Origin of the sequence: Bombilactobacillus bombi (assembly GCF_013607485.1) — a bacterium.
In the GTDB taxonomy this organism is placed as follows: Bacteria; Bacillota; Bacilli; order Lactobacillales; family Lactobacillaceae; genus Bombilactobacillus; species Bombilactobacillus bombi_A.
Window position 1 is genome coordinate 1 of sequence record NZ_SCHP01000009.1, and the last position, 46801, is coordinate 46801.

50 protein-coding genes and 1 other annotated feature are annotated in these 46801 nt (G+C 35.5%); of the genes, 7 read left to right on the forward strand and 43 right to left on the reverse strand.

Annotated features, from left to right (window positions below):
- From EQ827_RS03585 to EQ827_RS03635, 11 genes are all read right to left on the reverse strand, one after another.
- Window positions 1-803, reverse strand: an 803-nt coding sequence (locus tag EQ827_RS03585) for a SepM family pheromone-processing serine protease (RefSeq protein WP_181189616.1), incomplete at its 3' end; no start/stop codon positions are given.
- Window positions 800-1294: a pantetheine-phosphate adenylyltransferase gene (coaD, locus tag EQ827_RS03590; protein WP_181189617.1), complete on the reverse strand. Its 495-nt coding sequence runs from the start codon at window positions 1292-1294 to the stop codon at window positions 800-802. The genes EQ827_RS03585 and coaD, both read right to left, overlap by 4 nt.
- Window positions 1294-1854, reverse strand: coding sequence for a 16S rRNA (guanine(966)-N(2))-methyltransferase RsmD (gene rsmD / locus EQ827_RS03595; protein WP_181189618.1), 561 nt, complete (start codon window positions 1852-1854; stop codon window positions 1294-1296). Before rsmD ends, coaD begins: the two co-directional genes overlap by 1 nt.
- Window positions 1851-2129, reverse strand: a complete 279-nt coding sequence (locus EQ827_RS03600) for a YlbG family protein (RefSeq protein WP_181189619.1) — start codon at window positions 2127-2129, stop codon at window positions 1851-1853. The genes rsmD and EQ827_RS03600 overlap by 4 nt, the downstream gene beginning before the upstream one ends.
- A 13-nt stretch (window positions 2130-2142) precedes the next feature.
- Window positions 2143-3324 carry an FtsW/RodA/SpoVE family cell cycle protein gene (locus EQ827_RS03605; RefSeq protein ID WP_181189620.1) on the reverse strand — a complete coding sequence of 394 codons (1182 nt, stop codon included), beginning with the start codon at window positions 3322-3324 and terminating at the stop codon, window positions 2143-2145.
- Window positions 3325-3428: 104 nt separating this feature from the next.
- Window positions 3429-5273: a translational GTPase TypA gene (gene typA / locus EQ827_RS03610; protein WP_181189621.1), complete on the reverse strand. Its 1845-nt coding sequence runs from the start codon at window positions 5271-5273 to the stop codon at window positions 3429-3431.
- Between the two features lie 73 nt (window positions 5274-5346).
- Window positions 5347-6123, reverse strand: a complete 777-nt coding sequence (locus tag EQ827_RS03615; protein WP_181189622.1) for an inositol monophosphatase family protein — start codon at window positions 6121-6123, stop codon at window positions 5347-5349.
- 108 nt (window positions 6124-6231) lie between these two features.
- On the reverse strand, window positions 6232-7656 hold the full coding sequence (lpdA, locus tag EQ827_RS03620) for a dihydrolipoyl dehydrogenase (RefSeq protein ID WP_181189623.1): 1425 nt from the start codon (window positions 7654-7656) through the stop codon (window positions 6232-6234).
- Window positions 7657-7662: 6 nt separating this feature from the next.
- The gene (locus EQ827_RS03625) at window positions 7663-8937 is read right to left on the reverse strand and encodes a 2-oxo acid dehydrogenase subunit E2 (protein ID WP_181189624.1); all 1275 of its coding nucleotides are present in this window, start codon (window positions 8935-8937) and stop codon (window positions 7663-7665) included.
- A gap of 22 nt (window positions 8938-8959) precedes the next feature.
- On the reverse strand, window positions 8960-9937 hold the full coding sequence (locus tag EQ827_RS03630; protein WP_181189625.1) for an alpha-ketoacid dehydrogenase subunit beta: 978 nt from the start codon (window positions 9935-9937) through the stop codon (window positions 8960-8962).
- A 1-nt stretch (window position 9938) separates the two neighbouring features.
- Window positions 9939-11039 carry a thiamine pyrophosphate-dependent dehydrogenase E1 component subunit alpha gene (locus EQ827_RS03635; RefSeq protein ID WP_181189626.1) on the reverse strand — a complete coding sequence of 367 codons (1101 nt, stop codon included), beginning with the start codon at window positions 11037-11039 and terminating at the stop codon, window positions 9939-9941.
- Between the two features lie 276 nt (window positions 11040-11315).
- Between EQ827_RS03635 and def the strand changes: the two genes are divergently transcribed.
- The 4 genes from def (at window position 11316) to EQ827_RS03655 (ending at window position 15103) form a co-directional block, all read left to right on the forward strand.
- The gene (gene def, locus EQ827_RS03640) at window positions 11316-11897 is read left to right on the forward strand and encodes a peptide deformylase (protein WP_181189627.1); all 582 of its coding nucleotides are present in this window, start codon (window positions 11316-11318) and stop codon (window positions 11895-11897) included.
- 122 nt (window positions 11898-12019) lie between these two features.
- Window positions 12020-12241 (forward strand): DNA-directed RNA polymerase subunit epsilon, encoded by a 222-nt coding sequence (locus EQ827_RS03645; protein WP_181189628.1) that lies wholly within the window; start codon window positions 12020-12022, stop codon window positions 12239-12241.
- 4 nt (window positions 12242-12245) lie between these two features.
- On the forward strand, window positions 12246-13949 hold the full coding sequence (gene rnjA / locus EQ827_RS03650; protein WP_181189629.1) for a ribonuclease J1: 1704 nt from the start codon (window positions 12246-12248) through the stop codon (window positions 13947-13949).
- 218 nt (window positions 13950-14167) lie between these two features.
- Window positions 14168-15103, forward strand: coding sequence for a diacylglycerol/lipid kinase family protein (locus EQ827_RS03655; protein ID WP_181189630.1), 936 nt, complete (start codon window positions 14168-14170; stop codon window positions 15101-15103).
- A gap of 3 nt (window positions 15104-15106) precedes the next feature.
- Here the strand turns inward: EQ827_RS03655 and recD2 are convergent, their stop codons facing one another.
- The 9 genes from recD2 to EQ827_RS03700 form a co-directional block, all read right to left on the reverse strand.
- The gene (recD2, locus tag EQ827_RS03660; protein WP_309109333.1) at window positions 15107-17482 is read right to left on the reverse strand and encodes an SF1B family DNA helicase RecD2; all 2376 of its coding nucleotides are present in this window, start codon (window positions 17480-17482) and stop codon (window positions 15107-15109) included.
- Between the two features lies 1 nt (window position 17483).
- On the reverse strand, window positions 17484-18149 hold the full coding sequence (locus tag EQ827_RS03665) for a tetratricopeptide repeat protein (protein ID WP_181189632.1): 666 nt from the start codon (window positions 18147-18149) through the stop codon (window positions 17484-17486).
- Window positions 18150-18161: 12 nt separating this feature from the next.
- Window positions 18162-18824 (reverse strand): histidine phosphatase family protein, encoded by a 663-nt coding sequence (locus EQ827_RS03670; RefSeq protein ID WP_181189633.1) that lies wholly within the window; start codon window positions 18822-18824, stop codon window positions 18162-18164.
- A gap of 172 nt (window positions 18825-18996) precedes the next feature.
- Window positions 18997-20115, reverse strand: a complete 1119-nt coding sequence (gene mnmA, locus EQ827_RS03675) for a tRNA 2-thiouridine(34) synthase MnmA (RefSeq protein WP_373563505.1) — start codon at window positions 20113-20115, stop codon at window positions 18997-18999.
- Between the two features lie 8 nt (window positions 20116-20123).
- The gene (locus tag EQ827_RS03680) at window positions 20124-20459 is read right to left on the reverse strand and encodes a cysteine desulfurase (protein WP_181189634.1); all 336 of its coding nucleotides are present in this window, start codon (window positions 20457-20459) and stop codon (window positions 20124-20126) included.
- A 15-nt stretch (window positions 20460-20474) separates the two neighbouring features.
- Window positions 20475-21614, reverse strand: a complete 1140-nt coding sequence (locus tag EQ827_RS03685) for a cysteine desulfurase family protein (protein WP_181189662.1) — start codon at window positions 21612-21614, stop codon at window positions 20475-20477.
- Between the two features lie 20 nt (window positions 21615-21634).
- A complete protein-coding gene (locus tag EQ827_RS03690; protein ID WP_181189635.1) occupies window positions 21635-22324 on the reverse strand; it encodes a 5'-methylthioadenosine/adenosylhomocysteine nucleosidase in 690 nt (229 codons plus the stop codon).
- Window positions 22325-22337: 13 nt separating this feature from the next.
- Window positions 22338-22511, reverse strand: coding sequence for a hypothetical protein (locus tag EQ827_RS03695; protein ID WP_181189636.1), 174 nt, complete (start codon window positions 22509-22511; stop codon window positions 22338-22340).
- On the reverse strand, window positions 22501-23058 hold the full coding sequence (locus tag EQ827_RS03700) for an NUDIX hydrolase (RefSeq protein WP_181189637.1): 558 nt from the start codon (window positions 23056-23058) through the stop codon (window positions 22501-22503). Before EQ827_RS03700 ends, EQ827_RS03695 begins: the two co-directional genes overlap by 11 nt.
- 85 nt (window positions 23059-23143) lie before the next feature.
- On the opposite strand from EQ827_RS03700, the gene EQ827_RS03705 reads away from it, so the two are divergent.
- Entirely contained in the window at window positions 23144-23590 is a 447-nt protein-coding gene (locus EQ827_RS03705) for a DUF3290 domain-containing protein (RefSeq protein ID WP_181189638.1), read from the forward strand.
- An 11-nt stretch (window positions 23591-23601) separates the two neighbouring features.
- Window positions 23602-24240 carry a DUF421 domain-containing protein gene (locus EQ827_RS03710; RefSeq protein ID WP_181189639.1) on the forward strand — a complete coding sequence of 213 codons (639 nt, stop codon included), beginning with the start codon at window positions 23602-23604 and terminating at the stop codon, window positions 24238-24240.
- A gap of 139 nt (window positions 24241-24379) precedes the next feature.
- Here EQ827_RS03710 and EQ827_RS03715 read toward each other — a convergent pair whose 3' ends face one another.
- The 15 genes from EQ827_RS03715 to rsmH form a co-directional block, all read right to left on the reverse strand.
- The gene (locus EQ827_RS03715; protein ID WP_181189640.1) at window positions 24380-24586 is read right to left on the reverse strand and encodes a cold-shock protein; all 207 of its coding nucleotides are present in this window, start codon (window positions 24584-24586) and stop codon (window positions 24380-24382) included.
- Window positions 24587-24592: 6 nt separating this feature from the next.
- On the reverse strand, window positions 24593-27370 hold the full coding sequence (ileS, locus tag EQ827_RS03720) for an isoleucine--tRNA ligase (RefSeq protein ID WP_181189641.1): 2778 nt from the start codon (window positions 27368-27370) through the stop codon (window positions 24593-24595).
- A gap of 174 nt (window positions 27371-27544) precedes the next feature.
- Complete coding sequence (locus tag EQ827_RS03725; RefSeq protein WP_181189642.1) at window positions 27545-28228, reverse strand: DivIVA domain-containing protein; 684 nt, start codon at window positions 28226-28228, stop codon at window positions 27545-27547.
- An 18-nt stretch (window positions 28229-28246) separates the two neighbouring features.
- Window positions 28247-29008, reverse strand: a complete 762-nt coding sequence (locus tag EQ827_RS03730) for a YlmH family RNA-binding protein (protein ID WP_181189643.1) — start codon at window positions 29006-29008, stop codon at window positions 28247-28249.
- 12 nt (window positions 29009-29020) lie between these two features.
- Entirely contained in the window at window positions 29021-29284 is a 264-nt protein-coding gene (locus EQ827_RS03735) for a YggT family protein (RefSeq protein WP_309109335.1), read from the reverse strand.
- 16 nt (window positions 29285-29300) lie between these two features.
- Window positions 29301-29687 (reverse strand): cell division protein SepF, encoded by a 387-nt coding sequence (locus EQ827_RS03740; protein ID WP_181189644.1) that lies wholly within the window; start codon window positions 29685-29687, stop codon window positions 29301-29303.
- An 11-nt stretch (window positions 29688-29698) separates the two neighbouring features.
- Window positions 29699-30889 carry a cell division protein FtsZ gene (ftsZ, locus tag EQ827_RS03745; RefSeq protein ID WP_181189645.1) on the reverse strand — a complete coding sequence of 397 codons (1191 nt, stop codon included), beginning with the start codon at window positions 30887-30889 and terminating at the stop codon, window positions 29699-29701.
- A gap of 39 nt (window positions 30890-30928) precedes the next feature.
- The gene (gene ftsA / locus EQ827_RS03750; protein WP_181189646.1) at window positions 30929-32236 is read right to left on the reverse strand and encodes a cell division protein FtsA; all 1308 of its coding nucleotides are present in this window, start codon (window positions 32234-32236) and stop codon (window positions 30929-30931) included.
- Between the two features lie 86 nt (window positions 32237-32322).
- Complete coding sequence (locus EQ827_RS03755) at window positions 32323-33123, reverse strand: cell division protein FtsQ/DivIB (protein WP_181189647.1); 801 nt, start codon at window positions 33121-33123, stop codon at window positions 32323-32325.
- 3 nt (window positions 33124-33126) lie between these two features.
- Entirely contained in the window at window positions 33127-34230 is a 1104-nt protein-coding gene (murG, locus tag EQ827_RS03760; RefSeq protein ID WP_181189648.1) for an undecaprenyldiphospho-muramoylpentapeptide beta-N-acetylglucosaminyltransferase, read from the reverse strand.
- Window positions 34231-34232: 2 nt separating this feature from the next.
- Entirely contained in the window at window positions 34233-35597 is a 1365-nt protein-coding gene (gene murD, locus EQ827_RS03765; RefSeq protein ID WP_181189649.1) for a UDP-N-acetylmuramoyl-L-alanine--D-glutamate ligase, read from the reverse strand.
- A gap of 11 nt (window positions 35598-35608) precedes the next feature.
- Window positions 35609-36574: a phospho-N-acetylmuramoyl-pentapeptide-transferase gene (gene mraY / locus EQ827_RS03770; RefSeq protein WP_181189650.1), complete on the reverse strand. Its 966-nt coding sequence runs from the start codon at window positions 36572-36574 to the stop codon at window positions 35609-35611.
- An 18-nt stretch (window positions 36575-36592) separates the two neighbouring features.
- Complete coding sequence (locus EQ827_RS03775) at window positions 36593-38746, reverse strand: penicillin-binding transpeptidase domain-containing protein (protein ID WP_181189651.1); 2154 nt, start codon at window positions 38744-38746, stop codon at window positions 36593-36595.
- A complete protein-coding gene (locus EQ827_RS03780) occupies window positions 38743-39126 on the reverse strand; it encodes a hypothetical protein (protein WP_181189652.1) in 384 nt (127 codons plus the stop codon). The genes EQ827_RS03775 and EQ827_RS03780 overlap by 4 nt, the downstream gene beginning before the upstream one ends.
- Window positions 39127-39148: 22 nt before the next feature.
- Complete coding sequence (rsmH, locus tag EQ827_RS03785) at window positions 39149-40087, reverse strand: 16S rRNA (cytosine(1402)-N(4))-methyltransferase RsmH (RefSeq protein ID WP_181189653.1); 939 nt, start codon at window positions 40085-40087, stop codon at window positions 39149-39151.
- 522 nt (window positions 40088-40609) lie between these two features.
- Between rsmH and EQ827_RS03790 the strand changes: the two genes are divergently transcribed.
- Window positions 40610-40729, forward strand: a complete 120-nt coding sequence (locus tag EQ827_RS03790; protein WP_309109336.1) for a DUF4044 domain-containing protein — start codon at window positions 40610-40612, stop codon at window positions 40727-40729.
- Window positions 40730-40865: 136 nt separating this feature from the next.
- Here the strand turns inward: EQ827_RS03790 and EQ827_RS03795 are convergent, their stop codons facing one another.
- The 8 genes from EQ827_RS03795 to mreB all read right to left on the reverse strand — a co-directional run.
- On the reverse strand, window positions 40866-41657 hold the full coding sequence (locus EQ827_RS03795; RefSeq protein WP_181189654.1) for an amino acid ABC transporter substrate-binding protein: 792 nt from the start codon (window positions 41655-41657) through the stop codon (window positions 40866-40868).
- A complete protein-coding gene (locus EQ827_RS03800; RefSeq protein ID WP_181189665.1) occupies window positions 41654-42283 on the reverse strand; it encodes an amino acid ABC transporter ATP-binding protein in 630 nt (209 codons plus the stop codon). Before EQ827_RS03800 ends, EQ827_RS03795 begins: the two co-directional genes overlap by 4 nt.
- Window positions 42284-42293: 10 nt before the next feature.
- On the reverse strand, window positions 42294-42935 hold the full coding sequence (locus EQ827_RS03805) for an amino acid ABC transporter permease (protein ID WP_181189655.1): 642 nt from the start codon (window positions 42933-42935) through the stop codon (window positions 42294-42296).
- Between the two features lie 63 nt (window positions 42936-42998).
- Window positions 42999-43213 (reverse strand) — a binding site (T-box leader).
- 14 nt (window positions 43214-43227) lie between these two features.
- A complete protein-coding gene (gene minD, locus EQ827_RS03810) occupies window positions 43228-44037 on the reverse strand; it encodes a septum site-determining protein MinD (protein ID WP_181189656.1) in 810 nt (269 codons plus the stop codon).
- Window positions 44038-44047: 10 nt separating this feature from the next.
- Window positions 44048-44713, reverse strand: a complete 666-nt coding sequence (locus EQ827_RS03815) for a septum site-determining protein MinC (protein ID WP_181189657.1) — start codon at window positions 44711-44713, stop codon at window positions 44048-44050.
- A gap of 15 nt (window positions 44714-44728) precedes the next feature.
- Entirely contained in the window at window positions 44729-45259 is a 531-nt protein-coding gene (gene mreD / locus EQ827_RS03820) for a rod shape-determining protein MreD (RefSeq protein WP_181189658.1), read from the reverse strand.
- On the reverse strand, window positions 45252-46112 hold the full coding sequence (gene mreC, locus EQ827_RS03825) for a rod shape-determining protein MreC (RefSeq protein ID WP_181189659.1): 861 nt from the start codon (window positions 46110-46112) through the stop codon (window positions 45252-45254). Before mreC ends, mreD begins: the two co-directional genes overlap by 8 nt.
- Before the next feature lie 44 nt (window positions 46113-46156).
- Window positions 46157-46801, reverse strand: a 645-nt coding sequence (gene mreB, locus EQ827_RS03830; RefSeq protein WP_181189660.1) for a rod shape-determining protein MreB, incomplete at its 5' end; no start/stop codon positions are given.

Consider the following 46801-nt stretch of genomic DNA (forward strand, 5'->3'; position numbering starts at 1 on the left):
ATTTTACCATGTGGTGAAATTGTTCCAGTTCCAGCAATAATTCGGCCCTTGGTCAAGTTTTGGTGTGTCAACTGGGTATAGATTTGTAAACTAAACATTAAACCAGCCGACGGGCCGCCAATATCACCCGCATTAATTTTAACGTTAGGCTGCGTATGAACTTGAACATGATCCACCAAACTAATTCCTAAGCCAGGTTTTTTCTTTTTGTTCATGGCCATTAAGCGTTGACGAGTTTGATAAGTATGCTGATGTCGCTGATATTTTACATTCACATGCTGATTAACCTTTTGAGACTTAACGTAATTGATAAAAGATTGCGAACTTAAAAACCGATGACCGTCAATTTCTGAAACTACATCACCTACTTGTAAATGATTTTTAAAATGTGAATGCTTCAAAATCGACATGACATAAATACCGAGATATTTTTTTTGATAAGGCCGCTGTGCTTTCTTAAAGGCTGCCTCGATAGCGTTATTGCTAGCATTTTCCATAAAATAATTCTGCATTTGCAGATATTCTTTAGTATTGTCTCCACCCATAACTTCTTGACGGGAATCAATTTCTCTAAAGGGATCCACAGCAGCTCTAATCATTGATAAGGGAGTTGCTGAAGATAATTCTACTGTAGTAAATAAAAATTTACCTGAACGCTGATCATGCTGATGATCGACGGTAATTGTGTCAGCTGTCGGCTGGGCTGTTCCTGGAGCTTCAATAAAATAAGGCAGCGGTAAAAAAATAAATAATAAAACAGCAATAACACTTAAACTAATGACTAACTTACGATGTTTTTTCATGATTTTGTTCCTAATTTCTGACGCAAGGCTGATTGAACCACTTCTGGGACCCAATCAGTTACTTGGCCGCCATATTTTACTACTTCTTTGATCATACTAGAAGCAACGTACATATACTGAGGCTGAGAAACCAAATAAACAATTTCTAAATGTTGATTTTGTTGACGATTAATTTGCTGCATTGAGATTTCATAATTTAAATCAGCAGCACTTCTTAATCCCCGTACTAACCATTGGGCATTTAAACTTTGGGCAACATCAGCTACTAATTGGTTATCCGCTACTTTAACCTGAACATTCTGACAGGCAAGCTGCTGCAAAGCATTGTTTAGTAATTCTTGTTTTTCTCTGAAAGTAAATAAGTAATGCTTGCTAGTGTTATTCATAATAACTACATATAATCGATCAAATAATTTACTAGACCGTTGAATAATATCTAAATGTCCATTCGTCACCGGGTCAAAACTGCCAGCATAAATTCCAATTTTCATTATTCATCACCTTCGTATTGCCAAATTTCTACATAAGTTTGACCATATTTTTTGGCCGCTAGTACTGCACAGTCATTACGGCGTTGATCAGCTAAGCTATAATCAGTTTCTAGTAAAATTAAAGCCGGGCTATTTAAAAGATTTTGCTCAATAAATTTTTGAACTATTACGGGAGTAATCTTTTGGGCATAAGGAGGATCTAAAATTAATAAATCAAATTGAAGCTTCTTTTCGCTAAAATGTTGTAAAGCATGTGCGGCTGAAATGGGTAGGATATTAAAAGCATCTTCTTGATGGGTTTTTTGAACATTAGTTTTTATTGCGGCAATTGCAGCACGATTTTTATCAACTAAATACATTTGCAAAACGCCTCTCGAAACAGCCTCAATACCTAAAGCTCCACTACCGGAAAACAAATCTACGCCGATTTTAACATTCTCTAAATAGGGGCTTAAAATATTGAACATTGCTTCTTTAACTTTTGCCGCTGTCGGGCGTGTATTGCGGCCATTTACAGTAGTTAAAGCTAATCCTCTTAAATCACCTGCTACTACTCTCATTCATTGGCCCCCGCTTTTTTATTTCCCTGTTGCAATAAGTTACTTTCACTGTAGTCAGTACGCAAATCTTGACGATGGGAAATTTCTACTTGTTTAACAAAGGATAATTTAGAAATTTGGGCAATTTTTTCTTCAGTCTGAGCTGTATTAACATATAAAATAACATAATTCATTCTAAAAGAAACATAGATTATGGTACCAAATCTCCGCAATTTTTTACTTAAACGGCCATTTGTTAACCAAACTATCAGTTCTTGACGCGGTATAAATTCCATAATTTCCCCCGTTTTAATGACTAAATTTTTGGGGCAGACGGATATTAATAGAAACATTAAGCATTATGCCCATACAAGCACTTAAAACCAAGATACTTGAACCACCATAACTAATGAACGGCAAAGTCACCCCAGTAATAGGGAGTACTCCTAATACTCCCCCAACATTAAATACTGATTGTACAAATAAAATTGTTGCAATACCATAGCTGAGTAAAGATAAATATGCTGATTGGGATTGTAACCCCAGATAAACTATACGTGCAATTAAAACAAATAATAATCCTAAAATAATAATAACACCAAAGATGCCTAATTCTTCACACGCAATGGCCAAAATAAAGTCCGTATATGGCTCCGGTAAATAACCAAGCTTTTGAATACTATTACCCAATCCTCGTCCCCAAAGGCCGCCATTATTGATGGCGTAATACGAATTAACTAATTGAGATCCCCCAGCCTTTTCTAATTGAAAAGGATGATAAAAAGACAGCAAACGCCGCATTTGATAAGATGAGGAACTTTGACCTGTTAATGACATATTTTTAAACCAAAAATAACCGGACACAAAAATTGCAAGCAAAACTATTACAATTCCAAAAACATATTTCAAATCCATTCCAGAGGCAAAAGCCAATATCAACATAATTGCTGCCAAAGATGCCGCTCCACCTAAATCGGGCTGTCCTAAAGTCATAAACACAAATATACTAGTTAAGAATAAGGGCATAATTATTTCCATCATTGATTCTCGAAAACTTAGCTGCCTAATACGCAATAAACGCTGACTATATACTTGTGCTAAATATAAAACCAAAGCTAGTTTAGCTAGTTCTAGAGGTTGAATATTGAATGGACCTAAGTGTATCCAAGCTGCCGCTCCATTTACTGCTGTTGAGGGTTTTAAGTGTTTTAATAACAATAGCCATAATAACGCCATAAATACTGAAATCAAAAAAATCTGGATAAAAGGAGTTGAGCGTAAATATTTAATTTTTAAGAGATAAAAAAAACCGCATAACAATAAACCAATTATTACAAATAATAATTGTCGTTTTAAATAAGTAGTACTTTTTAATCCTTGTAGGATGGCAGCATTAGAACTAGCAGAATAAACTAAAACAATGCCGATTGCTGCTAATAGTAGAAAAGGGATAAAAATCCAATAGTCAATGTTTTTCAACTTAGCTTTCAAGACCAATGCTCCAATCCTTTATTAATGATTTTAATTATAGCATTGAATCCTTATTTTAGATAAAGCAAAACCGTTAAAATCTCTTTTAACGGTTTTATCTTAAACTATTCTTGTTTGCCCATTTTACGTTTTTTATCAGCTTTACGACGCTCATTAGTATTTAAAATTTTCTTACGTAAGCGAACGCTCTTAGGGGTAACTTCACAATACTCAGTTTCGTTCAAAAATTCAATTGATTGCTCTAGAGACATAGTACGTGGGGTTCTAATAGCAGCTGCATGATCTTTACCAGATGCCCGAGTGTTAGTAAGATTTTTTCCCTTAGTAACGTTAACGGCAATATCTTGGTCCCGACTACTTTCGCCGACAATCATACCTTCATAGACATCAACACCAGCGCCAATAAACAGCTGTCCACGGTCTTCAACAGATTGTAGACTATATGTGGTAGATGTTCCTTGATTAATTGATACTAGAGCACCAGAACGCCGTCCAGGCTCCCAATTTTTAATTACTGGCAAATATTGTTCAAAGGTATGATTCATAATACCATAACCACCAGTCTGTGACATGAATTCAGAAGAATAACCAATTAGTCCTCTTGATGGTGTCAAAAATACCAAACGAGTCTGGCCATTACCAGTACTCTCCATATTCTTCATTTCACCCTTGCGCTGAGCCATGGAATCAATAATTGAACCAACATATTCATCCGGAGTATCAATTTGAACTGATTCAAAAGGCTCACAAATCTTACCATCTATTTCTTGATAAATAACTTCTGGACGTGAAAGTTGTAACTCAAAGCCTTCACGACGCATTTCTTCTACCAGAATAGACAAATGTAATTCACCACGACCAGAAACAATCCATGCACCGGCCATACCAGCATCTTCAACCCGTAATGAAACATCTGTTTGCAATTGCTGTTCCAAACGATCTTGAATTTTGCGCGCTGTTACTTTGTCACCTTCACGGCCTGCAAATGGAGAATCATTTTGCAAAAATGTCATTCTCAAGGTCGGTGGATCAATTCTTAAAATTGGTAAAGCTTCCGGATGATCAACCGGCGCCACAGTTTCACCAACAAAAATATCTTCCATACCAGAAAGCCCAATTAAGTCTCCTGCCTTAGCTTCTTGTATTTCAACCCTTTTTAAGCCAAAGAAACCAAACATTTTCGTAACTCGAAAGTTTTGCTTAGAACCATCTAGTTTTAAAACAGAAACTTGATCGCCAATTTTGATTTTGCCGCGGAAAACACGACCGATACCAACTCGACCTACATAGTCGTTATAGTCCAACATAGCAACTTGAAATTGTAAAGGCTCATCGCTATTATCAATAGGAGCAGGGATTGTCTTGACAATAGTATCAAAAATTGGGTCCATTGTGTGTTTTTGAGTAGCAGGATCTTCATCGTAACTAGAAGTGCCATTAACCGCTGAAGCAAAAACAACTGGAAAATCTAATTGATCTTCATCAGCACCTAAATCAATAAACAAGTTTAAGACTTCATCTACAACTTCAGATGGACGGGCACCGTCACGATCAATTTTATTAATTACTACGATTGGTGTTAAATGTTGATCTAAAGCCTTTTTTAATACAAAGCGTGTCTGTGGCATAGTACCTTCGTAAGCATCAACAACCAAAAGTACTCCATCCACCATCTTCATAATTCGTTCTACTTCACCACCAAAATCAGCATGTCCAGGTGTATCTAGAATGTTAATTTTAGTACCCTTATAATCAACGGCAGTATTCTTTGATAAAATAGTAATTCCACGTTCTTTTTCAATCGCGTTAGAATCTAATGCACGATCACCAATTTCCATATGCTCAGGAAGAGTATCAGACTGTTTCAAAAGTTCATTAACTAAAGTAGTTTTACCATGATCAACGTGGGCTATAATAGCGATATTGCGTATATCTTCTCTTATTTTCAATATTTTGCTTCCTTCCGTGCAATTCTTTCTCGGATTTGTGTATAAAAAAGCTGTGATTGGTTGCAATCACAGCCTACTTAACTCTGGAAATCACATCCAGCGCTTGTTGTGTAGCGCACCTCGTTCCGACAATTACAAGTTGTGATTTTAACATATTTATGGGTGCGCCGTCAATAGGAGTGACATCAATTCCAATTGCTTTACCTATTGCTCTTCCAGCAGCTAAATCCCAAGGCTTGAATTTACCAACATATAAATGTTCTTTTCCAGTTAACAACCTGGTAAAAACAATACCTGCACTTCCAAAAATTCTCAGACCACTGCTATTACTGACCAAATCTTGGTATGTGACAGCATCATTTTGCAACAATCTGTTACTAATAGTAATTAAAACTTTATTTAGTGGCAAATCATCTAACTTTTTTAAAGGCTGCTGGTCAATAAATGCGCCGATTTCTGGACCACCATAATAAATTTTATCTTGCATCACATCAACAATTGCGCCAAAAATTGGTTGTGCATCTTCATACACACCAATCATGGAAGCAAATTGATCGTGACATTTAACAAAATTCATCGTGCCATCTATTGGGTCAACAAAAAACACTAATCCCTTTAAATTCTGAGGATGATTGCCATAACCCTCCTCACTAACAATTTGTGCCTGTGGAAAATGTTCTTTCAAAAAGCGCACTACAGTTTTTTCGATTGAAATATCCCTGTCGGTCACTAAATCATTACGATTAGTCTTGGTATTAACTTGTTCAAAATGATAATTTTGACGTAATTGATTTTTAACCGTTATCAAAACAGTTAGTATCTGTTGCTTAATTTCATTTAAATTTGTCATTTATTGAACCCTCAATTTTATATTCATAAGCTTATCACTTACATTATAACGTTGATAGTTCTTAGAACAAAAAAATCGACGAAAAGTCGTCAATTTTAAAAAATATTTTTAAATATGAGTAGGATAACCAATTAAAATATCAGCAGCTTCTTGAATTGGCTCGCCTAGCGTTGGATGTGGATGGATAGTTAATGCAATATCTTCTTCATTTAGTTGACAATTTACTGCCAAACTTAACTCAGATATCAAATCACTAGCATTGGGTCCAACAACCTGTCCTCCCAAAATAGTACCTGTCTTTTTGTCAGAAATCAGCTTTACAAAGCCATCTGTACTATCAACTGAAACTGCACGTGCATTACCAGCAAATGGGAATTTACCCACTTTAATGTCCAATTTTTGTTCTTTAGCTTCAGTTTCAGTTATACCGACACTAGCCATTTCCGGATCATTAAAACATACTGAAGGTACACCAAGATAATCATTAGCAGTCTTTTTACCAGCAATTGCTCCTGCCGCAGTCTTTGCTTGGAAGAATGCCTTATGAGCTAATGCTGGTCCAGCAGTAATATCACCAACAGCAAAAATATTCTTAACTGAAGTACGTCCTTGCTCGTCTGTTTCAACTAATCCGCGGTCAGTTAATTTAACATCTGTCATTTCCAAACCAAAATTATCAGTATTTGGTTTACGACCAACAGAAACCATTACGTAATCGGATTTAATACTGTATGATTTACCGTCAACTTCATAGGTAACATCAACGCTATCACCATTATCTTGTGCATTTTTAGCCATCGCATTTGTAACAATTGTAATATTTTTTTGTTTTAAATGCTTTTCAACGATGGAAACCATGCTCCGCTCAAAGTTTGGAATAATTTGAGAACTACCTTCTAAAATAGTTACATGTGAACCTAAATCAGCAAATGCACCTGCTAATTCTGTACCAATATAACCACCACCAACTATTACCAAATCTTTTGGTAGTTCTTTAATATTTAAAAGCCCTGTAGAATCAATAATGCGTCCGCCAAATTTAAAACCTTTAATTTCAATTGGACGACTACCAGTAGCCAAAATCAAATTATTAAACTTAATTGTATGACCGCCGCCATTATCCATGAATTGACGGGGACCAGGATCCATTACCCGTAATTGATTATTGTTATCTAAGAATGCCTCACCATAAATTACTTCTACTTTATGTTTCTTTAAGAGCATCTTGACACCATTAGTCATTCTTTGGATAACGCTAGTATCTTTCCATTCTTGAAGTTTATCAAAATCTAATGAAATATTGCCTGTACTAATTCCATAAAGCTCTGAATGTTCTGCGTGACGTAAACGGTGACCAGCTTGAATAAGTGCTTTAGACGGAACACAGCCAACATTTAAACAAACACCACCAACATTTTTGTCCTTCTCAATAACAGTAACTTTCTGTCCTAATTCAGCAGCTCTAATTGCGGCTACATAGCCACCGGGGCCAGCACCGATAATCACTGTATCTTTTTCTTCAACTTCAGCCATCTTCAATTAACCCTCCATCAACAACATATCTGGATCATGTAACAATTCATTTAATTTGTTCAAGGCACGTTGTGCTAAAGCACCATCAATTAAACGATGATCATAACTCATTGACAATTTCAACATATTGCCAACCTTGATTGTACCATCTTCTGCTACATAAGGTTCTTTAGCAATTTTTCCCATACCTAAAATGGCAACTTCTGGTTGATTAATAACTGGTGTAAACCAGCCACCACCAATAGAACCAACATTACTGATAGTGATGGAACCACCACGCATTGAAGCTGCGCTTAACTTATTATCATAAGCAGCTTGTGAATTTTCAGTAATTTCTTTGGCAATTTCGAAGAGACCTTTAGCATCAGCATTTTTAATGTTAGGTACGTATAAACCATGATCTGTATCTGTTGCAATACCAATATTATAGTAATGCTTATAAACAATTTCATTAGTAGTGGAGTCAATTGAAGCGTTAAACTCTGGGAATTCTTTCAAAACTGCTACAATGGCTTTAACTAAATATGGCAAGAAAGTTAATTTAATGCCACGGTCTGCAGCAATTTGTTTATATTTCTTTCGATTAGCCATTAAGGCTGAAACTTCAACTTCGTCAAAGCTCGTAACATGCGGAGTAATCTTTTTGCTTTCAGACATAGCCTTTGCAATAACCTTACGAGTCATGCTCATCTTTTCACGTGTTTCTAATTCTGGTGTATCAGATTTGTAAGGAGCAATTGGAGTTGCAGCAGGTTCACTAACACTAGCTGCTGGAGCTACATTTGTTGCTGGAGCTGCAGCAACATTAAAGTTATCAACATCTGCTTTAGTGATTTGCCCGTGTTTTCCACTTGGAGCAACTTGTGATAAATCAATACCTTTATCACGTGCATATTGACGTACAGATGGCATTGCCAAATAGTCTTTGTTTGCACTGCCAGTTGCTGGAGCTGGAGCTGTTGCTGATTTATTATCATCTTTAGCAGAAGACTCTTTAGTGTCATTTGCTGCAGTATCTTCAGCATCGTCATCTGTATCAGCAGATCCATCATCGATGACAACTAAGGTATCACCTATTTCAACAGTATCGCCTTCTTGGGCAACGATTTTTTGTACCTTACCAGACACAGGAGATGGTAATTCAGAAACTGACTTATCATTTTGAATTTCAACTAAAGAATCATCTTCTTTAATTTCATCGCCTTCTTTAACCAGCCAATTAGCAACTTCACCTTCAGCCATTCCTTCGCCAAGTTCTGGTAACTTAAATTTAAACGCCATAATTCTTTCTTCCCTTCAAATATTAGTAGTTAATAATTTCTTTAACTTTTTCAACAATTTCTGCTTTTCTTGGAATCCAAACTTCCTCAGCTTGTGCAAATGGATATACACTATCTGGAGCAGCTACACGTCCAACAGGAGCATCTAAGGAAAGAATAGCATCTTCGGCAATTGCAGAAGCAACTTGTGCGCCAACACCAGCCATTTTTTGAGCTTCTTGTACAATAACTACCTTATGAGTTTTTTCAATAGATTTGAAAATCGTTTCAGTATCAATTGGAGAAACAGTCCGTAAATCAATTACTTCACAAGAAATATTATCTTTAGCTAACTCTTCTGCTGCTTTTTGAGCTTCTTGTACTTGAGCTCCATAAGCAACAATCGTAATATCATTGCCTTCTTGGACAACATTAGCCTTATCTAGCGGAACAGTATACTTTTCATCAGGAATATCATCTTTAACTGAACGATAGAGCTTAAGGTTTTCTAAGAATAAAACTGGATCATTATTTTCAATTGAAGAAATCAAAAGGCCTTTAGCATCGTAAGGATTACTTGGCATAACTACACGTAATCCTGGAATACCAGTAAAGAAGTTTTCTAAATTATCTGAATGCATTTCAGCAGTATGAGTTCCGCCACCATAAGGAGTTCTAATGGTGATAGGACTAGTTTTTTTGCCATTAAAGCGGAAGCGCATCCGTGCCATTTGACCAGCAATAGAATCTACAGCTTCAAAAGTAAAGCCCATAAATTGAATTTCTGGAATTGGACGCCAGCCTGTTAAACCCAATCCAATTGCTAGACCCATGATTCCAGATTCAGCTAATGGGGTGTCAAAAACTCGATCTTCACCATATTTTTCCTGTAAACCTTGAGTAGTTCTAAAAACACCGCCATTTTTGCCGACATCTTCACCAAAAATCAAAGTTTTCGGATCTTCTTTTAACATGATGTCTAAAGCATCAGTAATTGCTTGAATATAACTTTTCTTTGTCATGTTATTTAGACTCCTTTTCTTCAAATTCTGCAATTTCAGCTTTTAATTCTGGTGTTGGTACTTCAAAAGTGCGTTTCAACATATCAGAAACTTTTTCAGGTTCAACAGCATCCGCTTCTTTAATAGCTTCCTTGAAAGAGTTTTTATATTCTTCAACTAACTTATCTTCTTGTTCTTGCGACCATAAATTCTTATCAGTCAAAATCTTACGCATTCTAATTAGTGGATCTCGATCTAACCAAGGTTGTTGCTCTTCTTTAGTCCGATAACGACTTGGATCATCACCGGCTGAAGAATGAGCACCATAACGGTTAGTTAATGTTTCAATCATAACAGGACCATTACCTGCTAAGATATACTCACGAGCAGCTTTAGCAACAGAATAGCAAGCTAAGATATCCATACCATCAACTTGCACGCTTGGAATACCTGCAGCAATAGCTTTTTGTGTTAAAGCCACAGCAGCTGTTTGCTTTTTACGAGGTGTAGAAATAGCATAACCATTATTTTGGACAATGAATAAAGCTGGTAACTGGTAAGCTCCAGCAAAGTTCATACCTTCATAAGAATCACCCTGAGAAGTACCACCATCACCAGTATAAGTGAATGCAATAGCATCTTCACCATTTTTCTTTAATCCCATCGCTACTCCAGCAGTTTCCAAGTATGCAGCACCAATAATAATTTGGGGCATCAATGCTCGAGCTGAAAATTCGTTTCCACGAACATGTCCACGAGACCACCAGTATGCTTCTGTAACAGTTGCACCATGTTGAATTAATTGGGGAATATCACGATAGGCAGGAAGTAAATAATCTTGCTTTTCCATTGCCATTACGGTACCCATTTCAGTTGCTTCTTCGCCAGCAGTAGGTGCATAAAAGCCCATCCGTCCTTGACGAGAAAAATTCATGGTTTGTTCATGTAATGCACGTTCCCAAACCATTTTTTTCATAAATTCTACTAATTGATCATCACTAAAACTCTTGAAAACATCTTGGTCAATGATTTTTGCATTTTCATCAACTACTTGAATCTGTTTCGGTAAATCTGACAAATCTTCTTTGATTTTTGCAAAATCAACTATTGACTTACTTGCCATTTTATTCATTCCTTTCACAATATCCCTTGTTTTATCTGTAAAGGTTTCCAGTACTTAGTTTATCATGTTTTGGATTTATCTCAAGTAAAAAAAAAGTAAAATTTTGTGAATTTTATAGCAAGAGCTCTATATCAACTTTTATAAAAGAAATTTTGTAAGAAATTATTTTTCAAAAAAGTAAATAAAAAAGTAAATAAAATTGTAGTTTATTCGACAACACATTATCGCTATAATAAAATGATAGAAAAAATATTATTAAAGAAGGAATTTGTTAAAATGTACATGATGAAAGATATTGTTCGTGATGGGGATCCCGTATTAAGAAAAATTGCTAAGCCAGTTACTTTTCCTTTAAGTGAAACAGATAAAAAATTAGCTGCAGATATGATGGAATATTTAATCAATAGTCAAAATCCCGAATTTGCTGAAAAGCATCACCTTAGAGCTGGAGTGGGTCTTGCTGCACCGCAAGTTGGTATTTCTAAGCAAATGGCTGCAGTTTTGGTTCCTGCAGAAGATGATGAATCTAATACTGACAAAAAAACGACTGATAAATATTCATTAAAATTAGTTTTAATTAACCCAGTTATTATTTCCAATTCCGTTCAAAAAGCTCAATTATTTGAAGGTGAAGGATGTCTATCAGTAGATAAGGACATCCCCGGATATGTTCCCCGTAGTGCAAGAATTACTGTACGCTATCAAGATTTTTCAGGTAATAAACAGACTATTCGTATTAAAAACTATCCCGCTATTGTATGTCAACATGAGATTGATCATTTACAAGGACATCTTTTCTATGATCGTATTAATAAAAAAGAGCCATTTGCAGCTGAATCTGACGTTATTTTTGTTTAGTTGATTTTGTGTTTATATACTTTAAGAAATGGATGTGGTACCATTTAATTAATTGTTATATTGACCGTTTTTGTGATAAAAATAATAATTATTATTACTATATTATTAAAGGAGGAATTTTTTTGATTTATAAAGTACTATATCAAAAAGACCGGATTCAAAATCCCCGTCGCGAAACAACCGAGACCTTGTATACGCAAGCTGATTCAGCAATAAAAGTTCGTGAAGCAATCGAAAACAAAACTAATTTTAATGTGGAATCTATTGAGGAATTATCAGGTAATTATCTAGAATATGAAAAAAAGAGTCCTAATTACAAGCTTACGGACTTAGCGGAGCTATAATTTAATGACTCTGAAAATCAAAAAAAATGAAGTAGCTGTTTTCGCAATTGGTGGTCTCGGCGAAATTGGCAAAAATATGTACGTCATTCAGTATCAAGATGAAATTGTAGTAGTTGATGCAGGCATTAAGTTCCCTGAAGATGATTTATTAGGAATTGACTATGTCATTTCAGATTATCAATATTTAATTCAAAATCAAGAACACATTAAGGGACTTTTTATTACCCACGGTCACGAAGATCATATTGGTGGAATCCCTTTTTTACTGCAAAAAATCCCCAATATTCCGATTTATGCTGGTCCTTTAGCAACAGCCTTAATTAAAGGCAAACTGGAAGAACATGGGCTGCTTAATTCAACTGAAATGCATGTTTTACACGAAAGTGATTTGGTTAAATTTCAACATTTGAGTGTAGAATTCTTTCGCACAACACACTCTATTCCAGATACTTTAGGTATAGCTGTGCATACGCCACAGGGTACTATTGTCCAAACTGGTGATTACAAATTCGATTTTACTCCTGTTGGCAACCAGCCAGCTCCTAACCTTCAAAAGATGGCTCAATTAGGCTCTAAAGGTGTTTTATTACTGCTGTCTGATAGCACCAATGCTGAAATTCCCACATTTTCTAAATCCGAGCGCTTTGTTGGAAATACGATTCATCAAATAGTGGAAAGAATTGATGGTCGCATAATCTTTGCAACGTTTGCTTCCAATCTTTATCGTGTTTCTCAAGCAATAGATGCAGCTATGGAAGATGGGCGTAAGGTCGCAGTTTTTGGTCGCAGTATGGAGCAAACTATTGCGAATGGAAGAGAGTTAGGCTATTTAAATATACCAGATAGTGAAATTGTCGATGCTTCGGAGATTAACAAACTCCCTGCTAATAAGGTGTTATTATTATGTACTGGTTCGCAGGGCGAGCCGATGGCGGCTTTAAGTCGAATTGCTAATGGTACACATCGGCAAATTGCAATACAGCCAGGAGATACGGTGATTTTTTCCTCTAACCCTATTCCTGGAAATACAATTAGTGTCAATCATTTAATTAATGCACTAGAAGAAGCTGGTGCCAATGTTATTCATGGAAAAGTTAATAATATTCACGCATCAGGACATGGTGGACAAGAAGAACAAAAATTGATGTTACGTTTAATCCAGCCAAAATATTTCATGCCTATTCACGGTGAATATCGGATGCTGAAAATTCATACAGGATTAGCGCAATTATGTGGTGTTCCTAAAGAAAATACCTTTATTTTTGATAATGGTGATGTCTTAGCTTTAACATCTAATAGTGCTCGCAAAGCAGGACATGTGCCCGCTGGTGATGTATATATAGACAGCAATGGTATTGACGACATCAGTAATATTGTTATTCACGATCGGCAAGTTCTTTCCGAAGAAGGTCTTGTTATCGTCGTAGCCACAATTGATTATTACAAGGGGTTAGTATTATCTGGCCCAGACATTCTTTCACGTGGATTTGTTTATATGCGCGAATCAAGTAATTTAATCAATCAGGCTCAAAAAAGAACTTTTCATGTTATTAAAAACTTTCTAGATCAACAAGATACTAAACAAATTAATCGCTCTACTGAAAGTACTTTGAAACGTGATATCATTGATGATTTACAGGAATTTTTATATCGCAAAACTGAGCGTCACCCGGTTATTTTGCCAATGATTATCTCTACTAAAGTATAATTAAGGATTTAATAACGGTCATCTCAAACAATAAAAAAGCAGGAGTTGAAACAATTTATTGTTTCAACTCCTGTTTTTTTAGATTATAGTTGTTTATTATAAATAATTTCCTCATAGTAAATAAAGTAAATAAAAAAGTAAAATGCCAAATATATTTTTACTAGCCTAAGTCCAAAAATAACTTTTTAATTAAACTTCTCAAAACAACGGAGAACAATATGAACAAATATCCCGCATTTACAATTGTTATCAATCGTCATGCTGCTAGTGGGCGCTCACGTTATAGCCTTAGAGTTGTTACTAAACAACTAAAAAATAGACACTTAACTTATAGAATATGTTCAACTCCTAAAGATGGTGCTGAACAGTTATTGTGTGATCTCATCAATAATCAGGAATTAAAATACAGTATTCCTTTAATTATGGGGGGTGATGGCACCTTAAATCAAGCAATTAATGGCATAAAAAAATCATCATACCCTCAGACAGCTCTAGCATATATTCCAGCTGGTTCAGGCAATGACTTTGCTAATGCCCTAAATATTCCTCAACATCAAGAAGTGCGTGCCTTACAGCAAATCATCGATGCAGTTATTCCTCAAACAATTAATTTAGGGAAAATTCAATTTCAAAATCAAGTACGTTTTTTTATTAATAATATTGGTATTGGTCTTGATGCCAATATGGTTCATTATGCTAATAAATCAACATTAAAAATAATTTTTAACCACTTGCATTTGAGTAAACTTATCTATATTTCCCAATTAAGTAAGGGACTAAAGCAACATCCCTTTCAGGCAAATTTGACAATTGGCCAACAACAGTTGGCTTTTAATAATATTATTGCCTGTATTGTTAGTAACCATCCTTATATAGGAAGTGGAGTGCCCATTTTACCGACAGCTAGTGCATTTGAAAACAATCTTGATTTTATCTTAGTTGATAAGCTCAATTTCCAACAAGTTACTAAACTAGCTTATCAACTTTTTACAAGTGGTAAGCATTTACAAAGTCCCTTAGTTCACCATTATCAACTACATCAATTTACTATTAAAACTAATCCCCAGCAATATGGGCAAATTGATGGAGAAGATTTAGGAAATCAAGTTTTTGACTTAAAATTTTCCACTGCCCGCCAACAGTTTTGGTTATAAAAACTAGTCAGTTTCCGACATAAAATCTTGCGGTTTTAGGCCGTCCATTCCAATTAGTGGGTCAATTTCCTGGTTACGAATTGCTTCTAATGTCAAAGTCTGCTCAACATTTGAGATAGTTGTTGTCTCTTGAAGTGCAAATACTTCTTGTAGACGTTTTTTTAATAAAGTATTTCGGCGACCTGAATCATCATTAATTGCCCGTTCATAAGCACTCCGATTTCCCAACATAATTAGCTTAGACTTGGCTCGCGTAATCGCTGTATATAAAAGATTACGTTTCAACATCCGATTATGTTGATTAACCAGCACCAAAATAACTAAATCAAACTCGCTTCCTTGGGCCTTATGAATCGAAGTACAATAAGCTAAAGTTATATTATTGAGATCAGCTTTATGATAGTCGACTTGCTGTCCATCAAAATCTAAATGAATAAGATCTCCCTGACCCTTGTCTGCTGGCGGCAACAATTTAGCCGGGGTAATTCCGATAATTGTCCCAATTTCGCCATTAAAAACGTTGGCCTCCACATTATTCACTAAATGAACAATTTTGTCGCCAATTCGATATTCTATATCACCAAATGTAATGGTTTTACTGCGTTGCTGCAGCGGATTTAAAGTGTCTTGGAGAATATGATTGAGATTATCAATCCCAGCTGGGCCACGATACATAGGGGCTAAAACTTGCAATTTATCTAAGGTAAAACCTTTTTGTTCACTTTTCACTACAATTTGCCGCAACACATCGCTTACCTGTTGTGAACTACATTCGATGAAACTGCGATCAGGATAATTACGAAATAAATTATCATCAATTTCACCAAGATTCACTTGATGTGCTAATTCGATAATCGTAGAGTCTTTATCCTGGCGGTAAATTTTATTTAATTTAATAGTTTTAAAAGCCTGGCTGGAAATTAAGTCTGAGAAAACTTGACCTGGGCCAACAGAGGGTAATTGATCCTGATCCCCTACTAAAATAACTTGCATTCCTAAGGGTATCGCCGTTACTAACAGTTTAAATAATTCTGTATCTACCATGGAAGTTTCATCAATGATTAGTAACTTACCCGCAATATAGTCCAGTTCTAAATTAGATAATTCCTCTTGGCCAGTTAAACCTAATAAACGATGAATTGTACTAGCTGGCAAATTAGTACTTTCAAATAAATGTTTAGCAGCCCGACCAGTTGGAGCTGCTAAACGTATTGGAAATGGATCATCTTGATAATCGTGGGTATCCAAGGAATATTCATGCAATTTAGCATAAGCAGCAACTAAACCATTGATAATGGTCGTTTTACCAGTTCCAGGCCCTCCAGTCAATAAAAAAACAGAGCTATTAATACCTTGATAAATAGCTTCAATCTGATTTTTATCATATTTGATGTGCAAATCAGATTCTATTTTTCGTAAAATTGTCTGAACTTGTTTGTGAGTATAGTGTGGTGGAGTAAAGTTATCTACTATAACCTTCAATTGGCGGGCAATCAACCACTCATCTTCATATAGATACCTTGGAAAATAACGTTGCTGTTCGTATTTAATTTTTCCAGTATCAATCAGAGTACTTAAAGTTTTCAGTAATACTTCTTCGGTAATATTTTGTTTGCGTGTCGCATTAAGCATTTGTAAAGTTTGCTGCAGTAATTCATCTTGGTGTACATATGTATCACCCGTAGCATTAATCAAAACACTTAATACTTGCAATAACCCTGCTTCAATTCGTTGTGGATAATCGAATGAGAGTCCAAAATTCTCTGCTAAATTGTCAGCACGCTTAAAGCCGACCCCCTTAATATCACGAACAAGTTGATAAGGATTTTGGTGAATAATCTGGATTGTTTCTCCACCGTACTGATGGTAAATCTTAAAAGCCATTTTATTACCAAAACCCCAGCGATTTAACTTTAAAATAACTTCTTCAGTTTGATATGTTGCAGCAATTTGTTCAAGTACAACTTTTTTCTTATTGGCCTGCAAGTGCAGCTGATCAAGCGCCTCAGGTTGTTGAACTAAAATCTCAATGGCATTATCTCCTAATACATCAACAATTTTTTTTGCAGTTTTAACTCCAATGCCAGGAAAATCAGTACCTGAAAAATAAGCTATTAAACTTTTACGATCAGTCGGACTATTTTTTTGATAATGCTCACATTTAAACTGCTGTCCATACTTAGGATGATCTACCACTTGTCCAAAAAATTTATAATTTTGCGTCTCATCTAGTTCATCAAAGTTACCTGTCACAACAATTTCATGGTCTGCCCAAGAAAAGGAAGTTTCTTGAACGCTGATCATCATAATCTTGAAATAATCTTCAGGTTTTTCAAAAAAAATTGCTTGTACTTTACCAATTACAAATTTTTCTGCCACTTTAGGAATCATCCTTTGACTGCATTTTAATATAGCGCTCAATTTCAGCTAACTGTTGCTGATGTTTCTGAAAATATGTTGAATCCATACTCTGTGCCTGTTGAAAATGCTGACGAAATTGCTTTTTGTCTAAAACCATTTCCATTAATGCCAGTTTAAAATATCCCGCAGCTGAAGGCTGAACTTTAATTGATTGTTGATAATAATCTGCAGCCTTTGAAAATTGTTTTAATCGTAAAAAAATATCTCCTACTAATACATAATTATCATTCAAATTGGGGTTTTTATCGATGGCAGTCAAGGCATAGGCTAAAGCTTGAGCCACTTGCTTTTGCTGTAATAATTGTTTGGCAATTAAATAATAAATATCTGAACTTAACTTAGGGTTAGTGATATTTTTTAATATTTTTTGAGACTGTTCAAATTTGCCAGCTTCAAAATATATTACCGCTAAATTATAATCCAATTCTTGAATACCAGGAAAAAGTTGCTTAGCTTTCAATAATAATTCTTCTGCTTGGGTAAAATCACCACCTGCAGTTAAATAGCTTGATAATTGTAAAAACCAATCAATATGATGCATATCTTTTTGCAATTTTTGGGCTAATAACTTAACAGCCGCCTGCTTTTGTCCCTGTTTATATAATTCATCTGCTTGTAATTCCATGATATCACCAACTTATATTGTATCAGTTTGATCAGTTTTGCGATGCAAAAAGCTAATATCATTCCACTTGATTAATTGAAAACTTTGTCCACGATCATAAGTATCAACAGTAGTCAGACTTGTATTAGCCAGTCCACCATTTTTACGTAATTGTGATAAAGGAACATTTAATAGGCTCTTAATCATAGCTACCGAAGCAGCTCCATGACTTACAATTATAAAAGTCTTTTGCTCAGCTTCTGACGGCGCAGCTAAACCCTTGATAAAATTAGTGGTACGTTGAATAACCGCAGCAAAACTTTCACCTTGAATAATTTTTTCATCATACTTACTAGGATCATGCCGAAAAGCCCAAATAAGTTGAGGATATTTATTCTCCATTAATGAAAATTTTTGTCCTTCCATTAGACCTAAGTTAAATTCACGTAAAGCATCACTAGTTGACAAGGGTATTTGTCCACCAAGCGCTTCATCTAAGGCTTGAGCCGTTAGATAAGCCCTTTTAATGGGGCTTGTATAAATATGATCAATTTGTTGATCAACTAAAGTCTGTGCTAGATATCTAATATCACGATAGCTTTCAGGTAACAGCGCTGAATCACCATTTGCTCCTTGATAACGTCCTTCTAAATTCCATTGCGTTTTACCATGTCTCACAAAATAAAATCTTGTCATTATCTTTACCTCTGCTTCAATGTTTTTATTATCGTTTATTGCTGTTTAATATTCAAGATATTATCTTCATTAACAACACATAACCTTCTAAGTAAACAACAAAAATTAGGAGAAGAGTATCCCACTCTCACTCCTAATTACTTTGTAAACCTAATAAGCCGATTATAAAACATTAAACATATTGTAATTGCTGTTTTTTACTATACGCCGCGTTAATTGTAGCTCCACCTAGGCACTCTTGTCCTTGATAAAAAACAACTTCTTGTCCGGGTGTAATAGCACGTACAGGTTCATCAAAATCTACATGTACTTGACCATGATCCAATAATTGAACCGTCACGCCGGTGTCTTTTTGGCGATAACGGAATTTAGCCGTACAATGAAACTTAGACTCTGGCATTGGTACAATAAAAGAGATATCTGAAGCTTCCAAACTATTTGCATACAGCAAAGGATTGTCAAAGCCTTGATCGACATATAAAATGTTTTTCTTTAAATCCTTGCCTACTACAAACCAAGGATCATTAGAAGTACTATTGCCGCCCAAACCTAAACCAGAGCGCTGACCAATTGTATAATACATTAACCCAGCATGGCTGCCCATTTCTTGACCATCAGGTGTTAACATTTTTCCGGGCTGTGCTGGTAAAAATTCACTTAAAAATTTGCGAAAATTACGTTCGCCAATAAAACAAACTCCAGTAGAATCTTTTTTCTTAGCTGTCGCTAAACCCGCTTGTTCAGCAATCTGGCGTACTTGAGGTTTTTGTAAGTGGCCAATAGGAAAAATAGATTTTTGCAATTGCTCTTGGTTGACAGTACTTAGAAAATAGGTTTGATCTTTGTTAGCATCAGCACCACGCAGTAAATGCACTAATCCTGACTGATCACGCTCAATTTGAGCATAATGCCCCATAGCAATATAGTCAGCGTCCAATTTTAGAGCGTAATCTAAAAATGCCCTAAATTTAATTTCTTTATTACACATAACATCTGGATTAGGGGTTCGGCCTTTTTTATATTCATCTAAGAAATATTCAAATACCCGGTTCCAATATTCCTTTTCAAAATTAACGGAATAATAAGGAATACCTATTTGTTGAGCTACCTTAGCAACATCTTCATAATCTTCAGTTGCGGTACAAACCCCGGAATCATCGGTATCATCCCAGTTTTTCATAAATAAACCAATTACATCATAACCCTGTTGCTTTAATAACAAGGCCGAAACTGAGGAGTCAACACCGCCGCTCATACCAACAACTACACGCTTTTTAACCACTTGTTTCACCTTTTCTTTTACACTGCAGCTAATATCTGCCGCTCAATAAGATTTTGTATAGCATAATTATATTGTTTAATAACTTCTTGATTATCTTTTAATTTAAAAATATTAATAACATGCATTCCGCTATCATCAGTTGTATCCATGCTCAAATTTTTTAAGTCTTTCATAATCTTAATTTTTAATTTATAGCTTTCCTCATAAGGAGAATTGCCACTGATTGGCTGTTCTAAGCGAAAATTGCCATTACGAGATTGTTGAAAGCCAACATCGGTTAGCGAATATACCTTAATTTGTGGATTAATACGATATTTTTGCTTATCACCTTGAACACCAGCAACTGCTGCCATCTTTTTCACCTCCACTCAATTTCGCACAATTTGCGTTAAGGCTTGAACAAAATTGAGTATATCATCTTTTTGATTAAATTTGTTAAAACTAATCCTGATCGATTCATTAATCCGTGGAGTTTGCGCACCAAACATGGCTTGTAAAACATGTGATGGTTCTAAACTACCTGCTGTGCAGGCAGAACCCCCTGAAATCACAAAACCTGCCAAGTCTAATTTGATTTGTAAAATTGAGGTGGGAATACCCTTAATCCAGAGATTTAAAATGTTTGGAACTGCTTGACTAATGTCAGGTCCATTAATCTCAAAATCAACATTTTGCTGTGCTAATTGCGAAATTAATAGCTGCTTATATTGTAATAACCGCTTATTATTAGCTAACTTTGACTTTGCATCATTCAACTTTACAGCTTCAGCAAAACCAGCGATAGCAGGTATATTTTCTGTCCCAGCGCGTCGCTTTGTTTCTTGATCTCCACCGCGAATCAATGGCGGAATTTTCAGTCCTTGACGTTCGTATAAAAATCCTAACATTTTGGGACCATTAATTTTATGGGCTGAAGTAGTTAATAAATCCACTTGTAAATCATTAACATCAATACTTTGACTGCCATAGCCCTGAACAGCATCTGTATGAAAAATAGCTTGGTGATGCTGTAAGAGCTGTCCGATTTTCTTTAATGGATTAATTGCTCCTACTTCATTATTTACCATCATCACTGAAACTAAGATAGTATCTGATCTTAAAGAATTTTTAAAGTCATCGAGATTAATTTGTCCCTGTTTATCAACTGGTAAATAAGTAACCTCAAAGCCCAAACTTTCCAGATATTTTAAAGGCTTTAATACAGCTTCATGTTCAATACTTGTGCTGATAATATGTTTACCTAAATGCTGTTGCGCCAAGGCTGTCGAAATAATGGCATTATTATCACCTTCACTACCACCACTAGTAAAAATAATTTCAGACGGTTGGGCTTTGATACTTTGAGCTATTATTAAGCGCGCCTGATCTAAAATACCTCGTGCCTGCCGGCCAAAATAATTAGGGGTGGACGCATTGCCAAAGGTGTCTTGCATGGTTTTTGTTATTGTATCTATTACTTCAGGAGCCATAGGTGTAGTGGCCGCATTATCCAAATATACATGTTTCAACATATCACCCCTTCAAAATCTTAATTGTTATCCATAAAGTTTAATAACATCTGTACCGATCTTTCACCAGCATCACGGACGAATTCATCAAAGGATACATCTGCTTGCTCATCACCTACATCACTCATAGCTCTAATAATGACAAAAGGTACTTTAAATTGGGTAGCAACTTGAGCCACTGCTGCTCCCTCCATTTCTACGGATAGCGCTTCGGGAAAATGTCTTAAAATTTGGGATATTTGCTGTTGACTATTAATAAATTGATCTCCAGAAACAATCAAGCCCACATGACTATGTTGGTTAACAACTGCACCTGCTTCTACAATTTGATTAATTAAGTTGCGGTCACTTTCAAAATAAAGCGGTCGTTGAGGCAATTGTCCCCATGCATAACCCGATGGCGTTACATCGACATCATGATAAGCAACCTTAGAGGAAATAACCACATCACCTACACTTAAATTTTTGCCAATGCCCGCAGCTGAACCGGTATTTATAATTACATCCGGCAAATAATGGTCACATAAAATCGTTGATACCATCCCGGCTTGTACTTTGCCTATACCACTTTGAGCAACAAATAATTGGTGCCCACTATACAGACCAGTGCTAATTTCAATTCCAGCTACTTTATCTACTGCTACTTGATCCATTGATTTTTTTAATAAACCGATTTCTTCTTCCATCGCTACAATAACTGCAATTCTCATTTAATCAAATCTCCTAAACTAAAAATAAAATTAAATACGTGATTATTATTAAAACCACAACTACTAAAATAGCTTTATCGAGCCAGTGTTGCAAGTGCTTTGATTGGTCCTGAATTGTTAAATCAGACTGCTTAGACCGTTGTAAACGTCGAGAAGCAGTTATATCATCGTCCTTATTAGCCGTCATATTGCCCCTTCATTCGCAAATTCTGCCAAAATAAGATTGCCATTAAGGTCTTGGCATCACAAATATTACCTGCTTCTATTTGCGCTTGCACTTCACCCCACGTTAATAAATGAACATTGAGAAATTCGTCCTCATCTAAAGGCCGTTTATGTTCTACCTTATTTAACTGCGTTGCTAAAAATAAAGTTAAATATTCATCCGTAAAACCAGGCGAAGAATAAAAACCGCTAATTTTTTTTAAATCATTGCATTGATAACCTGTCTCTTCGTTCAATTCGCGCAAAGCTTCTGTTTGGAGATTATTTTGGTGAGGTTCAATTTTACCAGCCGGAATTTCTAAGGTTGTTTTTTGCATCGGCTCGCGCCACTGCTCCACCAATAATAGGCGCTTATCCATCAAGGCCAGTACAGCAACTGCCCCATGATGATGGACAATCTCCCGATGTGCAGTCTGTCCATTAGGCAATAAAACTTGTTCTAAATCTAAATTAATAACTTTGCCAGTAAATATTCGTTTACTGTTTATTAACTTTTCTTTAACTTCCATCAAAAGCTCCTTTACTAATTCTTGCAGTCAGCAATTTTTTTAATGTTATAATAACAATGTAATTATATTATGCTGGAGGTTACAAATGACTAATTTTTATACTTATCAATTTTTAACCCGCCAACCAAGTCGAGTCAATGCTATTATTTGGACCGTATTTTTTATCTTGGTGCTGGTTACTATCATATCTTTATTTTTATTTTTACGCCACCGCGATGATGGAAAATATCGTGAATTGACTATTATTACTATCTTGTGCTTATTATTAACAATCACCATTCAATATGATCAATGGAATCAGAATAAAAGCAGTCGCGCCAATAACGGTCAAGTTGCCAGTTTAATTAAACGCATGGCTTATGACCGGCACTTAAGTGTTAATGATATTTATTCTAATTCAACTAATTTAAAAGATGGCATGCTGATTAAAGTTAAAGATGCGGTTTACGAGGTGGAATTAAATTCTGACAATTCTAGTTTTCAACTACATCCGGCACATCTTACTAATCCCAAAATAAATTTGATTAAATAGGAGTAAAGTTTATGACATTTTATTGGCAAACATTTTTAAAATTTTTAATGGGCTTTTTTGCAATGGTCATTCAGATTAATCTTTTAGGAAAATCAAATCTTGCTCCTAGTAACGTCATTGATCAAATGCAAAATTTCGTTTTAGGTGGCATTATTGGTGGCGTCATTTATAATACATCTATCACCCTTTTACAATTTTTTATTGTTTTAATTATTTGGACTCTAGTAGTATTTACCACCAAGTTTTTAACTAATCACAGTAGCTGGGTTAAAAAATTTATTGATGGCAAACCTTCAATAATTATTTCTGATGGTAAAGTCTTGTCCAGTAAAGCCACCCAAAATGGTTTATCAGCTCATGATTTAGCGTTTAAATTGCGTCAAGCTGGCATTAATGACTTAGATGATATTGACAAAGCTGTCTGGGAAGAAAATGGACAGATTACCTTCACTAGCAAAAAAGATCTCAAAGCACAATTTCCAATTATTATGGATGGTGAAATTGATCCCCTCGCTCTAAATTATACCAATCATGACGAGAAATGGGTTACTGAACAAATCAAAAAGCAGGGTTATAGTATTAATGACATCTACTTAGCGTTTTTGAGCAATAACGGCTTAAAAATTTTTCCTTATGGTATTAAAGAATAATGTAATTACTTATTTGAATTGGGGCATAATTAACTCTAAGCTTGCAACTGACGTCTAGTTTTAACAATTTATTAAACAACAATAAGAAGCGGGAACAAATCTTGTTCCCGCTTCTTATTGTTAAATTTAATAATTAAGGTTAATCAGTAACTACTGTTAAATTAACTGCCTGTGGACCTCTAAAACCATTAGCAATTGCAAAATCTACTTTTTGACCAGCTTGTAAAGAACGATATCCTGCACTTTGAACTGCTGAAAAGTGAACAAAAATAGTCTCATTATTTTCGCTAATAATTTCACCTATGCCCTTATTGTCATCAAATTTTTTAACTCTTCCTGTAATCATTTTTACCTACTTTTCTAAGCCTTCGCTTAAAGCTTCTGGATAATTTTCACGAATGATTTTTGCACAACGAGTACATAGATTAGGAAAAGCTGCATCAGTGCCTACATCTTCTTTAGTCATCCAACAACGTTGACAAACTTGTCCTGGAGCATGTTCTATTTGAACCTGAACATTATCATATTGATCAGAATTACTTAATTCACTAGAACTAACTTGGAACTTGGAAACAATCAATAATTGCGCTACGTTGGTATTTAATTGTTCTAATAACTGCCGTAATTCTGCTTGTGGATAGACAGTCACTGCAGCCTCCAAGGATTTACCAATTAGTTTAGCATCCCGTGCTTTTTCTAGAGATTTCAAAACATCATCACGGAATTTCATAAATTCTTGCCACTGCTGCAAAATTTGTTCAGCTTGTGGGTAATTCTGGACAGCCGGCATATCCGTTAATTGAACATAATCTTCTGGTTCTTTAAGTTGCTGCCAAACTTGTTCCATTGTATGGGGCAAGATTGGGGTTAATAACTTCGCCAAAACCACCGTTGCATTGTACATCACAGTCTGCATTTGCCGCCGCGCTAAAGAGTCAGGAGCATCGATATACACCACATCTTTAGCAAAATCTAAATAAAATGCTGACATATCATTGGTCAAAAAGCTCACAATGGCTTTATAAATAGTAGCAAAATCAAAATCAGCAAAGGCTTGTTCAACTTGTGCAACTAACTTATCTAATTTTACCATTAAAAATTTATCTACTGAACGTAAATTATCAAAGTCAATACTATGAATTTGAGGATCAAAATCACTGGTATTAGCTAACATAAAACGAAGAGTATTACGAATCTTACGGTAAGTTTCGGAAACTTGCTTGAAAGTTTCTACAGAAACAGGTACATCTGAACTCGTATCAACCGAAGCTACCCATAGACGAATAATTTCAGCTCCAAACTGGCGTTCAATATCGCTAGGAACAATAACATTACCTAAGGATTTACTCATTTTATGGCCTTTGCCGTCCAATGTAAAACCTTGTGAGAGCAACTGTCTATAAGGAGCAACACCATTAACTGCTACAGACGTAATTAAACTGGAATTAAACCAGCCACGGTATTGATCAGAACCCTCAAGATACATATCAGCTGGAAAACTTAAATCTGACCGTGTTCGCAGCGTATATTGGTGAGAAGATCCTGAATCAAACCAAACATCTAAAATATCTGTTTCCTTGGTAAATTTACCGTTAGGACTGCCTGGATGACTAAAACCTTCAGGTAAAAGTTCATTTGCAGTTCTTTCAAACCAAACATTAGAACCATATTTTTCAAATAAATCAGCTACATGCAAAATTGTCTCTTGAGTCATAATTGCTGTACCATCTTCAGCATAGAAAATTGGCATCGGCACGCCCCAAACACGTTGACGCGAAATAACCCAATCTCCACGATCCTTAATCATATTATAAAGTCGCGTCTTACCCCAAGCTGGTTTAAACTTAACAGCATTAATTTGTTTTAAAATATCTTCACGAATAGGTTCAATAGAAGCAAACCATTGCGGAGTAGACCGGAAGATAACTGGTTTTTTCGTTCGCCAATCATGAGGGTAACTATGAGTAAAGAAGTCTAACTTGAGCATTAGGCCCTTTCCTTCCAAGATTTTAGTTACCTTCTTATTAGCATCCTCATAAAACATTCCTTCAAATCCGGGAGCTTCTGCCGTTAAACAGCCATGATCATCAACTGGAGAGAGCACTTCTAACTTATATTTTTGTCCGACAACAAAGTCATCATTACCTAAGCCAGGTGCTGTATGAACTAAACCTGTACCATCATCTAAAGTAACATGATTGCCTAAAATCACTAAAGAATCGCGGTCATAAAATGGATGTTTAGCAACTATATACTCCATTTTCTGTCCCTTAAATTCTTTAAGAACTTCCCAATCAGACCATCCTAAAGTCTGTGCTAAAAATTCAATGCGTTCACTTGCAACAACATATTTAGTGCCTTGAACCTTGATTAATGAATAACTAAATCGTGGATTAACACAAATAGCCACATTGGCCGGTAAAGTCCAAGGAGTAGTAGTCCAAATAACCATATAAGCATCATTATCAATTAAGCCCTTACCATCCTTAACGGGAAATGCGACATACAATGATGGTGATTTAATGTCTTTATATTCAACCTCGGCTTCCGCCAAAGTTGATTCTGAGGAAGGTGACCAATAAACTGGTTTTTTGCCGCGATAAATTAAACCCCTATCTACCATCTTAGCAAAAACGCGAATTTCTTCAGCCTCATATCTTGGAAGCAGAGTTAGATAAGGATTGTCCCAATCCGCCGATACACCTAGACGCTTAAAATCAGAGCGTTGCTTATCAACCTCATGCATTGCATAGTCATAACATAACTTCCGATATTCAACTACATCCATCTCTTTGCGCTTAACACCTTGTTTGGCGAGTTCTTGTTCAATTGGCAAACCATGAGTATCCCAACCAGGAACAAAAGGTGCTCGATAACCTAGCATCGATTTCGAGCGAGTTACAATATCTTTACTAATTTTATTTAAAGCATGGCCCATATGGATGTTACCATTAGCATAGGGCGGTCCATCATGAAGAATAAAAGTTGGTAAGTCTTTATTTAAAGCTTGACGGCGCTGATAAATCTGCTTTTCTTCCCATTCTTGTTGCCATTCTGGTTCTTTAGTAGGCAAATTCCCTCGCATTGGGAATTTTGTTTTACCAACATTTAATGTTTCTTTGATTCTCATAAGCAATACCTCCTAAAAATAAAAAAACGCCCTTGATTAGGACGAATTACTCGTTATACCACCCAAAAAACAGTAGATTAGTACTATTTAATTAATTAGAAAACGATAAACTTTTCTCAGAGCCTTGTTGGACTTCCACCATACTCCAACTCGCTAAAAGGTTAAAAAAAGTTGTTATTTTTCTAGTTTAGTGTGATTATCTTGATTATCAACATTTTGTGGTCGCTTGTCAACATTTTTTTCTGATGAATTTTTAATCACTAAATCATCATCTTCTAATTTTACTTTATCGGCAAACTGATTTAAGCGGGCTAAATAGCTTTGACATTCAGCTTGGATGCTCTGCATAATTTTTTCTTCACCATCATTAATTAATTCTTGCCAAGAATTTGAATTAATTAATTTTTGTTGTGATTCGATGACATTTTGTAAATTCTTGTAGTCTCTCCGAACACTTTGATTAATTTGGCTGCTTTGTTCAATAATCGTTTGAGCTTCTTTTTCAGCTTCTTGAACAATCTGACGTGCTTTCTTAATCGCTTCATTAACCATTCGTTCTGTGTTCAAACGTGTTTGTGTCATTAAAGAATTAGCCTGAACATCGGCTTGATTTTTCACCTGATCAGCAGCATTTTGGGCCACAATAATCGCTTCATTGACAGTATTTTGTAGTTCATTAAAATATGATATTTGAGTCTGAGCTTCTTTTAAATCATGTGCTAATTGCTGATTTTTTTTAATCAATACATTATAATCCGCAATAACTTGATTTAAAAAATTATCAACTTCATCTTTGTCATAACCGCGTAATTGTGAACCAAAATCCTTTTCTTGAATATCCTTTGGTGTCAAAGCCATCCTTCTAACCTCCATTAATTAATGCCGAAATATTCGTAAGTATAATTTATTTTTATGCGCTGTTGTTTGACCTAAATAATCTAATATTGTTAAGCGCCCCCACCCACGACAACTAATTGAATCTCCAATTGTAACTAAGTAATCCGTCCGGTGCTCCGATTCCCAATTAACAAAAACTCGACCAGATTTTATCAACTCTTGGACTTGATTGCGAGAATGCTTGAAGGCTGCCGCAATTACTGTATCTAAACGCATTGAAACACTGATGATTGTTTCATTAGTAAAATCATTTTTGACTGCTAATAACTGTTCTTGAGGCTGGGGCTGAACCTGAACCTTACTAGAACCAATTTGCGTAACCTCTTGTTTCAATACATTAGTAAAAGATTTTTCAGCCAAAAATTGCCAGCGTTGCCCATCAGTAATGATATCACCAAAAATTGCTCTTTCTAAACCCAGATGAGCTAACTTACCCAATATTTGATAATGCTGCAACTTATTAAATTTAGGATTAAAAATGATTTCAAATAATTGAATTTCAAAGCTTTGCTGCGTGACTTCGAAATAATCAGGAGTTAATAGCAAACGCTGTCGCTCTGCATGCGGATAGCCTCCATAATGATACATATTAATATCATCACTCTGACTGGCAACTAATTCTTGAGCTAATAGCAGTTCATGAGGATTCAAAAATGGACTTAGTTTTGAAGCATAATAAGTCTGAACATAATTAATCATAGCACTTATTTGGGTGTTGATATGATTTCTTGTTAACTGCAAAATCTTCGCCTCTTAAAAAATTCCACTAATAAATCGCTCTATAAATTCTAAAACTATTAAAGCAAAAATTGGCGAAAAACTAATGCCAAAAATGGGGGGAATAAAACGATCAAATATAGATAAAAACGGGTTAACTATTTTCCCCAGCCACACCCCTAATTTAGAGGTTGCTGCGCCTGGAAGCCAACTCATCAAACAATAAATAACAATAAGCCATTTATAAAGATCAAATAACTCTATTATAATTATCGGCAAACCATTAATAACATTAGCCACAAAATCAAATCCTCATCTATTCTGTAAAATTATCAGTTTCGGTATCAATTTGAAAATTAGCGGGGGTATATAAAAATACATTCTCGTCAACACGACTAACGTCACCGTTAATCGCAAAAACTGTGCCTGTTAAAAAGTCAGTAATACGACGCATTTGCTCTTCATTAACTTTTCTAAGATTAACTAAAACTGCCCGATTATTAAGCAAATCTTTAGCAATTTCCTTAGCATCACCATAGCGTTTGGGATCTACCACTTTAATTTCACTACGTTGAGCATTATGAGGCTGCATTGCTACTATATTATTCTTGCGTACAGGATCCTTATCATTAGAAGGTTCTTCCGGCTCATAGTCTTCATCATCATTCATGCCAAAAAAATTGGCTAATTTATCAAATGCCATAATTATCTCCCCTATCTCTTAGGATGGTGTCTTAAAAATGGTGGCATTGTATCTTCATCATCATTGTCATCATCATTTAAAACATCCGATTGATTAAAAATATCAAATTTACTGGCTGGTTTGGAAATATTCTTATTGGAAGTTTCAGGATGACTGCCAACCCCCCAAGGATTTACTTCTTTATCAATCGGATTAGATGGTGAAATTTTCTCTGGTGTAATTTTGGGTTTAGGTTTTACTTTAGTCTGTGGACGATCATCATCAATTCCAGTAGCAATAACAGTTACACGGACTTCGTCTCCCAAATTTTCATCCATTGATGTTCCAAAAATAATATTCACGTCTTCACTAGTAGCTTGTGAAACTACATTAGCAGATTCATTAGCCTCAAATAACGATAAATCAGGTCCTCCGGTAATATTGAGCAAGACCTGTTTAGCTCCGTCAATAGAAACTTCTAAAAGTGGTGAAGAGATAGCCTTTTTTGTAGCTTCAACAATTCTATTTTCGCCATTAGCGGCCCCAATACCCATCAAAGCAGAGCCTTGATCAGACATAACTGTTTTAATATCCGCAAAATCAAGATTAACAAAACCTGGTGAGGTAATCAAATCAGAAATCCCCTGAACTCCTTGACGTAAAACATCATCAGCTACGTGTAAAGCTTCATTCATAGGCGTCTTTTTATCCACAATTTCTAGTAAGCGATTGTTGGCTATTACTACTAGAGTATCTACATGTTGCTTTAATTCCTCAATACCCTTATCAGCATAACTGGAGCGCTTAGGACCCTCAAACATAAAAGGACGGGTTACTACTCCGACAGTTAAAGCTCCAGAATCTTTTGCCACCCGAGCAATTACTGGAGCTGCTCCTGTGCCAGTACCACCGCCCATTCCAGCTGTGATAAAAATCATGTCTGACTCCTTTAATAAGTCAGAAATAACATCTTCACTTTCTTCCGCGGCCTTTTGCCCCACATCTGGATCAGAACCAGCTCCCAATCCACGTGTTAATTTCGGTCCTAATTGTAGACGTGTATCTGCTTGGGAAAGATCTAAAGCCTGCATATCAGTGTTTGCCGCAATAAATTCGACGCCCTTGATATTTTCTTCTACCATTCGATTAACAGCATTACCGCCTGCTCCACCAACGCCGATAACTTTAATTACTGCTTTTGTTTTTTCTGTTGAATTTTCCATATTAATTAAATCCTCCTGCTTTAACCGCTCGTTTATATCTTAGTCAAAGAATTTTTTCCAAAAATTCTTAAATTTTTCTCCCATCGGCGTTACATCTTTGTTGGAACTGTTATCCAGACTATCAGTTTCAGGTTGATTAATTGGAATATTAGCCTGAGTAGATCCTGTTCTTGGTGAAGGTGTATATTGGTGAATCACATCATGGGCCAAGATATCTAACTCGCTTAAGCTTTGTGCATAAGAAACCAAACCTAAACTTTCTGAAAACGCAGGGTGCCGTAATCCCATTTGTTTTGGGATAAAGATTTTTACTTTGGCGCCAAAAACTTGTTGAGCTAACTTGTCTACACCATCCATTTCGGCTAAACCACCAGTAATAATAACTCCTCCAGGCAGTTCAAAGGCGTTAACAGCAACTAAGCGCTTTTGTAAGCGCTCAAAGATTTGCTGAACACGGGCCGCAATAATTTCTGATAAATATTTGCTCGAAACAGACTGCGGTTCATCATGGCCTACAACTTCCACTGGAAATTCTTCCACATCAGAAGCTGTTTGCACATCTACTGTTCCATAGTAACGTTGTAATTTAGCAGCATTAGCAATAGTTGTATTTAAAACCACTGAAATATCATGAACTACTAAATTACCACCTTCAGGGTCAACAGTAGAAAATTTCAACTTGCGATCATGAATCACAGATGCACTACTTTGACCGCCGCCCAAATCAACAATAATAGCACCAAAATTTTTTTCACCATCATCTAAAGCAACTTGACTTAAAGCTGCAGGTGCCAACACCTCATGTACAATATTGAGCCCTGCCCGCTCAACAGCTTTAACAATGTTATGAACTATCGACTTAGGCAAAGAATATAAAATACCGTTAAATTCCAGGCGTGAACCAATCATGCCCCGCGGATCTTTAATATTTTTAAAACCATCAACACTAAAGTCATTAGGAATTAGGGCAACATATTCTTGTTCAGCAGGCAAGGTTTGCATTAAAGAAGCACTCATCACCTGTTGAACATCATCATCTTCAATTTCTTTAGTTTGGCTACCTAATGCAATGGTTCCCTGGCATGAAGAAATCTGTACACCATTAGCAGGTAGTCCAACTACGATATCATGAACCTCTGTGTTAGATTGCGACGCAGCTTTCTTAACAGCTTCTCTGATCGCCTCAGATGCTTTATCAATATCAACAATAACCCCCCGATTCATTCCTTTAGAATGTGCACTGCCGATACCTATAACATTTATTTGCCCTTTAGCAACATTAGCAACTACAACTTTCATTGCTGTAGTGCCAATATCTAAGCTTACTATTATCATCGAATCATCCATAAAGCGATCCCCCTGATTGCTTTGGTACACTTATTTCAATCTTACCATTTAAATGATAACACAAAAACTAGTGTTAAAAAATTGTCCTATTTATTTTTCTTAGGAAAAGAATAGGAATACGCGCCTAATTCTAAATTAACAATTCCTTTTGTTGGCATTTGTTGAACTATTTGAGGATAATAGCGCAACTTATTTTTTAAGGTGCGTACATCTCCTACCACCATATTGCCATCATTCATATACAACGTAATTCGATAAGGATGTTTAGAATTAGTCTTTTTTTGGCCATGAATTTCCGAAATGTCATTACGTAACTTAGGAGATAATTTTAAATATAACTGTACAAATTTACTTAGTGAAGTTTTATTACCAAAATCTTGATATACTGGAAAATTACCAATTGGCTGTTGCAGTTTAGAAGGTACAACACGACTATTTTCCAAAACGCGATAATAACCATTATTATGCAGCAAAAATCCTACTGTTTGATATTCTTTTACATTAATTTGTAAATGATTAAATTTTGTATAAGAATAGTTAACATTTTTAACTAATGGAACTTGCCGCTTAATTTTTTGGCAAATAATTTTTTGGCGCAGTAGGGTACTAACCACTAATGATTCATTATTAATACCTGAAGCATTAATAATTTGTTGTTCACCTAAATAATTAACCCCGGTAACCGATATTTGAGCTACATGTCCTAAGGGTGAAAATAAGTAACCAATTCCAGCAATTAAAATTACCAGAAAAATTATAAAATAACTTTTAACATTGGACGCCGATAATTTAAAGAGACGTTTGAATTTCTTATGCTTTTTTCTTACCTTAGGATGTTTAAAATTATTATCCAAAAAAATTAAATTATTACGTTTTTTTTGATTCATAAATTAGCTCACCGTGGATATTAAATCTTCTAAAACTGTAATAAGACGATCACTAGCGTCTACAACTCCTAATTTTCGCGCATTTTGCGCTAGTTGCTGCTGTAAAGCATGATTTGACAATACTTCATCTATCATTTTTACTAATTTATCACTTGTGAGCTGCTTTTCAGCAATCATTAAGGCTGCCTGTTTCTTAACTAAGGCTTGAGCATTTTTAGTTTGATGATCATGAGTTACATAAGGACTCGGAATAAAAATACAAGGCACTCCCAAAGCGGTTAGTTCCGCAATTGAGGTAGCACCACTACGGCCAACTACTAAAGAAACGTCTGGCAAAATTGCTGGCATATCATCAATATAAGGAACAATTTTTAGATTAGCAGCCAGCTGATGCGGTTTTATTTGTGCTAAAACTTGTTCATAATGAACTTTTCCAGTAACAAATAATACTTGATAATCTTTTTGAGATAAATGAGGTAGTGCTTGCACGACTACCCTATTGATTGGTGCAGCTCCTCGGCTGCCACCAAAAATCATAACAGTTGGCACTTTAACCTGTAAATCAAATTCTGTTAGACGCTGATTATCTTTCAACCCGGCCACTTCTTGAGCACGGGGATTACCAGTAAAAACTAATTTATTTTTTTCATTAAATTGATCAGTCACATCATCAAACGCATAGGCAATTTTATCAACAAAATGGCCCAAAAATTTATTAGTTAGACCTGCAACGGAATTTTGTTCGTGAATGACAGTAGGCACTCCTAATAAATGTGCCGCAAATACTACAGAACTAGAGACATAGCCGCCGGTTCCTAATACAACATCCGGTTGAAATTCTCGCACAATTTGTTTTGATTTTTTTATACTACTTAAGAACAAATTCAATGTTTGAATATTATCCCAACTTAAGCGACGCTTAAATCCTTGTAGCTTTAAAGCTTGAAAATCAATATTTTCTTTGGTAATAATTTGTTCTTCTAAACCGGATTTAGTACCAACATATAATACCTTGTCCAACAGCTGCCGCTGCTGCAGGCGTTTAATTAATGCTAGAGCTGGATAAATATGGCCGCCCGTACCACCACCAGATACAATAATTTTCATATTTAGCCACCTAATTTTTCGATATCACGTAAGAAACGATCGCCACGCTCTTCAAAAGTTTTAAACTGATCCCAACTAGCTGCAGCTGGTGATAGTAGCAACACATCTCCCTGCGTGGTTAAATCCCAAGCCGCTGGAACTGCCTCATCTAAAGTATTTACTAATTTAATCGTCTTAATGCCCGCCTTTTGAGCGGCACTAGCCATTAAGTGTTTAGTCTCACCGTATAAAACAATTGCTTTCACCTTTTTTAAAGGTGTCACCAAATCGTCAAAAGTAAAACCCCGATCAAGACCGCCAGCTATTAAAACAATTGGCTGGGAAAAAGCTTGTAAAGCCACTGTCGTTGCTTCCATATTAGTGGCTTTTGAGTCATTATAAATCAAACGTCCAGCTAATTTTTTGACAAATTGCATCCGATGTTTAACTCCCTTAAAGGTGGTCAAAATGTGGCGTATATCGGTATTCGATTTGCCACAAATCTTAGCTACCGCAATTGCCGCTAAATAGTTTTCAATATTATGCTGGCCCACTAAAGCCAAATCAGCAGTATCAATTATACGTTCATCCTTAAAATACAGGGCGTCATCTTTTTGATAAGCGCCAGTTTGCGTATAATTTAAGCGTGAAAAAGGTATAATTTGTGCAGAAGTCTGCTGAGCTAAATTTCTCCATTCTGCTTGATCAAAATTTACCACAAAATAATCGCTCGCAGTTTGATTTTTAGTAATATTCATTTTGGCTTTGATATAATTAGCGCGAGTTTTATGGTAATCCAAGTGGGCTTCATAAATATTAGTTAAAACTGCAATTTTTGGACGTAATTTAGTAATTCCCATTAATTGAAAACTCGACATCTCCACAACAATATCATCATTAGCTTGAGCTTTTTGGGCTACTTCAACCGCAGAAATTCCAATATTGCCAGCCTTATAAGCATGCCCAGATACTCTATTTTGGTCTAAGATAAGTTGAATTAAAGTAGTAGTTGTTGTTTTACCGTTGGTACCTGTAACACAGATAAACGGGGCTTGGGAAATTTCATAAGCCAATTCTGGTTCTGTAATAATTGGTATTTTTCGCAGCATAGCTGCTTTAATTAATGGATTATCATAAGAAATACCCGGATTTTTGACAATTAATTTAAATCCTTGATCTAATAATGATAACGGGTGCGAACCACTAATTACTTGAACCCCTAATTCTTTCAATGCTACGACTTGCGGATTATCAGCGGCCAATTTTTGGTGATCATTAACCGTTACTTGAGCACCCAATTTTTGTAATAACTTGGCGGCATGAAAACCACTTTTAGCTAAACCAACTACTAATACTTTTTGATTTTGATAATCAGGCACAAACTTCATTATTTTACTTCCTATCCTACAAAGATTAATAAATAACTAATACTTGCTAATAAACCAACTAACCAAAAGGTAGTTACAACTTTCCATTCGGACCAACCAGACATTTCAAAATGATGATGAATCGGCGACATTTTAAAAACTCGCTTTCCTGTAGCCTTAAATACAGAAACTTGGATAATTACACTAGCAGTTTCTACCACAAAAACAATTCCAATCCATAGTAAGGACCATGGATTACCTAGTAAAATTGCAATTGCCGCTAATCCAGCTCCTAAAGCTAAAGAACCAACATCCCCCATAAAGATTTTAGCTGGCTTATGATTAAAAATGATAAATCCCAGCATAGCTCCACAAACAGTCAAACAAATCAGTAAAATATCATTATTTTGCTGGACATAAGCAAGATAGGCATAAGTAGCATACGCAATCAAACTCAAGCCGCACACCAAACCATCTAAGCCATCAGTTAAATTCACAGCATTGGAAAAACCAATTAGCCAAAACATTATAAAAAATACAAAAATGATAGTCGAATGTAAAATCCAAGGACCAATTTGTAAATCAATAGGTAAATGATTGTAATAATATAAAGCAGCAAAGACTACTGCAAAAAGTAGCTGTAATAGTGATTTTTGCCAAGCATATAATCCTAAATTGCGATTATTTTTTAACTTAATAAAATCATCTAAAAATCCAATTAAACCAAATAAAAACAGCATTAAGGATATCAACAGCAATACAATAGTATATAAATCATTATAAGACCCTGTCCAGATAATAGTTGCCATAATCGCAATTAAAAAAATTACCCCGCCCATCGTAGGCGTACCTGCTTTATAAACTTGCCATTTAGGTCCTTCTTCACGAATTTGCTGACCTTCTTTATGACTTAGCATCATTTTAATAAAAAGTGGCATTAATAATACAACAATTAAAAAGCTGCTAACAAGCGGCCATAAAAAATTCACGTTCTCCATTGGTTAACTTCCTCGCTATTAATTAAGATTTATTTCGATTTGTTTAACATTATTGAGGACTGTACCAGCACTTATATTTTGCTGAACAGCAAATCCTTGTCCCTTTAAGACAATCTTTTTCCCCGTAATTTCTGACAACTTAAGTAGATCATTTTTAGACCAGCCGGTAACATCTGGCATTGTCATTGCACCATTAGTTAATAAGACCACCCGCTGATTGACCAAAATTTTAGAATTGGCAGTTGGCAGTTGTTGTACGACCGTTCCACCAGTACCAATAACTCCTAAATTAAGTTGCTGTGCTTGCAGTTTTTGTTGAGCTGCAGCTACAGATTGACCTGTCACGTCTTTTAAAAGTATCGTCTGGGGAGAAGATTTAACATTTTCTATTGTACCGGTTCCGAGTAAACGTTGCATCATTGGATTAAAAATTTCCGACAAAATTTTTTCTGCAGAAGTATCCATATTTTGTGGCTGCTGCATAGTAATATACACTAAATATTTAGGATTGCTAGCAGGAGCTAAGCCAGCAACTGAATAAATATAACTATTGCCTCCAGTTAAATAACCACCGTTAGCTCCTGCTATTTGGGCAGTTCCAGTTTTGACTGCAATGTCTTGACCGTCAATATTATAAACTGTACCCGTTCCATATTTTTTTTGTACAACATCTCGCATTGCATCTAGAACTTTATTAGCAGTGGTTGCAGAAACTGGTTGGGAGATTTTTTGTACTTTATTTTTAATAATTTTGCCACTATTTGGATCTTCTATCTGTGAAACAATTCTGGGCTTCATCATCTTACCATGATTACCAATTGCCCCTAAAGCCTGAAGCATCTGTACACCTGTAACGTCCACACTTTGTCCAAAAGCCGTAATAGCTTGATCAGATAAATGTTGAAAATTAATATTTCCGGACACTTCCCCAGGTAAAGTAATATTAGTTTTTTGACCAATATGAAATTTTTTTAAATATTTTAACCAGGTGTTTGCTCCCATTTGCTGTTCTAAAAAGACCATTCCAACATTACTAGAGCGTACAAAAGCTTGTTCTAAAGGAATATCGCCCCATCCGCTTTGATTCCAGTCCTTAACTACTCGGCCTCCGATATTTATCGCACCAGAATGATAATATTGATTAGGATTATAGTGATGCGATTCAATCGCTGCAGCTAAAGTCATCACTTTCATAACTGAACCTGGTTCAAATTGATCTTGCACATTAATGTTTCTCCAAGCATTATTCAATCCTACTTTAGTTGTGGGATCAAAAGTTGGTCGCTGTGTAATTGCCAAAATATCACCAGTTTTAGGATTAGTAACAAAAGCTTGCATTGAATGAGGCTGATATTTGTTATTTACTTGAGTAACCAATTGTTCTAAATAGTACTGATAGTTAGGATCAATAGTAGTATAAATATTTTTTCCTTGCCGGGGTGGTTTAGTTTTTTCGCGAGTCTTAGGTAGTGTATATCCCTGCGGGTCCACCCAACGAATAGAATAGCCATTCTTTCCTTGCAATTGGCGATTAAAGTACTGTTCTAAGCCCATACTGCCATTTAATAAATGTTTTTTACCCACATTTTGCATTTGGACTAAGCCGATAGTATTAGCCGCCATACTCCCATTAGGATAAGAGCGTGAAGGGGTCGAGTAAAAATAAATTCCTGGCAAATGATAACTTTCAATGGCTTTTTTTACATTTAGACTCAAATTGTCACCAGCATTACCAAATTCCACTTGAAATTGATTAATATTAGGCGTTAAAATTTGATAAATTTGCGTAGGGCTTAAAGCAATATATTTGCTTAAAACCTGAGCTACACGTTTTTTATCTGTAACATATAGAGGCTTTTTATTATTGCCTACATATTTTTTATCAATAACAGCATAAATCCGATAAGTCTTATCACTAAAAGCCAATTTTGAACCATCATAAGCATAAATTGTTCCACGTTGAGCCCATAAAGTTTTTTGGTGGCGATATTTTTTCGTAGTTCTTTGTGCTAGGTTAACACCACCAACATGACCGCTAACAGCAATATAGGTAAAACGTCCCATAAAATAAATAAAAAATAAGGCAATTACGCCCAGAAAGAATAATCCGATAATTCTTCGATCACGTCTTGCCTTTTTAATTATGTATTGCTGTTTTTTTGAATACTTCATTTTGAAATGTTCCTTATATTGTTTGGTTGCAAAGTAAAATGATGGTCATTCGCAATTTGTAATAAGCGGCTAGAACTACTTAGCTCACTAATTTCTTGACGTAAGGTGGAATTTTGCGCAATGATAGTTTGAGTTTGATTAGAGACATCTTGTATTTGCCGTTGTTTTTGAGCGTTGCTAGTTCTTAGGTTTACTAAAGACAACATTAAAAAAACAGCCACCAAGCCAATACAAATTAATAACCCCTTTTCTAACCCAGAAAAGGGCACTGCTTGTTTATTAATCGCAATGGCTTGCCGTACACTATTAGCTGGCTGTGATTTTTTTTGCGGACTTGCCACAGTATTTTGCTTTAAGTTCCTAGCAGTATTTTGTAACATGTTAAAATCCCCAATAACAATATTATAATTTTTGTGCTACGCGCAAATGGGCACTATGGGCTCGATGATTGTGATCCAATTCAGCCGCTGAAGGCAAAATTGGTTTTCTAGTGATTAACCGTAAAATTGGCTGTAAATCTGGCGGAATAACTGGCAAATCTCGTGGAACATTTACTTGAGATTTTTGTCTAAATAATTGCTTAACAATCCGATCCTCTAAAGACTGAAAAGTAATGACACTCAAATATCCTTGTGGTGATAACATTTTAATTGCAATTTGCAATGACCGTTCCAAAGCCTGTAATTCATCATTAACCGCAATCCGCAAAGCTTGAAAAACCTTTTTTGCTGGATGGCCCCCCTGACGTCTAGCAGGGGCTGGAATAGCTTGCTTGATAACTTCCACTAATTGAAAAGTGGTTGTGATTGGCATTTGCTGCCGTTTTTCTATAATTAAACGAGCAATTCTTTTAGAAAATTTTTCATCACCGTACTGGAAAAAAATTTGAACTAACTGTCCATAATCCCAATGATTGATAATATATTCAGCATCTAAAGCTTGAGACTGATCCATTCTCATATCTAAACGGGCATTATAGCGATAACTAAAGCCCCGCTTAGGATCATCAAATTGCGGTGAAGATACTCCTAAATCATAAATAATTCCATCAAATGTTGTTACTTGGCGCTGGAGAAGCTGTTCTTGTAAATCCTCAAAATTTGCTTGAATTAATTCTAAATAGTTATCAGTTTGTTGATTGGTCTGTAAAGCTAGCTGCTTGCCAGACTGAATAGCCGTTTGGTCGCGATCAAAAGCATAAACATGTAAATCATGTCCCTGGCTGAGTAAATATTGAGTATGACCTCCGCGTCCAAAAGTTGCATCGATGTACGTTCCGCCATTATGCACGTGCAGTGCATCAATTGCAGGAGCTAATAAAACTGTTTCATGCCGGAACATTAAACTAATTCCCTTCTTTGAATAAACTAAACTTTAATAACCTTCTGCAGTTACGTAATTATTGTTAAATTGTATCCAACTCAAACTTAAAGTTCAAATTCAGACTAGACGAATATACTAGAACACGTAAAATTAAAAATAATTAGTCGTGGTAGTTTTATTTCCATGGTTGTTATTATTTTAAAATAAATAAATAAACAGCCATCTACCCTCAGGCTAGAACACAATGACTGTCTATTTTTGTCGAAATGATGCTAAATAATGAATTTGCCTTGACGTTCAAATAATAGTAAAACACACCCATTCACAAACTAACCTTCTACTTTGAATGTTACCACAATCTTCCTCCTATAACCACTATTTACCAGCAATCCCAAACATTTTTTAAAAAAAAATTAACTTTACGTGATTTTAGCCTTCTATCCTTTCTAATAACACTTTGTACTCTTAATATCAGTAGAATGTATTTGCAATTTATTAACATTTCACGTAAGATAATTGCCAGAATAACTAACATTTAAGGTGATTAATTTGAAGAAAAAGAAAAGCGTCTTCACAAGAATAACACAGATATTTATTTGGCTAATGATTATTGTTATTATCATTGGGGCGGTTGCACAAGCCGTAATGGCTTTTATGTAATTATAGAAACAGTTCAAATTTTCAAATTTGAAGTAGCAAATAAACGTCCAGAATTGAAAAGCCTCGAAAAAAAGACCTGGGCAAATTTTTGTCCTGGCCTTTTGTTATTACATAAACACATATTAGATTTTAAAATTTATTGCGTAATATCCTTACCAAACCACTGTTCACTCAAGCTTTTTAATTGTCCAGTATCTTTCAAATGTTTTAAAGCCTGGTCAATTTGCTTTTGCAAAGCATAGTCATGTTTGCGCATTCCCACAGCAAAATTTTCACTACGATAAGGTGTAACTAAAATTTGATATTGGTGCTGTTGGCGATCGTGTTTCAAATAGTATTCCGCAAATACACGATCAATTAAAAAACCTTGAATACGGCCGGCTTTTAAGTCTAACATACCATTTTGAATATTATCATATTGAACTGGTGTCTGGTTACGAATAATATTTTTTAATATTTGTGGCTGCTGCATTAAATCTTCATAACCGGTTGATCCTGATTGCACACCGACTGTCTTATTTTGCAATTGTTTTAATGTGGTAATATGATCTGCTTTTTTCACAACTACTACCTGCTGATTTCGCAGATAGGGATGAGAAAAATAAACTTTAGCAGCCCGTTCAGGAGTTTTGGTATAACCATTCCAAATTAAATCAATCGTTCCATTGCGAAGTTCTGTTTCTTTCATAGACCAATCAATTGTTTGAAAAATAAGTTTGCGATGAATAACTTGACCAACCTTTTGGGCAACAGCAACATCAAATCCGGTTAATTTTCCAGCTGATGTTTGAAATCCCATAGGTACAAAGGAATCATCAATTCCAACTATCAATGCCTCTTTACTGGTGCCAACCCGCTGCCCATTGCTACAGGCACTTAGCCCAATTAAGAATAAAAATCCGAATAATATTATTAACTTTTTTTTCATGACTGTTGCTCCAATTTAAATATTTTATCAGACACTTCTTTGGCAAATTCCAAGTCATGGGTAACAACTAATTGAGTCTTACCAGACGCCTTAAATTGTTCTAATAATTCTGCCACTTGACCTTTACTAGTAGCATCTAACGCACTAGTTGGCTCATCGTAACAAAGTATTTTAGGCTGTAAAATTAAGGCTCGGGCAATGGCTACACGTTGTTTTTGCCCTCCTGATAGTTGATAAGGATATAAATTTCCCTTTTGATAAAGTCCTAAGGAATCAAGTAATTTTTTAGCCTTCTGCAAGACCTGTTCCTGATTTAATCCTTGCACTTGGATAGGTGCTAAAGTAATATTTTCTAAAACTGTTAAATTAGGAAATAAGCGGTAATCTTGAAAAACTACTCCAATGTCATTTTGCCGGTGGTTATGTGGATCAAATTGCTGACCATTAAGCAAGAACTGTCCTTGATCAACATCTTCTAAGCCAAGAATTGTTCGCAATAAAGTCGTTTTTCCCACACCGCTAGGACCTACTATTGATAAGATAGTATGAGGCTGAACTTGTAAATTAATATTTTGAAAAATTAATTGAGTATTAAAAGTCTTTGTTATATTAACTAATTCTAGAATAGGCTGTTGTTTATTCATAATATGAAAACCTCTGTTCAATTTTTGTCTGAATATAAGTTAAAATAGCCGTCATAGCTAAATAAATAATTCCTACTAATAGAAGGGGCAAGAGGGTCACATCACGAGCAGTTGCCACATTACCGGCCCGTAATAAATCACCGATTCCTAAAACATAAACTAAGGATGAATCTTTAATAAGATTAATAACTTCATTACCAATGGAAGGCAAGACAATCTTTAAAACTTGCGGCCAGACGATGAATCTGAAGGCTTGTAGACGACTTAATCCTAATACTGCCGCAGCTTCGCGCTGATCTTGGCTAACAGCTTGAAGCCCGCCCCGAAAAATTTCTGCAAAGTAAGCAGCATAATTAAGTGTAAAAGCTACTGCTGCCGCAGTAAAGCGTTCAAAGACAATTCCAATTGTCGGCAAACCATAAAAGATAAATATTAATTGTAATAATAAAGGAGTACCACGCATTAACCAGACATAGCAGCTTAATATCCACTTCAATGGTTTGACTTTACTTCTTAGCCCCCAGCTAAGAAGTACTCCTAAGGGAATTGATAAAATTAAAGTTATAGCGAATAATAATAAAGTTACCTTAGCCCCATTCAATAACGATGGTAAAATTTTCCCAATATACGTCATAATAATCACCTGACTATTCTAATTTATTTAAAAAAATAAAAAATCCTCTTGAGTAAATATACTCAAGAGGACGAATGCGATCGCGGTCCCACCTCAATTTATGCTCAGCTCACGCTAAAACAACTCTGGTAGTTATAAACTACTACTAGCTAACGGCAGTCACCGGATGGTATTACCCATCAACTCACAAGTGTGTTCTATGAAGGCATTAACTGTTTACAGCAACCACAGCTTCTCTAAAAATGTTCATTCATATCTATCTTGATCATTGTCATTTATTTTTAATTTATTTTTAATGATGGAACATACGATACCAAAAACCATTCTTCTTGTCAACACTTTTTTCCATATCTATTTCATTAAGAGGAATGTTTTCCCCTAAAATTCGATGTGCTAAATGAAAATATCCAACAGCAGCAGGATTATCAGATTGATTTGCAACTACAGACTGTCCCTTATTAGAAGTCGCAATGACCTCATCATCGTCCACGATCACTCCAATTAAGGGTACCGACAAGCGATCAACAATATTTTGAATATCCATCGATTTTCCATTTTGCAACATTTGGACGCGTACACGATTAATTACTAAATGCATTCCGTAGGGCAAATGTGCATCTTCTAGAAGACCTACCACGCGATCAGCATCACTAACAGCAGCAATTTCAGGAGTAGTGACAATCAAGGCACTATCTGCCACCGCAATGGCAGCTTTAAAGCCTCTTTCGATACCTGCAGGACAATCTAAAATAACAAAATCAAAAGCTGTTTTCAAATCTGTAATTATTTCACGCATGCGCTCGATATTTAAATTGCCCTGTGTAGCGCTTTGTGAAGCTGCTAAAAGATAAAGCCGATCTTCATAATTAGGATGTTGGACTAAAGCCTGAAATACATCTACCCTATTTTCAATTACATCAATCACATCATAAATAACCCGATCACTCAACCCTAAGATAGTATCCAAATTACGTAAGCCTACGTCTAAATCTACTACACAAATTCTTTTACCTGCGTGAACTAAGGCTAAACCTAAATTAGCAGCAGTAGTAGATTTGCCGACGCCACCCTTACCAGACGTCACTACGATTGAAGTTCCCATGGCTTTCTCCTTACTCTAATGTAATTTCACGGCGAGGTTTTATATCATGCAAATTAGTAATTTTATCTTCAGCGATAACATGTAAATCATTAATATAAAATAAAGAATGTTGCGTTAATTTAGGCTGATCCATATCTGCGACAATCTGAATTAAGTCACTAATTCTAATTTGACTAGCACGACGAATATTTCCAGTAATAATAGCATCATTGTTATCAGGATAACCCGCATGAATAATGCCATCAACTTGTCCAGCTACATAAATATCACCTTGAGCGCGAATTACTGCTCCTTTATGCACATTGCCTAAAAGCAACAAATTACCTTGATAATCAACTACCTTGCCTGAACGAATAATTCTTGTTTCAATATTTAAAAAACTACGATTTAACAATTGTTTAACTTTTTGACGACTCCAGACTTGACTGACTACTTGCTGAAGCTCAAAAATTGAAAATTTGGAAATTACTTTCTGAATTTGTTCAAGTTGCTCATCTTTTAGTAACCGATATTGTGTATCAAGTACAATGGGCGTCTTTTTTACAGACTTAGGCATCGTCTGCTTTAATTTTTCTAATAAACTTTTGAGTTCTACTAATGTTTGCGAAAAGCTCTCATCAGAATTAATTTCTAAATAATATTTATTGCCTTTCCCCTTTAACGTCACGCTTTTCACACTAATCCCCCTAAATTATTGCCACAGCCAATTAATTAGCTTAGTCATTGGAAAATACAAAACTAAAAAAATAATTGAATTGACTAATAACGTCGGTCCTAACCAATCTGTTATAAAACGAGTCATATCTACCAATGCCAAATTTAAAAATACCCCAATTATATATAAATATAGCATGGAAATAGTAAGGACAATGAAATACATACTCCATTCGAAAACAAACGACTCAGGTATATAACTCTGCACTGTTTGCACAACGATTACTGTTAATGGAAGGATAGTAGAATATAAGCCAAAAATTCTTGAGTAATAAGAATCATACAAAACTCCTAGTATCAAACTATACCAAAATAAGTGGTTGTCCTCTTTTTGATCGTGCAAGACCATTATTACTAATAATAATAACAATATTTGCAGTGAAACCTGAAAACTAGGTTTATTTAAATTAGTAAAAGTGCTTTTTAAAGAACCATCCAAAAAAAATCCTAACAGCAATATTATAAATTGACCAATATATTTTGCAGTTTTACTTTTTAAATCAACCATGTTCAACATCCCGACTAATAACAGTTACAATTGTAAAATTATTCAAATCTGTAGCAGGTTTAACATAAATAGATGAAACTAAACCATAATCGTCTTTTTTAATTTTTACTACTTTGCCTACATATAGCCCTCTTGGAGTAAGTCCGCCTAAACCAGAAGTGATAACTTTTTGTCCTGTCTTTACCTTATCAGCTGAAGCAACATTAGTCATTACTAATAAATTATCATCTTTGTCATAGCGGTCAATAATTCCGCTTGTATCATTACCACTATTTTTAGTAACTTCAACAGCAAATTTATTACTTAAAGATTTATCAGTAGAAATTAATCCCACCTTGGAATTGGTTTGATTAACTTCTACTACTCGACCCACTAATCCAGATCCGGACATTACTGGCATATCCTTCTTAACACCGGAAAGTGCGCCTTTATTAATTATTAAATAATTTTGCCAATTATTGGGAGAACGCGAAATTACAGAAGCTGTAATTTGATGATAATCAGTGAGAGTCTTATTTAATTTAACTTGCCGTTTAAGATCCTGATTTTCTTTTTTTAACGCACTAATTTGAGCTTTAGTTTGAGCCAAATCATCCAAATGAGCCTTTAAACGTCGGTTTTCCTGATAAGTATCAAACAGATTAGAAAAATTATCGCCGATATTGCGAACCCCATTAATTGGTAATGCAACAACATTACCAATAATACCTAAACCATCATTGCCTGCTTGATGAATAAAGGCAGGTTGGGACCTTCTTTTACTAAAAGTTAAAGAAGCTGTAATTGTCGAAATGATTACGATAATTACAACCATAAAAATAATTAACTTTTTATTTGAAAAAAAGTTACGCATGAAACCCTCCATTAAAGTAAAAAGGTGGGGGCTCCCCCACCCTTTTAGCGATGTTGTCGTATGACATCAAGATTTTTTAAAGATTCACCCGTACCAATGGCTACACAATCTAATGGATCTTGAGCCACAAAAACTGGAACTTTTGTAGAATCAGATATAACTTCGGAAAGGTTATTCAATAACGCGCCTCCGCCTGTTAAGACTATTCCATGATCAATAACATCAGCAGCAATCTCTGGAGAAGTTTCTTCTAAGGTTTCTTTGATGGCATTAACAATTTCTTCAATATCTTCATGAATAGCTTTAGCCACATCAACAGCCTTTAGATCGACAGTTTTAGGTAAACCTGTGACTAAATCTCGCCCACGAATACTCATGTTGGGTAAATCAACAGCCTTCTCAATTGAAGCAGAGCCAATTTCCATCTTTAGTTGTTCTGCGGTTCTTTCACCAATTAATAGATTGAATTCCTGACGTACATAAGCAATGATGGATTCATCAAACTTATCACCCGCCATTCTAATTGAGCGGCTCGAAACAATTCCCCCCAAAGAAATCGTGGCCACATCAGTCGTTCCGCCACCAATGTCCGCTACCATACTACCAGTAGGATCCATGACAGGCAAACCTGCTCCAATTGCGGCGGCAAAAGGCTCTTCAATTAAATATGCATCACGAGCCCTGTATCT

Bases quoted from the DNA above. Each gene is read 5' to 3' on its own strand.
- coaD (WP_181189617.1), bottom strand. From the start codon at position 1,294: ATGAAAATTGGAATTTATGCTGGCAGTTTTGACCCGGTGACGAATGGA.
- rsmD (WP_181189618.1), bottom strand. From the start codon at position 1,854: ATGAGAGTAGTAGCAGGTGATTTAAGAGGATTAGCTTTAACTACTGTA.
- EQ827_RS03600 (WP_181189619.1), bottom strand. From the start codon at position 2,129: ATGGAATTTATACCGCGTCAAGAACTGATAGTTTGGTTAACAAATGGC.
- EQ827_RS03615 (WP_181189622.1), bottom strand. From the start codon at position 6,123: ATGACAAATTTAAATGAAATTAAGCAACAGATACTAACTGTTTTGATA.
- lpdA (WP_181189623.1), bottom strand. From the start codon at position 7,656: ATGGCTGAAGTTGAAGAAAAAGATACAGTGATTATCGGTGCTGGCCCC.
- EQ827_RS03625 (WP_181189624.1), bottom strand. From the start codon at position 8,937: ATGGCGTTTAAATTTAAGTTACCAGAACTTGGCGAAGGAATGGCTGAA.
- EQ827_RS03630 (WP_181189625.1), bottom strand. From the start codon at position 9,937: ATGACAAAGAAAAGTTATATTCAAGCAATTACTGATGCTTTAGACATC.
- EQ827_RS03635 (WP_181189626.1), bottom strand. From the start codon at position 11,039: ATGGCAAGTAAGTCAATAGTTGATTTTGCAAAAATCAAAGAAGATTTG.
- def (WP_181189627.1), top strand. From the start codon at position 11,316: ATGTACATGATGAAAGATATTGTTCGTGATGGGGATCCCGTATTAAGA.
- rnjA (WP_181189629.1), top strand. From the start codon at position 12,246: ATGACTCTGAAAATCAAAAAAAATGAAGTAGCTGTTTTCGCAATTGGT.
- EQ827_RS03655 (WP_181189630.1), top strand. From the start codon at position 14,168: ATGAACAAATATCCCGCATTTACAATTGTTATCAATCGTCATGCTGCT.
- EQ827_RS03665 (WP_181189632.1), bottom strand. From the start codon at position 18,149: ATGGAATTACAAGCAGATGAATTATATAAACAGGGACAAAAGCAGGCG.
- EQ827_RS03670 (WP_181189633.1), bottom strand. From the start codon at position 18,824: ATGACAAGATTTTATTTTGTGAGACATGGTAAAACGCAATGGAATTTA.
- EQ827_RS03680 (WP_181189634.1), bottom strand. From the start codon at position 20,459: ATGGCAGCAGTTGCTGGTGTTCAAGGTGATAAGCAAAAATATCGTATT.
- EQ827_RS03690 (WP_181189635.1), bottom strand. From the start codon at position 22,324: ATGAGAATTGCAGTTATTGTAGCGATGGAAGAAGAAATCGGTTTATTA.
- EQ827_RS03695 (WP_181189636.1), bottom strand. From the start codon at position 22,511: ATGACGGCTAATAAGGACGATGATATAACTGCTTCTCGACGTTTACAA.
- EQ827_RS03700 (WP_181189637.1), bottom strand. From the start codon at position 23,058: ATGGAAGTTAAAGAAAAGTTAATAAACAGTAAACGAATATTTACTGGC.
- EQ827_RS03705 (WP_181189638.1), top strand. From the start codon at position 23,144: ATGACTAATTTTTATACTTATCAATTTTTAACCCGCCAACCAAGTCGA.
- EQ827_RS03710 (WP_181189639.1), top strand. From the start codon at position 23,602: ATGACATTTTATTGGCAAACATTTTTAAAATTTTTAATGGGCTTTTTT.
- EQ827_RS03715 (WP_181189640.1), bottom strand. From the start codon at position 24,586: ATGATTACAGGAAGAGTTAAAAAATTTGATGACAATAAGGGCATAGGT.
- ileS (WP_181189641.1), bottom strand. From the start codon at position 27,370: ATGAGAATCAAAGAAACATTAAATGTTGGTAAAACAAAATTCCCAATG.
- EQ827_RS03725 (WP_181189642.1), bottom strand. From the start codon at position 28,228: ATGGCTTTGACACCAAAGGATATTCAAGAAAAGGATTTTGGTTCACAA.
- EQ827_RS03740 (WP_181189644.1), bottom strand. From the start codon at position 29,687: ATGGCATTTGATAAATTAGCCAATTTTTTTGGCATGAATGATGATGAA.
- ftsZ (WP_181189645.1), bottom strand. From the start codon at position 30,889: ATGGAAAATTCAACAGAAAAAACAAAAGCAGTAATTAAAGTTATCGGC.
- ftsA (WP_181189646.1), bottom strand. From the start codon at position 32,236: ATGGATGATTCGATGATAATAGTAAGCTTAGATATTGGCACTACAGCA.
- EQ827_RS03755 (WP_181189647.1), bottom strand. From the start codon at position 33,123: ATGAATCAAAAAAAACGTAATAATTTAATTTTTTTGGATAATAATTTT.
- murG (WP_181189648.1), bottom strand. From the start codon at position 34,230: ATGAAAATTATTGTATCTGGTGGTGGTACGGGCGGCCATATTTATCCA.
- murD (WP_181189649.1), bottom strand. From the start codon at position 35,597: ATGAAGTTTGTGCCTGATTATCAAAATCAAAAAGTATTAGTAGTTGGT.
- mraY (WP_181189650.1), bottom strand. From the start codon at position 36,574: ATGGAGAACGTGAATTTTTTATGGCCGCTTGTTAGCAGCTTTTTAATT.
- EQ827_RS03775 (WP_181189651.1), bottom strand. From the start codon at position 38,746: ATGAAGTATTCAAAAAAACAGCAATACATAATTAAAAAGGCAAGACGT.
- EQ827_RS03780 (WP_181189652.1), bottom strand. From the start codon at position 39,126: ATGTTACAAAATACTGCTAGGAACTTAAAGCAAAATACTGTGGCAAGT.
- rsmH (WP_181189653.1), bottom strand. From the start codon at position 40,087: ATGTTCCGGCATGAAACAGTTTTATTAGCTCCTGCAATTGATGCACTG.
- EQ827_RS03795 (WP_181189654.1), bottom strand. From the start codon at position 41,657: ATGAAAAAAAAGTTAATAATATTATTCGGATTTTTATTCTTAATTGGG.
- EQ827_RS03805 (WP_181189655.1), bottom strand. From the start codon at position 42,935: ATGACGTATATTGGGAAAATTTTACCATCGTTATTGAATGGGGCTAAG.
- minD (WP_181189656.1), bottom strand. From the start codon at position 44,037: ATGGGAACTTCAATCGTAGTGACGTCTGGTAAGGGTGGCGTCGGCAAA.
- mreD (WP_181189658.1), bottom strand. From the start codon at position 45,259: ATGGTTGATTTAAAAAGTAAAACTGCAAAATATATTGGTCAATTTATA.
- mreC (WP_181189659.1), bottom strand. From the start codon at position 46,112: ATGCGTAACTTTTTTTCAAATAAAAAGTTAATTATTTTTATGGTTGTA.